Source organism: Mesorhizobium sp. B2-1-1 (genome assembly GCF_006442975.2).
Taxonomy (GTDB): Bacteria; Pseudomonadota; Alphaproteobacteria; order Rhizobiales; family Rhizobiaceae; genus Mesorhizobium.
The window spans coordinates 5,448,300-5,504,560 of record NZ_CP083954.1 but is presented as its reverse complement, the minus strand read 5'-3'; the positions used below and the strand labels follow the sequence as shown (position 1 = coordinate 5,504,560).

The following is a 56,261-nucleotide window of genomic DNA, read 5'->3' as shown; positions in this document are numbered from 1 at the left end:
GCGCTGGCGCGTTACCGGTTCGTCGGCAAGGGCTTGGTCGTCGCCATCATCCTGGGCACCATCACGCTTCCCTATGCGGTGGTGCTGATCCCGCAATTCATCATGGTGGCGCGCGATTTCAAGCTCGCCAATACCTGGGTGGCGTTGATCGTGCCGCCGCTGTTCAATTCGCTGGGCGTGCTGTTCATGCGCCAGAGCTTTTCCATGATGCCCGATGACCTGTTCGATGCCGCCCGCGTCGAAGGCGTGAAGGAGTGGCGCATCTTCGTCTTCATCGCGCTGCCGCTGGCGCGGCCGATGCTGGCCGCCCTTTGCATCATCCTGTTCCTGGCGTCCTGGAACAATTATCTCTGGCCGCTTTTGATCAACAGCCAGCCCGGCGCGATGACCGCACCGGTGGCGCTCGGCACGCTGATCGGCCTCACCAAAGTGTCGTGGGGCGGCATCATGGCGGGCGCGGTAATGCTGACGGTGCCGATGCTGATCGTGTTCGTGCTGCTGCAACGCCATTTCATTGCCGGCATCGCCGCCGGCGCGGTCAAGTAAGGGTAGGCATGGCAACCGTCACGCTCACGAATGTCGTCAAGCGCTTCGGCGTTTTCGAGGTCGTCCATGGCGCCAACATCGACATCAGGGATGGCGAGTTCGTCGTGTTCGTCGGCCCGTCTGGCTGCGGCAAGTCCACGCTGCTCAGGATGATCGCCGGACTGGAGGATATCAGCGATGGCGAGATCGCCATTGGCGGCAAGGTGGTGAACGACGTCGAGCCGGCCGACCGCGGCATCGCCATGGTCTTCCAGTCCTACGCGCTCTATCCGCATATGAGCGTCGAACAGAACCTTTCCTTCGGCCTGCGTATGACCGGCAATCCGAAGGCCGACACCGACCGCAGGGTGAAACGGGCGGCCGAGATCCTGCGCATCAGCGAATTGATGGAGCGCCGTCCGAAGAAACTCTCCGGCGGCCAGCGCCAGCGCGTTGCCATCGGCCGCGCCATCGTGCGCGAGCCGCAGGTGTTCCTGTTCGACGAGCCGCTGTCCAACCTCGACGCCGAACTGCGCGTCCAGATGCGGGTCGAGATCTCGCGCCTGCACAAGGAGCTCGGCACCACCATGGTCTATGTCACGCACGACCAGACCGAGGCGATGACGCTCGCCGACCGGATCGTCGTGCTGCGCGGCGGCCATGTCGAGCAGATCGGCCGCCCGCTCGATCTTTATGACAATCCCGACAATCAGTTCGTGGCCGGTTTCGTCGGCTCGCCGAAGATGAATTTCATCAAGGGCCGCGTCGTCGGCTGCGATGCGCGCGGCGTCGTGGTGGAACTCGCTGGCCAGGAGAAGACCCGCATCACGCAGCCGTTGAAGGGCGCCGCGTCCGCAATCGGCAGCAAGGTCATCGTTGGCGTGCGACCCGAACATTTTGGCAGCGCCGGAGAAGGCGACGCCGATCTTGCCGTCACCATCGATGTGGTCGAGCACCTGGGCGGTACGAGCTTTCTCTACGCCAGAACGGCCAATGGCGAGGACGTGGTGATCCAGCGCGACGCGGCCAAGGTCCCCGAGACATCAGAGATCATCGTATCCATCCGCAAATCCTACCTGTTCGACGAAAAAGGGCTGCGGCTGCGCTGATCGGCTGCCCTTTCCCATCCCGCAAGGAGAATGACAATGACTGCAACCACGCCCATCCGCTGGGGCATTCTCGGCCCGGGCAGCATCGCCAAGGCCTTCGCCGGCGGCGTCGCCGGCTCCCGCAACGGAAAGCTGGTCGCCATCGGTGCGCGCGATCCGGGCAAGCCGAGTTTGGCGCAGAGCTTTCCCGGCGCGCGCATTCTCGAGGGCTACGAAGCATTGCTCACTGACGCGGAAATCGACGCGATCTACATTTCGGTCCCGCACCCGGGCCACGCGCAATGGGCGATCCGGGCGGCGGACGCGGGAAAGCATGTGCTGTGCGAAAAGCCGCTGGCGCTGACCGCCTTCGAGGCCGACGCCATGATGCATGCGGCGCGCAAGGCCGGCACCTTTCTCGGCGAGGCCTTCATGTACCGGCTGCACCCGCAGACGCTGAAGCTGGTGGAACTGATCAAATCCAGCGTCATCGGCGAGATCAGGATGATCAAGTCGAGCTTCGGTTTTGCCATGCCTGATTTCATGCCGCAGCACCGGCTTTATGCCAACGACCTCGCCGGCGGTGGCATCCTGGACGTCGGCGGCTATCCCGTCTCGATGGCGCGGCTGATTGCCGGCGCCGCGGCCGGCAAGCCGTTCCTCGAGCCGGACAAGGTGACCGGCGTTGCCCATCTTGGCCAGTCCGGCGTCGACGAATGGGCCTCCGCGCTGCTGCATTTCCCGGGCGGCATCGTCGCCGAGGTCTCCTGCAGCATCTCCCTCAACCAGGACAATGTGCTCAGGATTTTCGGCACCAGGGGCCGCATCGAAGTGCCGGATTTCTGGTTCGCCGGCGGCGACCGCGATGTCGGCCTCGGCCGGATCGATGTGATCGGCGCGGACGGCGTGCGCGAAACCATCAGCGTGAACGAAAAGCGTCACGTCTATTCCTTCGAAGTCGACGCCGCCGGGGACGCCATCCTTGCCGGCCGGCAGGAGTTCGCCTGGCCGGGCATGGCCTGGGCCGACAGCCTCGGCACCTTGCGCGTGCTCGACAGATGGCGCGCGGCTGTGGGGTTGGAGTACGAGATCGAAAAGGCCTCGCGACGCACCAACACCATCGCCGACCGGCCCTTGCGATCCGGCGGCACGGCGATCGCCAAACGCGCCATTCCGGGCCTGTCGAAGCCGGCCTCGATCGTGGCGCTCGGTTTCGAGGATTTCCGCACTTTCTCCTCGGGTTCGATCCTGCTCGATGCCTTCTTCGAGGCTGGTGGCAATCTGTTCGACACCGGCTATGTCTATGGCGGCGGCTACACCGAGACGCTGCTTGGGCTATGGCTGAAGAACCGTGGCGTGCGCGAGCAATCGGTGGTCATCGCCAAGGGTGCGCATTCCCCGCTCTGCTATCCCGACGTGATCGGCAAGCAGCTCGACCAGTCGCTCGACCGCCTGCAGACCGACCATGTCGATATCTATTTCATGCATCGCGACAATCCGGACGTGCCCGTCGGAGAATTCGTCGATGCGATGGACCGCGAGATCAAGGCAGGCCGCATCCGTGGCCCGTTCGGCGGCTCGAACTGGACGATGCAGCGCATGGACGAGGCGATCGCCTATGCCGAGCGCACCGGCAAGCAAAAGCCCGGCGCGCTCTCCAACAACTTCTCGCTGGCCGAAATGCTGGAGCCGATCTGGGCCGGTTGCGTGACCTCCTCCACCGATGACTGGAAAGCCTGGCTGACCGCCCGGCAGATGCCGAATTTCGCCTGGTCGAGCCAAGGGCGCGGCTTCTTCACCGAACGCGCCGGGCGCGACCGGCGCGACAATGAAGAGCTGGTGCGGGTCTGGTACTCGGAGCGCAATTTCGGCCGCCGCGACCGGGCGATCGAACTTGCCGCGCGGCTGGGCAAGAGCCCGATCCATGTTGCGCTCGCCTATGTGCTCAACCAGCCTTTCCCATCGGTGCCGTTGATCGGCCCGCGCACGCTGGGCGAACTGGACGACAGCTTGCGCGCCCTCGACATCGCGCTTTCACCTGCCGATCTCCAATGGCTGGACGGCGGCAGCCGGCAAGCGGCGTAGTGCATGTCATGCAAGGCTGCGCTGGACGGCGACGGGGTCAGGTCTCGTCGTCGGACACCCTGATGTCGCGCCTGGCCGGAACCCTCATGCTGGCATACATGCCGGTGGTGCGGAACTGGCCCGGGCTAATGCCGTAACAGCGGCGGAAGACCTTCGAGAAATAGTTCGCGTCCTCGAAGCCGCACAGGATGGCGACTTCCTTCACGGGCAGGAAGTCAGCCTTGGTCAAAAGCTTGGCGGCGCGTTGCAGCCGCTGCTGCAGCACGAACTCCGCGGGCGGGATGCCTTCGCTCTCGGCGAAGCAGCGCGAGAAGTGCGCCCGGCTGAGGCCGCTGATCGCCACGAGGTCCGCTACCGGCAGCGGCCTGTCGAGATTGGCGTTGATGTGGTCGATGACCGGCTGCATGGCGCTCTGCTTCTCGGCAAAGGCATGTGAGCCGAAGACATCGTCGTAGAGCGCCATCGCCGCCTCATAGGCGATCGCCGAAGCCGCCCCCGGCGCAGCGGCCCCGTTGATGAGACGCAGGCTGCAATCGGCGAGGTGATCGATCGTCTCCGGCTGCAGCCGGAACACGGGACCCGAGACGTCGAGGATGGATTTGTGGATGCGCAGCGCCTCCTCGCCATTCATCGAGATCCAGAAATATTCCCAGCGCTCGTCCTTGGCCAGCCAGTAGCGGTGGTTGTGCGGCACCAGCACCAGCAGCGTGTCGTTCTGCTGCAGGCGATAGTCGCGGTTCTCATAGCGAAGCCGGCCGCTTCCGTTGATCGTGTGCTGGAGCACGGTGAATGGCGTCTGGCCGCGCTTGCGCCCGTCCCAATCATAGATTTCGCCTTCGCGCACTTCGTAGCCGGTGCTCGTCGGCATGGCATGCAGGCGCTGGCGACCGCGCGGCAGCGAGATCGTGCGCATCGACTGTCCGTTGGCGATCAGATCCCGCAGCACAAAATTACCCTTGAAAGCATAATCCTTCTCTGGCCGCGCTCGCGAATAAGCGCATAATCCATCCTCGAAGAACGTGAAGAACCCGCAGTCGAGGAGCGGGCGGGAGGAGAAAAGCCGGAATTCGGCTCGATTGGCACGCGCGCCTTGGCGTGTGGCCATATCCTCCCTTGCTGCTCCTTGCCTAGCATCCGATCGGATCGAGGTGAAGGTGATGAGTTTCAAAATCGCTATTATCGGCGCCGGCAGCGTCGGCTTCACCAAGAAACTGTTCACCGACATACTGTGCGTGCCGGAATTCAAGGGTATCGAATTCGCGCTGACCGATGTCAGCGAGCACAATCTCCAGATGATCAAGGCGATCCTCGACCGGATCGTCGAGGCCAACAAATTGCCGACCACGGTGACGGCGACGACGGACCGCCGCAAGGCGCTCGAGGGCGCACGTTATGTCATCAGCTGTGTGCGGGTCGGTGGCCTCGAAGCCTATGCCGACGATATCAGGATCCCCCTGAAATACGGCATCGACCAATGCGTCGGTGACACGATCTGCGCCGGCGGCATCCTCTATGGCCAGCGCAACATCCCGGTGATCCTCGATTTCTGCAAGGATATACGCGAGGTCGCCGAGACCGATGCGAAATTCCTCAACTATGCCAACCCGATGGCGATGAACACCTGGGCGGCGATCGAGTACGGCAAGGTCGACACGGTCGGGCTGTGCCACGGGGTCCAGCACGGCGCCGAGCAGATCGCCGAGGTACTGGGCGCGAAGTCACCTCGGGAGCTCGACTATGTCTGTTCCGGCATAAACCACCAGACCTGGTTCATCGAGTTGCGCCTGAACGGGCGCGAAATCGGCAAGGACGAGCTGGTCGCCGCCTTCGAGGCTCACCCGGTCTATTCCAGGCAGGAAAAGCTGCGCATAGACGTGTTGAAGCGCTTCGGCGTCTATTCGACCGAAAGCAACGGCCATTTGTCCGAGTATCTTCCCTGGTACCGCAAGCGCCCGGACGAGATCACCCGCTGGATCGACATGTCCGACTGGATCCATGGCGAGACGGGCGGCTATCTCCGTTATTCCACCGAGACCCGCAACTGGTTCGAGACGGAATATCCGCAATTCCTCGAAGCGGCGTCGAAGCCGATCGATCCGTCAAAACGCTCCAACGAGCATGCCAGCCACATCTTGGAGGCGCTGGAGACCAACCGCGTCTATCGCGGCCACTTCAACGTCAAGAATGACGGTGTCATCACCAATTTGCCGCAGGACGCCATCGTCGAATCGCCCGGCTTCGTCGACCGCTTCGGCATCAACATGGCGGCCGGCATCACCTTGCCGGAAGCATGTGCCGCGACCTGCATATCCTCGATCAATGTCCAGCGCATGTCGGTGCATGCCGCCATATCCGGCGACATCGACCTGCTCAAGCTTGCCGTGCTGCATGACCCGCTAGTTGGTGCGGTATCGACACCGGAGGAGGTCTGGCAGATGGTCGACGAAATGGTCGTCGCTGAAGCCGCCTGGCTGCCGCAATATGCGCACGCCGTTCCGGCGGCAAAAGAGAGGTTGTCGAAATCCAGGGTCAAGACCCGCGAATGGGCGGGCGCCGCTTGGCGCAGCGTCCGCTCGATCGAGGAGTTGCGCGCCGAAAAGGCCGCGCTGAAGCAGGCCGGCTGAAAACCCAGGTGGCGGCGACGGGCCTGCGGGAGACAGGTCCGCCGCGGTCGCCGTCCGGGCAGAAGACGAGCAGCAGCAAAACAAAACGTCCGAACACGAGGGAGGAGACAATGAGGAACCTACGCAGCATTGGCATGGTCGCGGGACTGGCGCTGGGCGTCTCCGTCCCGGCGCTCAACGCTTTCGCCTCCGAGCCGACGGTCCCGCCGGTACCGGCGGCGTTTCCGGCCGAAGGCAAGATCACTTATGTGCCGCGCGAGTCCATCCTGGAGTTCAAGGCGCTGCCCGACTATCACGAGCCGGACTGGGTGACCGAGAAATACGTCAAGGCCGGCAAGCTGCCGCCGGTGAAAGACAGGCTGCCGAAGGAGCCCTTGGTTTTCAAGACGGGCAACATGCCTGATGGCATCGGCGTCTACGGCGATACAATGCGCCATGTTATCGGCGGGCGGCCGGAAGGCTGGAACTACGGCGCCGGTCAGACGCAGGGATGGGGCGGCATCGATATCGGCCTGTCCGAATGCCTGACGCGCACCGCGCCGCTGTTCCAGGTCGAGGCCAAGGACACCGAACCGCTGCCCAACCTCGCCAAAAGCTGGGACTGGTCGGCGGATGGCCACAAGCTCACCATGCACCTCGTCGAGGGTGCCAAATGGTCCGACGGCGCGCCCTTCAACTCAGACGACGTCATGTTCTACTGGGACGACGAGGTCGTCGATCCCAATGTCTCGCCGCTCAATGGCGCCACCCAGGAAACGTTCGGCGTCGGCACCACGCTCAAGAAGGTCGACGACTACACCGTCGAGTGGACCTTCAAGGAAGCCTTCCCGAAACAGTATCTCTACGCGATGGCCTACGGCACTTTCTGTCCTGGCCCCGCGCACATATTGAAGCCGCAGCATCCGAAATATTCGAAGAACACCTACGACCAGTTCAAGAACGCCTTCCCGCCGGAATATATGAACATGCCGGTCATGGGCGCCTGGGTGCCGGTTGAATACCGGCCAGACGACATCATCGTCATGCGCCGCAATCCCTATTATTGGAAGGTCGATGAGAAGGGCAATCAGCTGCCCTACCTCAACGAATTACATTACAAGCTGTCCACCTGGGCCGACCGCGATGTCCAGGCGGTGGCCGGCTCGGGCGATTTCTCCAATCTGGAGCAGCCGGAGAACTTCGTCGCCTCGCTGAAGCGGGCCGCGGAGGCGAATGCGCCTGCACGCCTGGCGTTCGGTCCACGGCTGATCGGCTATAATCTGCGCCTCAATTTTTCCGCTAATGGCTGGGGCAACCCGGACGAGCGCGGTCAGGCGATTCGCGAGCTGAACCGCAATGAGGATTTCCGCAAGGCGGTTACCATGGCGCTCGACCGCAAGGCGCTGGGCAACTCCCTGGTCAAGGGGCCGTTCACCGCCATCTACCCCGGCGGCTTGTCCTCCGGCACCAGCTTCTATGACCGCAAGTCGACGGTCTACTATCCCTTCGACCTCGAGGGCGCCAAGGCCGAACTCGCCAAGGCCGGACTCAAGGATACCGATGGCGACGGTTTCGTGAACTTCCCGGCCGGCACGGCCGGCGGCAAGAATGTCGAGATCGTCATGCTGGTCAACAATGACTACGGCACCGACAAGAGCCTCGCCGAAGGCGTTGTCGCCCAGATGGAGAAGCTCGGGCTGCGGATCGTGCTCAACGGTCTCAACGGCACGCAGCGCGATGCCTCGCAATATTCCGGGCGCTTCGACTGGCTGATCCGGCGCAACGACCAGGAGTTGACCTCCGTCGTGCAGAACACCGTGCAGCTCGCTCCCGTCGGCCCCAAGACCAGCTGGGATCACCGCGCACCTGAAAGCGGCGAGGTCGACCTGATGCCTTTCGAGAAGGACCTCGTCGACATCGTCAACAAATTTGTCACGTCTGAGGACAATGACCAGCGCGCCGCCCTCATGAGAGACTTCCAGAAGATTTCGACGGAGCACGTCTACAATGTCGGCCTGACGGAATATCCCGGTGCGCTGATCGTCAATAAGCGCTTCTCCAACGTTCCAAAGGGCACGCCGATCTACATGTTCAACTGGGCAGAGGATTCGATCATTCGAGAACGGGTCTTCGTGGCGGCCGACAAGCAGGCGAAATACGAATTGTTCCCGGAAGAGCTGCCCGGCAAGCCTGGAGACAAGGGCCCGATGTAAGTTTACCTCCCCTGACTGAGACCTCCGGCCGCGCCGCTGGCGCGGCCGGACAAAGGCAACCTCCGAACGCACCAAAAGGACGCGATCGGCAAGACGAGGAAGCGGACCGTCCATGCTGCGATTTCTGTTCATGCGCATAGCGTCGGCAATCCCGGTCCTTGCCATACTGAGCCTCGTCACCTTCGCCATCATCCAGGCACCGCCCGGCGATTATGCCGACTACATCCGCTCGCAGCTGATCAACCAGGGCGGCGCCTCCTTCGCCGAAGCCGACGCGCAGGCCAACGCCTACCGGATCGAACATGGCCTCGATAAGCCGCTGCCCGTCCAGTATCTCAACTGGATCGGCGGCATCGTCACCCGCGGCGATTTCGGCTACAGCCTCTACTACAACAAGCCGGTGGCCGACGTTGTGGGCGAGCGCCTGCCGCGCACCCTCATCCTGGCGCTTGTGTGCCATCTGCTCGCCTCGGTGCTCGGCATCACCTTCGGCATATGGGCGGCGACCCGGCAATACACCTGGATCGACTCGACACTTTCGGCCATCTCCTTCCTCGGCATGACGGTGCCGCGCTTCCTGATGGCGCTGATCATCGTCTATCTCCTGGTCTTCCAGTTCAACGTCTCGGAGATAGGCAGCTTCTTCTCGCCGCAATATGGCGGCGCGCCATGGTCGTGGGCCAAGTTCCTCGATCTGGTCAAGCATGTCTGGCCGGTGGTTGCGATCGCCACCTTCGGCGGGCTCGCCTACAACATGCGCGTCATGCGCGGTAATCTGCTCGACACGCTGAACGCCCAATATGTCGAGACGGCCAAGGCCAAGGGGTTGACCGGCAGCGCCGTCGTCATGCGACACGCCGTGCCCAATGCGCTGCATCCGCTGGTCATGTATCAGGGCGTGGTGCTGCCTTACATGCTGACCGGCGAAATCGAGACGGCGATCATCTTCGCGCTGCCGACCGTCGGCCCGGCGATCGTCGGCTCGATGGCGGTCGGCGACGTCTATGTCACCGCCACTTTCATGATGGTGCTGTCGGCGACGCTGATCGTCGGCAACATCATCGCCGACATGTTGCTGGTCCTGCTCGATCCGCGCGTGCGCCAGTTCGGGGAGAGCTAGATGTTGGCCCGCGATACATCGCCACCGCCGCTGCCGGCCGAAGGACCCGTCGAGAGACCCGCGCGCGGCAACGAGAGCTACACCGCGCTCGTCTGGCGCCGGCTGAAGCGCTCCTGGACCGGCATGGCGGGGTTCTGGCTCGTCGTGCTGCTGATCCTCATGGCGGTATTCGCCGAGTTCCTGGCGCCGATGGACCCGAAGGTGACCGATGTCGCCTTCGCGCCGCCGCAACTGCCTGCTTTCCACGACAGGGACGGCGATTTCGTCGCCCGGCCCAGGGTCTATGCGCTGGCGGATTCGGCGGATCTCGATCCGGTCACCTTTCAGCCCATCGTCGGTCCCGACTATGATCATCCAAGATTGCTCGGCCTTTTCGTCGAGGGCGCGCCCTACAGGCTCTTCGGGCTCATTGCGGCGAACCGGCATTTCTTCGGTTCGATGGACGGCCAGCCGGTGCATTTCCTCGGCACCGACAAGTTCGGACGCGACGTGCTCTCGCGCGCCATCCATGGCTCGCGCGTCTCGCTGATGATCGCGCTGACGGTGGTCTTCATCATCACCGTCATCGGCACTACGGTCGGCATGGCTTCCGGCTATTTCGGCGGTCGGTTCGATGTCTGGATGCAGCGCTTCGTCGAACTCGTGCTGGCCTTCCCGCAGCTGCCGCTCTATCTGGCGCTGACGACGCTGATCCCGGTCACCGCGCCCACCAACGTCTTCCTCGCCTTCGTCATCATCGTCATGTCGGCGCTGGGCTGGGCGCAGATGTCGCGCGAGGTGCGCGGCAAGACGCTGGCGCTTGCGCGCATTGAATACGTACGCGCCGCCATGGCGGTGGGCGCCACCGACCGGCGCATCATCATGCAGCACATTTTCCCCAATGTGATGAGCCATGTGATCGTCGCGGTGACGTTGGCGATCCCGACCGTTGTGCTGCTCGAATCCTTCCTCGGTTTTCTCGGCTTTGCGGTGAAGCCGCCACTGATCTCCTGGGGGCTGATGCTGCAGGACACCGCGACCTACTCCGTCATAGGCACCTATCCGTGGATCCTGTCGCCGGTCGGCTTCGTGCTGGTCACCGTCTTTGCCTTCAACGCGCTGGGCGACGGCCTGCGCGACGCCGTCGATCCTTATTGAGGTGGCTGGGATGACGCTCGCGCTCGCCGAACCCTTCGCACCTTCCGTCCGGCACGACCATGACGGACGCCAGGGAGAACCCGTGATCGATGCCCGCAACATCGAGGTCGCCTTCAAGGTCGAGCACGGCACCGTCGAGGCGGTCAAGGACGTCTCGTTCCAGCTCTATCGCGGCGAGACGATCGCCATCGTCGGCGAATCCGGTTCCGGCAAATCGGTGACGGCGCGCACCGTCATGGGATTGCTGTCCCGGCGCGCCACCGTTTCACCGAGATCGACCGTCTGTTATGATGGGCAGAACATCCTGAAGTTCCCCGAAAGCGCCCGGCGCAAGCTGCGCGGCAACCGCATCTCGATGATCTTCCAGGAGCCGATGAGCTCGCTCAATCCGATCTATACGATCGGCAGCCAGATCGTCGAGGCGATCAGGGTTCATCGCAAGGTCGGCCGGCGGCAAGCCTGGGCACGGGCGCTCGAACTCCTGCAGCATGTCCAGATCCCGGATCCCGTCGCGCGGCTCAAGCAATATCCGCATCAGCTCTCGGGCGGCCAGCGCCAGCGCGTGATGATCGCCATGGCGCTGGCCAACGATCCCGACGTGCTGATCGCCGACGAACCGACGACGGCGCTCGACGTCACCGTCCAGGCACAGATCCTGAACCTGATCCGCAATCTGCAGAAAGAGCTGCGCATGGCGGTGATCCTGATCACCCATGACCTCACGGTCGTGCGCAAATTCTCCGACTACGTCTATGTCATGCAGCATGGCGAGATGCGGGAGCATAACGTCACCGAACGTCTGTTCTCCGATCCCCAGCATCCCTATACGCAACGACTGCTCGCCTCCGAACCGCGCGGGCGGCCACAACCGCTGCCGGAGGGCTCCGGCACCATCCTCGAAGCGAACGGGGTGCGCGTCTGCTTCATGCTGCGTCACGGCACCTTCCTCAAACCCGACTGGCGCGAGCTGGTCGCCGTCGACGATCTCGATCTCAAGCTTTGCCGCCACGAAACACTGGGACTGGTCGGCGAATCCGGCTCCGGCAAGACCACATTCGGCCAGTGCCTGCTCAGGTTGATCGATGCCAAGCGCGGCGAGATCCGTTTCGACGGCCAGCCGATCCATGGGCTGTCACGGGCCGAGATGCGGCCGCTGCGATCGCGCATGCAGGTCGTCTTCCAGGATCCGTTCTCCTCGCTCAACCCGCGCATGACGATCGGGCAGATCATCGAGGAAGGGCTGATCGTCAACGGCATCGGAGCGACGCGGCGCGAGCGGGTCGAGCGGGTGCGCGAGGCGCTGGTCAGCGCCGGCATGCCGGGCGACATCCTTTCGCGATTTCCGCACGAGTTCTCCGGCGGACAGCGGCAGCGCGTCGCCATCGCCCGAGCCATCGCGTTGGAACCGGAATTCATCCTGCTCGACGAGCCGACATCGGCGCTGGACCTCTCCGTCCAGGCGCAGATCATCGATCTCTTGCGCAGGCTGCAGGACGAGCGTGGCCTGAGTTATCTTTTCATCTCGCACGATCTCAAGGTGGTGCGCGCTCTGTGTCACCGCGTCATCGTCATGCAGCACGGCAAGATCGTCGAACAGGGACCTGTCGACGAGGTCCTCACCAATCCCAAGACCGCCTACACCGAACGGCTCGTCCGGGCCGCTTTCGACGTGGCCTGAACACATGCCGGAGGTTAGCGTGGCAAGACATCCCAGGATCACTTTCATCGGCGCCGGCTCGACCGTGTTCATGAAGAACATCGTCGGTGACGTGCTGCAGCGGCCGGCGCTTTCGGGCGCGACGATCGCGCTGATGGACATCGATCCGCAGCGGCTGGAAGAGAGTGCCGTCGTCGTCAACAAGCTGATCGCGACGCTCGGCGTGAAGGCGAAAGCGGAGACCTATTCCGACCAGCGCAAGGCGCTGGCCGGTGCCGATTTCGTCGTCGTCGCCTTCCAGATCGGCGGCTACGAGCCCTGCACCGTCACCGACTTTGAAGTGCCGAAGAAATATGGCCTGCGCCAGACCATCGCCGACACGCTCGGCGTCGGCGGCATCATGCGAGGCTTGAGGACCGTGCCGCATCTGTGGAAGATCTGCGAGGACATGCTCGCCGTCTGCCCCGATGCGATCATGCTGCAATACGTCAATCCGATGGCGATCAACACCTGGGCGATCTCGGAGAGATATCCAGAGATCAGGCAGGTCGGCCTCTGCCACTCGGTGCAGGGCACCGCGATGGAACTGGCGCACGATCTCGATCTTCCCTACGAGGACATCCGCTATCGCTCCGCCGGCATCAACCACATGGCCTTCTACCTGAAGTTCGAGCACCGCCAGGCCGACGGCTCCTACCGCGACCTCTACCCGGATCTCCTGCGCGCCTATCGCGATGGCCGCGCGCCCAAGCCCGGCTGGAATCCGCGCTGCCCCAACAAGGTGCGTTACGAGATGCTGACCCGGCTCGGTTATTTCGTCACCGAAAGCTCCGAACATTTCGCCGAATACACGCCCTATTTCATCAAGAGCGGCCGTCCCGACCTGATCGAGAAATACGGTATCCCGCTGGATGAATATCCCAAGCGCTGCATCGAGCAGATCGAGCGTTGGCAGGGACAGGCGGAAGCCTATCGTTCGGCCGAGCGCATCGAGGTCGAGCAGTCGAAGGAATATGCCTCCTCGATCATGAATTCGGTCTGGACCGGCGAGCCGTCGGTGATCTACGGCAATGTTCGCAACAATGGCTGCATCACCTCGCTGCCCCGCGAGTGCGCCGCCGAGGTGCCGTGCCTGGTCGACGCCTCCGGCATCCAGCCGACTTACATCGGCGACCTGCCGCCGCAATTGACGGCGCTGATCCGCACCAACATCAACGTGCAGGAACTGACGGTGCGGGCGCTGACGAGCGAGAACCGGGAACACGTCTACCATGCGGCGATGATGGATCCGCACACGGCAGCCGAGCTCGATCTCGACCAGATATGGTCACTGGTGGACGAGCTTCTTGCCGCCCACGGCGACTGGCTGCCGGCCTGGGCACGCGTGAGCCGCAAGACTGAAGCCGCCTGACCAAGCGTCGCTCTTAGCTTATTTCGGCTCGTCGGCGTCGGGTTCTTCCTCGTCGTCGCGGGCTTTGATGACATAGGCGCCCTTCAGCCAGCGGTTGAGGTCGATGTCCTTGCAGCGCTTGGAGCAGAACGGGTAGGTCTCGCGCGCCGAAGGCTTGCCGCATTCGGGGCAGGGGCGCCTTGGCCGCAGCGGCGTCACCTTGTCGTCCGCGCTCATGGCCGCGCCGAGGACCAGTTTTGATGGACCTTGAAGCCTTCGCCCGAAAGCAACGCTACGGTCTCGTAAAGCGGCAAGCCGACGACATTGGTGTAGGAGCCGACCAGCTTGACGACGAAAGCGCCCGCAAGCCCCTGCACGGCATAGCCGCCGGCCTTGCCGCGCCATTCTCCCGACGCGACATAGGCGTCGATCTCCTCGCGCGGCAGCCGCTTGAACCGCACGCGCGTCTCGACCAGCCGCTGGCGCAGTTTGCCGCCGGGCGTGATCAGGCAGATGCCGGAATAGACCCGGTGCGAACGCCCCGACAGCAATCCGAGGCAGTTGGCGGCATCGTCGAGCGTCTCGGCCTTGGGCAGGATGCGCCGCCCGACAGCGACCACCGTGTCGGCGGCCAGCACCAAGGCCGGCGCGTAGTCGGTTTCCGACTTCAGTGAGGCAAATGCCTTTTCGGCCTTTTCCTTCGACAGCCTTTTGGCCAGCGAGCGCGGATGCTCGGCACGCAGCGGCGTCTCGTCTATGTCGGCAGGCAATATGCGGTCCGGTTCGATGCCGGCCTGCTGCAGGAGTTCGATGCGGCGCGGCGAACCCGAGGCAAGCACCAGCTTCAGCAAAATGCTCATCGCGGACCAGTCGGCCTTGATCTTACTTGAAACGATAGGTGATGCGGCCCTTGGTCAGGTCGTAGGGCGTCATCTCGACCAGGACCTTGTCGCCGGTCAGCACGCGGATGCGGTTCTTGCGCATGCGGCCGGCCGTATGGGCTATGATTTCGTGTTCGTTTTCGAGTTTCACCCGGAACATGGCGTTGGGCAGCAGTTCCGTGACGACACCCGGAAACTCGAGGACTTCTTCCTTCGGCATTCGATACCTTTGCTTGGATGGTTTCCCGGCGTTTAGAGCATGATGCCGAAAAGTGTGAAGCGGTTTTCGGACGACATCATGCTCTACTTCTTTGATCTAGAGTCGGAAGCTGTCAGGTCGAAGAGACCCAACCGCATCCGACTCTAGCCGGAAATTCGGCGGAACCTATATGATAATCGTCGGCTTGTGAACACGCTTAATCCGTCGCGTTTTTTGCTTCCGGAAGCAAAAAACGTCGGCCTATGCGCAACTTCAGCCGTTCGCGCACATCGCGATAGGCCGCGATGATCTGCTCGCGCGTGCCGCTGGCGCCGGTAGGATCCGGCGTCGGCCAGTATTCGACCTCGACGGCGAGCGAGCGGGTGAGCTCCAGCGCGGCATGGTGCGCCTCCGGCGCGAGCGTGACGATGAGATCGAAATAGTCGTCTTCCAGCTCGTCCATCGTCCTTGGGTGGCGCTCGCCCAGCGACAGGCCTTCCTCGGCAAGCACGGCATCGACGAACGGGTCACGCTCGCCGCTGCGCACGCCCGCGGAGGCGACGAAGGTGCTGGCCGGCAGCATGCGCCGCGCCAACAGCTCGGCCATCGGCGAGCGCACGGCATTCATGCCGCACAGGAACAGGATCGAACGGGGCGGTGCGCCGGCGGTCAGGGGTTAACCCCGCCAATGGAGCACGCAGACCAGCGTGAACAGCCGGCGCGCCGTGTCGAAATCGATGTCGATCTTGCCGGCGAGCCGGTCCATCAACGTCTGCGAACCCTCATTGTGCAGGCCGCGGCGACCCATGTCGATCGCCTCGATATGGCTCGGCGTCGAGGAGCGAATGGCGTCGTAATAGCTTTCGCAGATCATGTAGTAGTCCTTGACGATGCGCCTGAGCGGCGTCAGCGACAGGATATGGGTCACCACGGCGGAACCGTCGTCGCGCGTCACGGCGAAAACCAGGCGGGACTCGGCCAGCGACAGCTTCAGCCGGTAGGGGCCGGCGCCGCTGTCATTGACCGGTTGAAAACTGTTCTCCTCGATCAGGTCGAAGATCGCCACCGCGCGTTCGTGCTCGACGTCGGGCGTCGAACGACCGATCGATTCATCGAGTTCGACATCGATCAGCCTCGCCCGGGTTTGATCGGAGCCCGACATGGCGCCTACATGTTCAGCCGGATAGCGACGGAGCGTCCATGCGCGTCGAGCCCTTCCGCCTTGGCCAGCGCGATCGCGGCGGGCGCCAGCGCGCGCAATTGCTCGGGCCCGAGCTTCAGGATCGAGGTGCGCTTGACGAAATCGAGTACCGAAAGGCCTGACGAGAAACGCGCCGAGCGCGCCGTCGGCAGCACGTGGTTGGAACCGCCGACATAGTCGCCGATGGCTTCCGGCGTATGGCGGCCGAGAAACACGGCACCGGCATTGTGCATCCGCGACAGGAAGCCCTCGGCATCGTCGATTGCCAGTTCGACATGCTCGGCCGCGATACGGTCGACCAGCGGCAGCGCTGCCTCGATTGCCGCAACCTCGATCACCGCGCCGAAATCGCGCCAACTCGCCGCCGCCGTCTCCGCCCGTGGCAGGTTTGGCAGCTGCCGTTCGACCGCCTCCTCCACCGCCTTGCCAAAGGCCGGATCGTCGGTGATCAGGATCGACTGCGCGGACGCGTCATGTTCGGCCTGGGCCAGGAGATCGGCGGCGATCCAGTCGGGATCATTGTCGCCGTCGGCCACGACGAGCACTTCCGAGGGGCCGGCGATCATGTCGATGCCGACGGTGCCGAACACCTGGCGCTTGGCCGCCGCGACATAGGCGTTGCCAGGGCCGACGATCTTGGCGACCGGCTTGATCGTCTCGGTGCCATAGGCCAGGGCAGCGATCGCCTGGGCGCCGCCGACGCGATAGATTTCCGGCACGCCGGCAAGGTCGGCCGCCACCAGCACAAGCGGATTGATGACGCCGCCGGGTGCCGGCACCACCATCACGATGCGCTCCACGCCGGCGACCTTGGCCGGTATGGCGTTCATCAGCACCGAACTGGGATAGCTCGCAGTACCGCCCGGCACGTAGAGCCCGACCGCCTCGACCGCGGTCCAGCGCCAGCCGAGCTCGACGCCCGCGGCATCGGTAAAGCGGTCGTCCTTCGGCCGCTGCCGCTCGTGGTAGGCGCGGATGCGGTCGCGCGCGAATTCGAGCGCCTCGATCGTCTGGTGGTCGCAAGCGGCATAGGCGCGGGCGATCTCGTCCTTCGACACGGCAATGCCGAGTTCCCTGAGGTCGGCCCGGTCGAAGCGTCTGGTAAAATCGACGAGGGCCGCGTCGCCGTCGGCGCGCACGCGCGCGATGATCTGGCGCACGGCCGCGTCGACATCGGCCGACACTTCCCTCTTGGTGGTGAGGAAAGCGGCGAAACGCTGTTCGAAATCGGCGTCGGACTGACGAAGCGTGATGGCCATCGCTCAGGTCCTGTGCACGGGGCGCGACGTGGCTTCCCACGCGCCGCCGACGTCGGCAAGGCGGGCCTCGATGCATTCGACATCGAGCATGATTGCGCCGCCTCCCGAAAAGATCAGCTCGACGATACCGGCCGGCTTGCTGATCTCGATGAAGCTGATCGCCAGCAGCGACAGCACTTCGGCCGGCTTGTCGCGGGCAATGCCGCTGGTCTTGGCGCCCAGAACCCGATCGAAATGCAGCACGGCCTGGCGCCGTTCGTTGTGCTGGCGAAAGAAGCCCGATTTGGCCTCCCAGACGAAACGGTTCATGGTCAGCACGAAACGCTTGGCCGCGGGAAGGTATTCAAGGTCCGAGACTTTCATCACGGCGTCCTGGACGTGGGCGGAGACGATGCTCAGGTCCTGGTCGTCGAGGGCGATAAGCTTGAGGCCGGTCATGCGGATTTCGCACCTGAAAATTGACTGTTCAGCCTTCTGTTAGAGCATGATCCCGAAAAGTGGAAACCGCTTTTCGGAAAAGATCATGCTCAAGCAGGAATCCGGAGATCGTTCCGGTCCGCGCAGCCGTGAGGCGGGCGGGGATTGGCCTAAGCCGAAATCCGTTCGATCACCGCGCCGCAATTGGACAGCTTTTCCTCCAGCCGCTCGAACCCGCGGTCGAGATGATAGACGCGGTTGACCGTGGTTTCGCCTTCGGCCGCCAGGCCCGCGATCACCAGCGAGACCGAAGCACGCAAGTCGGTCGCCATGACCGGCGCGCCCTTCAATTTCGGCACGCCGTCGACGATCGCCGTCTGGCCGGAAAGCGTGATGTGGGCGCCCAGACGCGCCAGTTCCTGCACATGCATGAAGCGGTTTTCGAAGATCGTCTCGGTGATGCGCGACTTGCCCTTGGCCATGGTCATCAGCCCCATGAACTGCGCCTGCAGATCGGTGGGGAAGGCCGGGAAGGGCGCCGTCGTCACGTCGACCGGTGAAATGCCGGCGCCGTTGCGCTTGACGCGGATGCCGGAATTGGTCGGCGTGATCTCGGCGCCCGTCTGCGAGATCACGTCCAGCGCGGTCTGCAGCAAATCGGGACGCGCGCCTTCGAGCACGACGTCGCCGCCGGTCATGGCGACGGCCATGGCATAGGTGCCGGTCTCGATGCGGTCCGGGATGACGCGCACGCGCGCGCCCGACAGCGCCTCGACGCCGTCGATGGTGATGGTTGGCGTGCCGGCGCCGGAAATCCTGGCGCCCATGGCATTGAGGCATTCGGCGAGGTTGACGATCTCGGGCTCGCAGGCGGCGTTTTCAAGCACCGTCTCGCCCTTGGCGAGCGACGCCGCCATCATCAGCACATGGGTGGCGCCGACCGACACTTTCGGAAAGACATAACGGTTGCCGACGAGGCGGCCATTCCTGGTCTTGGCGATGACATAGCCGGTGTCGACGTCGATGTCGGCGCCCAGCGCCTGCAGGCCTTCCAGGAACAGGTCGACCGGCCGCGTGCCGATGGCGCAACCGCCCGGCAGCGACACCTTGGCCTCGCCCATGCGGGCCAGCAGCGGGCCGATGACCCAGAACGAAGCGCGCATCTTCGACACCAACTCGTAAGGGGCCGTCGTGTCGACGATGTTGCGGGCGGAGAAGTTGATGGTGCGCGAATAGCCTTCATTCTGCTTTTCGCGGCGTCCGTTGACCGAATAATCGACGCCGTGATTGCCCAGGATGCGGATCAGCTGCTCGACATCGGCCAGATGCGGCACGTTTTCGAGCGTCAGCGTGTCGTCTGTCAGAAGCGACGCGATCATCAGCGGCAGGGCGGCGTTTTTCGCGCCCGAGATCGGAATGCTTCCGGCGAGCTTGTTGCCGCCGACAATTCTGATGCGATCCATGAAGACTATCCCCTCGGCCCTGAAAGCCGGTTTCAATCGTTTGATTATCGGCCCGTCTAGACCATCGGCCAAGCTGGTTCAAGAAATAGGATTTCCTGGCACCCGACCCAAGAGTGGCGGATTTGAGTTAATCTTTTTGTATTTCCTTCGCCGCGCCGACCCCGTCCGGCCGCTTGTCGGCCTCGCCGGCGCGCCGCGAGCGCGACTGTGCCTTGCGTTTCAGCAGATTCGCGCGCAGCTGCTCGGCGAGCCGGTCCTTGCGGCCGGTGCCGCCCTTTTTCGGTGGAATTGTCTTGTCGTTCATCGTCCCGTCCTAGCCGGCGGCCGGCCAGGCCGCTATTTCAGGCATAACCAACATTGTGGCGCGGCCATGTCATCAAAACGTATCCGGCAAAGGCTTTCACAGATGCTTTGCACTTGGCCTTGCGCTTGCCGGTTCGATATGGCAGAAGCCCCGCCATCAGCGGCTGCGGTAGCTCAGTGGTAGAGCACTCCCTTGGTAAGGGAGAGGTCGAGAGTTCAATCCTCTCTCGCAGCACCAGACTGCCCGACATTTTCAGCGCCATCCGTCCCATTCTTAAGCCCTTGCGGCACGAACGGGCAAAAAAAGGCGCATCCGGCACCTGAATCCGAGATTTCGCGCAAGGTTGGTTCTCGTCGCGCTTTCATGGCGGGAGCAAATCGGCCTGCTTGCTTTCCTCCGCGACGAGCGCCTGCCCATAGGGGGCGACCGCTTGACGCCCTTCCGCTACCCACCCGCCCGATCGGACGGTTGAAAACATCGGCATTGGCGACCCGGGCGAGTCCGCTCCGGTCAGTGCCTTGAAGCATGACCTGGCGGCCGTCGTCCCGATCAGAGTCGCAGGGCGAAGCGCCGTCCGCGCAGACGGCGCTGGTTGCGGCTTCATCGGGATGCAAATGCCGATATCGGCATTTGCGCTGGCCGCCCGATCATGATCCAAGTCGGCGATTCCGAGGGCTTTCCCGCTGGAGCGCAGCATGACCTTGATCACACGCCGTCGACTTCTGAAATCGGCAGCGTTTGCCGGTGCGGGCGGGCTCGCCGCGATGGGGAGGCTTGGCGGCTGGGCCGCCGCCGGCCCCGAGCCGGTGGTGCTGCAGACGGCCAAAATCCAGGCCAGGCTGATGGAGATCGGCCCGACCCGGGAAGTGCTGACCTATGGCAGCGCCGGAATGCCGCCGGTGCTGAGGATGAAAAAGGGCGAGCCCTTCGCCGCCCGGCTCGTCAACGCCATCGACGACCCGACGACGATCCATTGGCACGGCGTTCGGGTCCCCAACAAGATGGACGGCGTTCCGTTCCTGGTCCAGCCCTACGTCTATACCGGCGATCATTTCGACTATGCCTTCACGCCGCCCGATGCCGGCACCTTCTGGTACCACCCGCATTGCAACACGCTGGAGCAGATGGGGCACGGCCTGACCGGCGTCATCGTGGTCGAAAATCCCGGTGATCCGAAATTCGATGCCGAAATCGTCCTCAATCTGCGCGACTGGCGTCTCGGCGACGATGGCCAGTTCATCGACCAGTTCCGGCCGCGCGATGCCGCGAGAACCGGCACCTATGGCACGGTGCGCACGGCCAATTGGCTCGACCAGCCGCACTATGACGCGCCGGCCGGCGGGCTGGTGCGGCTGCGCGTCGCCATCACCGACGTGACGCGCATCCATGCCTTTCGCGTCGACGGCGCGGAGGCGACGGTGATCGCGCAGGATGGCAATCCGGTGCCGCAGCGTTTTTCGCCCGATGCCTTGCTGCTTGGCCCGGGACAGCGCATGGAACTCGCCATCCGCATGCCGGACGCGGAGGGCGCGGTCGTGAGCCTGCGGGACGTCAGGGGCACCAAACCCAAGGTGCTGGCGACCTTGCGTGCGGTCGGCCAGTCGCTGAAGCGCGACATTCGTGATGTCGCGCCGCTGGAGGCCAATCCGGTGGCGGAGGTCGATCTCTCCGCTGCCCAGCATATTTCGCTGGCGCTCAGCGCCACGGCCGAGAACATTCCGAGCGACGGCATATGCGGTTCGCTCGGCTACAGTTTCTGGGCCATCAACAAGGTGCCGTGGCCGGGTGACACGCCGGATCCGACCGCGCCGCTGGCCGAATTGAAGCTTGGCAGGAGCTATGTCATCGACATGGAGAACCTGACGCCGCAATCGCATCCGATGCATTTGCACGGCATGAGCTTCAAAGTGCTGTCATCCTCGACTCGGCCCGTGCAGCCGCTGATTTCAGACACCTATCTCATCCAGCCCAACGAGAAGGTGAGCCTCGGCTTCGTCGCCGACAACCCCGGCGACTGGCTGCTGCACTGCCACATCATCGAGCATCAGAAATCGGGCATGACGAGCTACGTCAGGGTGACCTGAAACCGAGCGCGTGCCGCGGCCTACTTGCGCAGTTGCGCCTCGATCTCGTCGAGCACCTTGTCTTTGCCGATGCCGGTGAGGAAGGCGAGGCCCTTGATGACCGGCTTGGTCACCGAAGCCGAGATCGGCGTCGTGGCGACGATGAAGTCGACGCTGTCGGCCAGCCCCGGCACTTCGGTCGCCTTGGCCTGCTGGGCGTTGAAGGTCAGGCCGCGTTGCTTCATCGCCTCGGTGACGGCGACGTTGACCGCGGTCGAGGTGGCTATGCCCGTGCCGCAGGCAAAGAGAATTGTTTTCTGTCTGGACATCTCTTTCTTCTCCTTGTTCAGCCGAGCACGGCCCGAACGTCGTCTAGCGTCGTGGCCGACCTCAGGCCGTCCAATGCATCTGGATTCTGGATGGTGGCCATGACGGCCTGCAGCGCTTCAATCTGCTTGTCCTTGTCATTGATGGCAAGCAGGAAGACGAAGCCGACCGGCAGCTTCTCGTCAGGGTCTTCCATGTTGGCGAAGACGACGGGGTGCTTCAATGTGCCCAAAGCGATCCCGGGCTTCAGGACATGTTCGGGATCGGTGTGCGGCACCGCGACATTGTCGGGGCGCTCCAGCGGCAGTCCTGTCGGGATGGTCAACTCGCGACGCACGACCGCGTCGGCATAGGAGTTCTTGACATAGCCGAGCGTCTCGAGCCGGCCGGCCAGGATGCGGATGATCTGCTCATTGGTCGAGGCATCGGATCCGAGCACGATCGCTTCGGGGTCCAGAAGCTGCATGAGTCCGTCAGACATGTTTTTGCTCCGTCGATAAAATCGTGCGCCCGGGGAGGGCGCACGATCATTTCAAACGTCAGGCGTGATGAGGCTCAGGCCGTGCCTTCGGCCGGCTCGTCCTCGGCGCCCGCTGCCCGTTCCCAGCCGAGCGTGTTGCGGCGATAGAGGACGAACAGTGCCGCGATGACCACGGCGATCACGACGATGCCGGTAAGGCCAAGTCCCTGGATCGCCTCGATGATCACATAGGGCACCCACAGGAAGCCGTCGACGACGGAGGTGATCTGCAGCGCGTCTGCCGGCAGCTTGAAGCCCGAGGCGACGGCAGCACTTGTGAACAGCGGCGCCAGCGCGTTGGCGACGTAGAAGCCGATCGCCAGCGTCACCGTGCCGATCACCACCATGCGGAACACATTGCCTTTGACCAATGGCGCGGTCATGGCGACGATGAAGGGAATGACCGCCAAGTCGGCGAACAGGATGACGCGGTTGCCCGGCAGGATCACCGACAGGATGATCGCGATCGGCACCAGGATCAGCGATGACGAGATCGCGGCGGGATGACCGATCAGGATCGCCGAATCGAGGCCGACGAGAAGCTCGCGGTCGCCCGTGCGCTTGCGCACGAATTCCTGCGCCGCGTCGGAAACCGGGATCAGCCCTTCCATCAGGATCTTCACCATGCGCGGCAGGAGCAGCATGACGGCTGCCAGGGTCATGCCGGTGCCCAGCACCTTGGCGAACACCGTGCCGAGGTCACCCGCATTGTAGAAAGCGATGGCGCCAAGCACGAGACCGATGATCAAGCCGAGCACGACAGGTTCGCCGAACACGCCGAACCGGCGCTCGATGGTCTCGGTGTTGATGTTGATGCGGTTGATGCCGGGAATGCGGTCCATGATCCAGTTCAGGATGATGGCGATCGGCAGGATCTGCGCGGAAGCCAGGTGCGGCACCGAAATGCCGGGCACGCCGTAGAACTGCTGCACTGCGCGCGCCGACCAGTCGGCGAACAGCAGCGACAGTGCCGCGACCAATGCCGCGATGGCGATGCCGTAGGCCAGATTGTCGGTCGCCGCCACGACCAGCGAGCCGACAAAGGCGAAGTGCCAGAAGTTCCAGACGTCGACATTGAGCGTGCGCGTCATGCGCGTCAGCAACAGCACGATGTTGACCAGGATGCCGACGGGGATGACCCACAGGCCGACCGACGAGCCGAAGGCGATGGCGGCCGCCGACGGCCAGCCGACATCGATGATGTCGCGATGAATGCCGGTGTTGGTGACGATGGCCTTGGCGACGTCGCCGATCGACGTGAACATCAGGCCAAGCACGAGGTTGATGCCGATGAAGGCGACGCCGATGGTGACAGCGGCGCGAAAAGCCTTGCTGACCTTTGCGCCCAGAACGACGGCTATGATGAAAATGACGATCGGCAGCAGCACTGTTGCGCCGAGCGTGTCGATGGCCCCTTTGAGGCCCGCAAGAATAGTGTCCATTTGTCCTCCCCTGGAGCACCGAGCCCTACCCCCGGGTTCGAAATGATGCTCCGTTGACCTCCAACGCCTTTGCCGCCAACCTCGGCGCAAAGGCACTCCCCGTTCTGCCCGCGAGGCGGAATGCGTCCCGCTCGGTGATGCGGGATGAACATTTGCCTTCGCTGGCGAACGAATGTTTTATTGAGGCAGTTCAAGGCAATGTCAATTGGCAAGTCTTTGAACCCAAGGCATCCGGGCTGACGGAGAGCCTTCGCCTGTGCGCTCTTGACGGAGCATTGAACGGAAAAACCCGCCTGTGCGGCGGGCCCTTGGCGCAACTCAGCACCATAGGCAAATATGTAGCATAGTTGCCCTCACCCGGTCAAGAAAAAATTCCTATCATGAGAAGCCGCCGGCACAGCGGACTGGCAGTCGTCAGGTCTTTGTCGCCGAGTTCGGAGCCCCGCTTCGGTCCAGTCGGGACTGGGCCGAGCGCCTCTATACCGCGCGATTTCATGGGAAATTGACTGTCGAGGCCAGTTTCGTTGGCAAGGAGGAGCTATTCCCTGCTAATCCGACGCGAACCAGGAAGCTGTGGACATCCCCGCATGACCAATGTCGCCTTGACCGGGCTCGCCCGCGATCTCGCCAGCCGTGCCGCCGAGGGCCGCCCGGTACGCATCGGCGTCATCGGTTCGGGCGAAATGGGCACCGATCTGGTCACGCAAGGCATGCTGATGCCCGGCATTTCGGTCTGCGCGGTCTCGACAAGACGTCCGCACACGGCACGCGAAGCGATCCGCATCGCCTATGGTGACGAAGCGATGGCCGTCGAAGCCGATACCACTTCGAAAGTCACCGCGGCGATCGAGTCGGGAAAGATCGCCATCACCTCCAACGAGATGCTGGTCACCAATCCGCTGATCGACGTCGTCATCGACGCCACCGGCAAGCCCGGCGTCGCCGCCGACTTCGACCTGATGGCGATGCAGCATGGCAAGCATCTGGTGATGATGAATGTCGAGGCCGACGTCACTATCGGCTGCTATCTCAAGCAGCAGGCAGATCGCCTCGGCGTCGTCTATTCGGTCGGCGCCGGAGACGAGCCCTCGAGCTGCATGGAGCTGATCGAGTTCGCCTCCGCACTGGGCCTGACCATCGTCTCGGCCGGCAAGGGCAAGAACAACCCGCTTAACCACGATGCCGTGCCCGACGACTATCGCGAGGAAGCGATCCGCCGCAACATGAACCCGCGCATGCTGGTCGAGTTCGTCGACGGTTCGAAAACCATGGTCGAGATGTGCGCCATCGCCAACGCCACCGGGCTGGTGCCCGATGTGCCCGGCATGCACGGCCCGAAGGCCGACCGCGACGACCTCGTCAAGGTGCTCATTCCGCGCGAGCATGGCGGGCTGCTCACGAAAAAGGGCGTTGTCGACTACACGGTCGGCAAGGGTGTCGCACCCGGTGTCTTCGTCATCGTCGAGGCGACCCACCCGCGCATCGTCGAGCGCATGGACGACCTGCATATCGGCCACGGTCCCTATTACAGCCTGTTCCGGCCCTACCATTTGACCTCGCTGGAAGTCCCGCTGACGGCAGCCCGCATCGTGCTCTTCGGCAAGCCCGACATGGTGCCGCTGCCAAGGCCGGTCGCCGAGGTATGCGCCGTCGCCAAGCGGGATCTGCTCGCCGGCGAAACCTTCGATGCGATCGGCGAGACCTGCTATCGCTCCTGGACGATGACCGTCGAAGACGCTCGCGCCCGGCGTGCCGTGCCGGTCGGCCTGCTCGAGGGCGGCAAGGTGCTGAAACCGGTGAGGAAAGGCGAGCTGTTGACGGCCGACAACGCCGCACCCGACCGGGCGACGAGACTGTTCGCTCTGCGCCGGCTGCAGGATGAGATGCTGTACGGAAAATAAGCCCGTTGTGGCGCTGTCATGACAGATGCACTATATTGTAATGGCAGATGACGCTGAGGATCGACCAATGAACCTCCAGATCAGGGACCCGCGTGCACGTGAGCTGGCACAGCGGCTCGCCGCCAAACGCAAGATTTCGATGACCGAGGCGGTGATCGAAGCTCTTGAGTCCGAACTGAAACGGGAAAGTGGACGCGCTCCGTTGGCGCAGCGGCTGGCTACCATCGCTGATGAACTCAAAGCCAGAGCTGGTCATGGCGGCCGGCCCGTAGACAAGGATGAGATCGATGAGATGTGGGGCCACTCTTGATGTTTGTCGACACCTCGGTGGTCGTCGCAATTCTTTCGGGAGAGGGAGATGCTGGCGAGTGGAGCAACCGCATCGCGGTAGCACCTCGCAAAATTACTTCCGCGTTGGTGGTGCTCGAAGCGGCTATGCGGCTTTCAACTATGCTGGCCGTTGAGCCGCTTGTCGCTGAAGTGGCGATAGAGGCTTTTCTGCGCGAGTCCGAAATCGAAATCGTTCCGATCGACGCCGGCGACGCCAAGCTCGCGGTCCAAGCTTTTTCAGACTATGGAAAAGGACGCGGGCATCCCGCCCAACTCAACCTGGCCGATTGCCTGTCCTATGCATGCGCAAAGAGTCGTGGCTCTGCTCTGCTCTACAAAGGCAACGACTTCTCGCATACCGATCTGGCCTAGGGAGTCTGCTCTATTTCCCCAGTTCGATCGACCGCAGCCGCGCCGCTTCCACCGCTTGCGTGAGGAGATTGGTCAACCGGTCCTCGCCCATCAGCACACCAAGCGCCGCCGCCGTCGTGCCGTTCGGGCTGGTCACCTGCTGGCGCAGCAGGCCCGGCTCCTCGCCGCTTTCGGCGGCGAGGGAGGCGGCACCATAGACGGTCTGCATGGCGAGCAGCCTGGCGGTCGCCGCCGGCAGGCCCGCCTTCTCGGCGGCGACGGTCAGCGCTTCGATGAAATGGAAGATATAGGCCGGCCCCGATCCCGACACGGCGGTCACCGCATCCATCAGTCCCTCCTCGTCGATGGTGGCCACTTCGCCGCTGGCCGACAAGAGGTCGGCGACGAAACGCTTGGTGTCGTCGGAAACCAGCGGATTGGAAAACACCACCATCATGCCCTTGCCAATGGAAGCAGGCGTGTTGGGCATGCAGCGCACAACAGGCGCGCGGTCGCCCAGGATTTCCTCGAAGGTGGCGACCGGCGTGCCCGCGGCAATGCTGACGAAGGTGGTGCGCCCTTCGCCGAAACGTTTGTAAGCGGCGGTGACGTCGCGGATCACCTGGGGCTTCACGGCGATGACGATGAGATCAGGCACGGCACCGGCCGGGATATCGGTGGCGTCGGCAGCCGTTCCGCATCCCAGTGCGGCCGCGCGCTGGCGCAGGTCGGCATTGGGCTCGACCACGAAAACGGACGACGGTGCAAGCTTGCCGGATTTCAGCCAGCCCGAGAGCATGGCGTAACCCATATTGCCGCAGCCGGCGAGAACAAGCCTGATCGTCATCGAAAGCCCTCCGAGGAAAGGCTTCACATAAACGCTCGCGGATCAACGGGGAAGCCCTGTCAGGTGGAGTGGCCCAATCTCGCGCCACGACCGCCGTTGCGCAGCGCGACCGGGCGCAGCGAAACCTGTCTGAGCCCAAGCACACCGAGCACGAAGAACAGCCACACCGGATCGCCGCGATGGAAGAAGAAGCTTTCGAGGAAGGCGTTGAGCGCGGCGAACAGCACAACCATCATGAAGAAGTCGCCGAGATAGATGTTTTCCTTGCGCAAGGGAATGCGCATGTAGTCGCGCAAAGGGGCGATCAGGAAAGTGTAGACCGCCACGCAAAGGGCCGGAATGCCCATCAGGACCGCGATGTCGAGATAACCGTCATGGCCGTGCACGATGGTCCTGATATCCCACGGTCGGTCGAAGGGCTGATCCTGGTTGAGCAGCAGCGGCGTTCCCCAGAAACTCTCATAGCCGTAGCCGGTCCACGGTTTCTTCGCCAGCATCTCGCCGGCGAACTCCCAGAGCGTGGTGCGCCCGGTATAGGTCAGGCCGGGGAAATAGATCGCCGCCAGCTGTTTCACCGGCGGCAGGAAAACGATGCCCAGCGTGCCGACCGCGGTAGCGATGATCGCCAGCGCGAACAGGATCGGCGTGCCGAGCCGCATGCCCATGAGGCTCGGAAACATGACGATCAGGATCGAGAACGGCACCAGGCCGGCCGTGGTCTTGGATCCGGTGTGCAGCATGAACACCATCGCCGCGACGAAAATTCCGGCGCCCCAGAACCGCTGCCCGCGCCGGAAGAGATAGAGGCCGGCGAAACTGAAGCAGGCCATGACCGGACCGGCGATGTTCTTGTGGGTGAACACGCCGCGCCACAGGCCGGCATGTTCCGGTTCTTGCGAATCGGCCGTGTGCATTGCCTCGTGCGGAAAGGCGATGAGGCCGAGGTAGGAAAGGCCCATGACCGCCACCGCGGTGAAGATGATGACCTTCGAGAAGGAGTCCGCATCGCGCGGCAGCACAAGGATCGTCGCCATGGTCAGGATGCCGATCATGGTGAAGGAGGCGGCGCGCATCGCCGAGGGCGGGTCTGTCGCCAGCACCACCGACAGGAAGAAGAAGCCCAGCATCAGCATCCAGGAAGGGCTGAGCAGCGAGCGCACGATGCGCGGGTCGGCGAAAGCCATCAGCGAAAAGACGGAAACGGCGCCGAGCGAGCCGAAGCCGAGCTGGTTGACGATGTCGCCGCCTTCGCCGGTGAGTTCCGCGCCCGCGGGCTGGAACGGGCGGAAGGACACCAGGATGACGGTGAACAGCAGCGCCGCGATCGCGGTTGCCACGCCGTCGCGCGTGAACGCGGCGCCGAGCGGCGCGCGCTCAGTTCTTTTCAGGCTGGCGGTATTGCTCATTGGCATATCCGAATTCGGCCAGCACGCGGCCCAGCGCCACATGGACAGGGTAGATTGCGGCCGCGGGCGATCCTGTCCGTGCCAGCCTGGCGGCGCCGCGAAATGGCGAGGCGGCAAGCAGGGCCAGGCTCTTCAGCAACACCTTGACGCCGGCCAGCGGGGTGCCGGCGCGTTTCTTCTTTTCGACCAGCGTCGAGATCACGCCGTTGCGCAGGCTGCGGGCGCGGATCCAGTCGGCCTCGACCCGACGGGCCGGGACTGTCTCGGTCACCCTGGCCTCGGCGCACCAGCCAAGCACAAAGCCGCGCTGCGCCGCCCGGCTCAGGAAGTCGGAATCGCCGCCGCCCATGAAATTGAATCTCAGGTCGAGGAACGGCGGCCCCATGGCGGTAAGCACGTTGCGCCCGACCAGGAGATTGCCGGACGAATAGAGCGCCGGCACGAGGCCCGTCTTGCGGTAGGGCGGCGCGAAAACCGGATGCTCGGCCCAGCGCGCATGGGCGGGATCGGCAAAGTCGGGCACTTGCGGGCCGCCGACAATATCGGCGCCAAGGCTTTCGGCCGCCGCGCACATCCGTTCCAGCCAGTGCGGATCGGCTATCTCGTCATCGTCGATGACCAGCAGGTGCCTGAAATTCGGAAAGTGCAGGATCGCCGCCTGCCAGCCGGCATTGTAGGCGCTGCAATTGCCGCGCTGATGCGCGATGATCACCATGCCCGGTATGTCGCCGCGCTCGAACAGCGGCAGCGACGCCTGGGCGCCGGCACGCGCCTCGGCCTCGTTCTCCATGACGATGATGGCAAAGGGCCTGCCGGTCAGCTGCGCGCGCAGCGACGCCAGCGTTTGCAGGACCTGGTCCGGCCGCTTGAAGGTCGGCAAGGTGACGACGGCTTCGACGGCCTGCGTGTCAAGCCGGGGGGATCGTCCCGCGATCGATACCGAACCGTCCGATGGCAAAGGGATCATCCGTGTCACCGCATGGTGGGTCGAGTTCTGTTAGCACCATGACGATAACGTTTCGTTAATCACCTTTCACGGAGTGGCTCTTCAAGCCGAGGTTTTGGGTCGTCGATGCGCGCGCGTTTAATCAAGGGTTCACCGCGCTTTGCTACCGGCTGCACCACAGGATAGGTGAGATGCATCTGCTGTTCGCCACATCGATCGTGCCCGATGGCGCTCTCGCATCGGGCTACGAGATCGCCAATGCTGCAATCATCGCTGCCTTGCGGCGCGCCGGCGCGCGCGTCACCGTCATCGGCTTCATCTGGCCGGGGAAAGCCGCCGCCGATCCTGAAAGCACCATCGTGCTGGGTGCCGTGGACGTGCGCACCGAAAATGCTTCAGCGCTGCAAAAGCTTGCCTGGGTCGGCAAGGCGATGCTTTCGGGCCTCACCTTCGCGTCGGCCAAGTTGCGTGCGGTCTCCGATGCCGAAGTCCTCGCCGCCATCGAGCGCGCCGGCCCCTTCGACGGCTATGTGCTTAATTCCGTGCAGTTCGCCGGCGCCTTCGAAAAGCTCTTCGACGAGCGGCCTTCGATCTTCGTCGCCCACAATGTCGAGCATCTTTCGGCGCGGGAAAATGCCGCTGCCGCCCCGGGCATCTTCCAGCGCCTGTTGTTCCGCCGCGAGGCAAGGCTGCTCGAGAGCGTGGAAGAGCGTCTGTGCCGCCGCGCGCGTTTCGTCTTCACGCTGGCCGAGGAAGACCGTTCGGCACTTGGCGTGGCCTCCGACGACCGCTCGGCGGTGCTGCCGCTGGTGACGGGCGCCACGCCACCGCCGCACAACGGCCGGCGCAAGATTGAGTGCGACGCCGCGCTGATCGGCACCTGGACTTGGCAGCCGAACCGCATCGGGCTCGGCTGGTTCCTGGACAAGGTGGTACCGCATCTGCGCCCGGACTTCCGCATCAGGATCGCCGGCAGCATGCCGTCTGACATCGCCTCGACGCATCCCGGCGTCGCTTTCGTCGGACGCGTGCCGGACGCCCAGGCTTTCATACGCGGCGGCGCCGTCATCCCGCTCATCAGCACCGCCGGCAGCGGCGTGCAGCTGAAGACGATCGAAACGTTCGAGCTAGGCCTGCCCGCCGTCGCCACCAGCCACGCGCTGCGCGGCATTGACCATCGCCCGGTCAATTGCGCGGTCACCGACGATCCGGTCGCCTTTGCCAAGGCGCTGGAGACCGCGGCGGCCGACATAAGCGACGTTGACGGCAGCGTGTTCCACCGCCGGCAGCTCAAGGCGCTCGACGCCGCCATCCGGCTTGGCCTGGAGAAGCTCGGTCCGGTCATGCAGGAGGCGTTTGCATGAACATGCACGCCGCCCGCGCCGCATTCGGGCCCGACACATTGAAGACGATCTTCGGCATCTCCGTGCTCGCCATTCGCTGGGACGACGCGATCGCCCTGCTGACGCGGCTGATCGCGGAACGACGCTTCACCAAGGTCAGCTTCCTCAACGCCCATAACGCCAATCTCGCCTACACCGATCCGGTGTTCGCCCAGGCGCTCGACGATTTTCTCATCCTGCCGGACGGCATCGGCGTCGATCTCGCAGCGCAGCTTCTCTATGGCGCGCCGTTTCCGGACAATCTCAACGGCACCGACTTCGTACCGGCCTTTCTGCGGTCGGTGACCCGGCCGCTGACCGTGGGGCTGCTCGGCGCGACGCGCGTCAATGCCGAGGCCGCGTCGAAGAAGCTCGCGGCGATTGCCGTCCAGCACAGATTCGTGGTCATCCATGACGGCTACTTCTCCGCTGCGCAGGAGCCGGAAATCATCGAACGCATCGCGGCGCTGCGGCCTGATATGCTGCTGGTCGCCATGGGCGTGCCGCGCCAGGAATTGTGGATCGAACGGCACATCGACGAGCGCCACTGCACCCTGCCGGTCGCGGTCGGCGCGCTGCTGGATTTTCTCAGCGGCGCCGTGCCGCGCGCGCCCTTGTGGATACGGCGCCTCAGGCTGGAGTGGCTGTTTCGGCTGGCGGTCGAGCCGGGACGGCTCTGGCGCCGCTATGTGGTCGGCAACCCCTTGTTCCTGTGGCGGGTCCTCAAACAGAAATTGTTCCGGCCCCAAGCCGGAGACGTCCGTTGAACGAGAGGTTCGTTCCGGGCGCGATCGCCGAACCCGGACTGCTTCGGGCAACGCCGACGGCAGCCATGGTGACGGCAAGCTATGCGCCGGATTTCGAGCGTTGCCGCCTGCTCTGCGAAACCCTCGACCGCCACGTCACGGGCGTCGCGCATCATTACATTCTGGTCGAAGCCCGGGACGTTAAATTGTTTCGCCGGTTGGAGAGCGCCAACCGATCCGTCGTCGACGAACGTGAGTTGCTGCCGCGCTGGCTGCATGTCTTCGACGATCCGCTTAGCCTGTTCCGGCGGCGCGTCTGGCTCAGCCTGAAGACGCAGCCGCTGCGCGGCTGGCACGTGCAGCAACTGCGCCGCATTGCAGTTGCGGCGCACGCATGCCAGGACGTCCTGGTCTTCTGCGATTCCGACGTCGCCTTCCTGAAGCCCTTCGATTGCGGCGCGTTCTGGCGCGACGGCAAGGCGCGGCTGTTCCGCCGTGACGGCGTGCTTGCGCAGGACGGTCATGACGAGCATCGCACATGGTCGCGCAATGCCGGCTCCGCGCTCGGCATCGATCCGTCGAGGAATTCGGTTCACGATTACATTTCGACGCTGATCGCCTGGCGCCGCGACACCGTGCTGGCCATGTGCAGTCGGATCGAGGAGGTGCATGGCCGAAACTGGGTCGAGGTCGTCGGCTCGGCGCGCAAATTCTCCGAATGCATGATCTATGGCCGCTATGTCGACGATCTGCTGGACGGCGCCGGTCACTTCCATGGCTCGGAAGAATTCTGCCGCGTCCACTGGACCGGTGAGGCGCTGTCGGATGATGAATTCCGTCGCTTCGTTGCCGCCATGGCGCCCGAACAGGTGGCGATCGGCATGCAGTCCTTCATCGGCACCGATACCGGCCGCATCCGCCGGCTGATCGGGCTCGACCGATCCTGATCCTGAAAAGCGAACCGGTTCTCGGAAAGACTGCCCGGATGAAGGATCAGATCGCCTTCGCCGGCTTGCGTAGCGCCGAATAGGTCAGCAGCATCGACGCGAGATAGAGCAGCAGGAAGACGACGTTGAGCGACAGCACCAGGTTCGATGTGTCGGCAATGGTTACCAGCACATAGGTCAGCAGCAGCGCCTTGAGAGCGGCGAGCAGGCCGAGATTGATCGCCCGCACCAGCGTCTGGCCGCGCGCGAACAGAAGCTCCGCCTGGTATTCGACCAGATTGCGCAGTCCCGGAACGCCGATCGCAAGCGCCACAAGGGGAGCGGCCTCCGAGACGTTCTTGCCGAGCGCCCCGGGGAAGAAATGCAGCACCACGGCAAGCACCAGCAGCGCCAGCGTCGAGACCGCGAACACGCCGCCTTCGATGCCGCTCTTGACCGCCAGCCGTGACAAGAGCTCCGGGGCACGCATCATGCGCTGCACCAGCATCATGGAGAAGGTGCGGATCGGGATCGCCGTCAGGTCGACCAGCCGCATGATGATGGCATAGATGCCGGCCAGGTGCGGCCCGCCGATCGCCAGCACCAGAAGCTTGTCGAACTCCATCTGCAGGTAGAACAACACCTCGGCGCCGGCGACGTAGATCGAATCGGCGAGCCGCCTGAGATAGAGCTCGCCGCGCAGCCGCAGCCGCTGGCGCGGATAGAAGAGGCCGAACGCGACCAGCAGCGAGGCCGCGTTCGCGCCGATATAGAACCAGGACCACACCCAGACGCTGTGTTGCGCCCAGAACATGAACAGCACCGCGCCGGCCGCCCGCAACGCCGTCGCCAGGATCGCCAGCACGGCGGCACGGCCGAATTTGCCGAGACCGTTGTTGACGATCAGCGCCACCTCCACCGGCCGCCACAGAAGCGCCTCGGCAAAGACGATTGCCGCGAACACCGGCAGCGGCACGGTGCTGGCAAAGAAGATCAGGTAGACGATGTAGGAGGCCGCAGCGAGCAGCGGCAACGAGACGATGCCCAGCAGCAGGAAGCCTGCGGTGAAGGTGCCAATCAGGTTGGGGCGGATGGTGGCGGTGCGGTAGAGTGCCGAGATGAAGCCGAAGGCCAGAAGCCGCGACAGCATCACTCCGGCGGCCGAGGCGGTGGCGAACATGCCGAACTCGGCGATGGAAAGCGTATTGGCCAAGGCGATGAAGTAGGCGAGTGAAAACACCAGCCGCCCGCCGGCGCCGCTGATCGCTGAAAAATAGTCGCGAACCATCCCCCGTCTTTCGGCCACGAAGGTGCCGATCCGGGCGAGGGGCCGCCTCTGCGGTATGTCGCTGGCCTCAGTCATAGGTCAGGGAAAGGCATAGGCGGCAAAGTTTAACGTGCCCTTCTGAAATCTTCCTGCATCTGCTGAAATTCCAAGCAGCCGGCATCAAGCAATGCTTTCGGCCGCCTAAAATTAACCTTTTGTTTTCTATGCTTGTTTAGCGTGGCTTAACAAATGGCCGACTGCCGCTGTCTGGCGGCTGAAAGTAAGCTCCGCGACAATGGGCGACAGGGAAAATCGTGAGGACTGGAGGCGCGAGCGATCCTTGCTGGCGCTTGGCCAAGCCGTGCGCGGTGAGGACGAGGCATCGCTGGTCTCGCTAGGGGATCGGGCAAATCCGTCATGGCGCGAGGATGCCGCCACACGTCATCGCCTGGCGCGTTCGCAGCGCGAGGCGAAGATGAATCCGGCGCCTTCCGCATCCACCGCAACGCAACGCTTGCAGCCGGGCGGCGAGCCGGCTCCGGCGTCCGCCGGCATTTCGCGTTCGCACGATGGGGCCGGTATCGGCGGTTCGGACTCGGCGATGCCGTATGAAGAGACGGTTCCTGAGATCGCCTCGAGCGTTGATTCCCCGCGCAGCACATCCGAACCGCTGAGCGCGAGCGAAGCGGGAACATCTCCTGGCGAGGATGCCGACAGCCAGCAATGGAAGCCCCTGATCGATCCGATGCAGGTGGTTCGCGGCGTCGCCAGGTCCAAAGCGCTGATCATCACCACGACGGTACTGGGCGCGGCGCTCGGCGTTGCGATTGCCCTGTCGACGCCGAAGAAATACGAGTCCACCACCGAACTGATCGTCGACCCGCGCGACCTGAAGCTTACGGATCGCGATCTCACCCAGGCGGTGGTCATGCCCGACGCGGCGCTCGTCAACGTCGAGAACCAGATCAAGTTGCTGACCTCCGGCACCGTGTTGAACAAGGTTGTCCAGGAGCTCGACCTGGTCGACGACCCCGAGTTCAACGGCCAAGGCAATGGCGGCCTGGGCGTCATGTCGCTGATCCGCTCGATCCTGTTGCGCCAGGACGGACCGGGCGGTGTCGACCAATCCCGCCGCCTTTCCCTTGCCATCGTCAACCTGGCCGAGAGCGTTTCGGTCGAGCGCGGCGGCAAGACCTCCGTGATCACCATCGGCGTCACCACGCAGGACGCCCAGAAATCGGCGCTCATCGCGGAAACGATGACGAAGGTTTTCCTGCAGACTTCGGGTGAAATCCAGTCCGACACTGCCGGCCGGGCCAACAACGAACTGACGGCGAAACTCGACGAGATGCGCAAGGGCGTCGAAGCCGCCGAGCGCAAGGTCGAGGATTTCAGGGCCACCCATGATCTTGTCGACGCGCAGGGCCATCTGATCAGCGACGACCAGATGCTCAAGCTCAACGAGCAGCTTTCCGTCGCCCGCGCCCGCACGCTGGAGCTGAACGCCCGCGCGGCCTCGGCACGTCAGGTCAACGTGAATTCGGTGCTCAGCGGCACCTTGCCTGAAGAGATCAACTCCAACTCCATGAGCGATCTGCGCTCGCAATACGCAACGCTCAAACAGGAGGCTGATCGGGCAGCGGTCCGGCTCGGACCGCGCCATCCCGAGCGCCAGGCGCTCGAGGCCCAGCTCACCGGCGCGCGCGAACGCATCGTCGCCGAACTCAGCCGCATCGCGTCGTCGCTGCAGGTTGACCTGAAACGCTCGGTCCAGCTCGAACAGGACCTTGCTTCCCGCCTGGCGCAGATGAAGGTGCGCAGCGGCGACGTCAACAGCGACCTTGTCTCGATGCGCGAACTGGAACGCGAGGCCTCGGCCAAGCGCTCGGTCTATGAGCAATATCTTCTGCGCGCCAAGGAGACCGGCGAGCAGAAGAATATCAACACCGCCAATATGAGCGTCATCTCGCCCGCCTCCATTCCGCTGGAGCCGAACGGGCCGTCGCGCGCCGTGGTGGCGCTTGCCGGCCTGCTGCTGGGCTTTGCCTCCGGCGTCGGTCTCGGCGCCATGCGCGGCGCCTATGAAAGCCTGCGTGAGACCGCCGGGTCACGATCCCGCCGTGACCGCAAGATAGAGGAGCGCCGGGCGCCGCTCGATGACCAGGCATTCCGGGCGCCGCCTCCGCCGGCGCCGCCGATACCGCAAGCATCGCCGCCGCAATCACCGCCGCCGCCACCAGCATCAGTGCCGCCGCTTGCCGCGCAGCCCGGAGCCGCTGCCACCGAGGGTCCAAGCCGGATCGGCTTGCTGATGTCGAGGCTGCGCAAAGCCGTGTCCCGCAAGCCCGGCACCGAGGCGCAGGACTATGCGTTTCCCGGTGCATCTGCATCGGCCGCTGTCGCCGAAGAGGGCCGGCCGGCGAGCACTCCGGCATTTCCCGACTATCCGGCTCCGGATTCCGCCTTTGGACATCGCCCGCCAGCTCCAGACTATCCGCGGCCATCTTTTCAGCCAGACGCGGACGCCGGCTATACGCGGCCCATGGGACCGCCATTGCGGTCGCCCCTGGTGCCGCAGCAGGCGATGTATCCGGCCTCGTCCCATCCCTATGCGCAGCCCTTGGTCTATCCGCACATGCAGCCTTGGCAGACGCGGTCGGCGGCAGGCCATCCCCAGGCCGCGGCGCCCTATGGCGCGCCCATGCCCTACCCGGCCGCACCCGCTCCGGCTCAGCCGTCGGCCTATCCCGCCGCGCCGCTGGAGCAGCCCGCCGCCGCCGAGAAGGGCGCCGAGCAGGCGTCGATCGAGGAAATTCGCGCCAGCCTGCGCGAATTTCGCGAGGCTGTTCGCGAGCTTACCGAGAGCCGCGCCGGCCGCCGCTATTTCTGAGCCACAAGATAGTCTCCTGTGTCGAACAAAAGCGGGCCGGTTTCGCGTAAACGGCATCGGACGGCGCTTTGACGGGATTGCGTGTTCGAATTTTCGTCAAAATGCCGCGCGGTGTCTTGCCGGAGACGCAGCCCGGCTGGCCGGGTCATGCAGGCTTCGGCACACGATTGAGAAAAGGATCCAAAACGCCGCATTTTCAGACGCGGCCGGTTTGGCGGAACGTATCGAGGGGTGATTCATATGGCCGAAGTGATTGACGGCAAAAGCGTTGCCGAAGACGTGGTGCGGACGGTGAAGACCTTGACCGCGGAGCTTGTCGCCAAGGGCAAGATCCAGCCCGGCCTCGCCGTGGTTATCGTCGGCGAGGATCCGGCGAGCCAGGTCTACGTCGCCTCCAAATCCCGCACCGCCAAGGAATGCGGCTTTCATTCGGTCCAGCACACGCTGCCGGCGGACACCTCCCAGGAGGCGCTGCTCAAGATCATCGCCGACCTCAACGCCGATCCCGCCATCAACGGCATCCTGGTGCAGCTTCCGCTTCCCGCCCACATCGACGCCGGCAAGGTCATCCAGGCGATCGCGCCGCAGAAGGATGTCGACGGCTTCCATTTCATCAATGTCGGCAAGCTCGGCACCGGCGAACTCGACACCGCTTTCGTTCCCTGCACGCCCGCCGGCTCGATGCTCCTGATCGAGCGCGTGCGCGGCAAGGATCTGTCGGGCCTCAATGCCGTCGTCGTCGGCCGTTCCAACATCGTCGGCAAGCCGATGGCCAATCTCCTGCTCGCCGCCAATTGCACCGTCACCATCGCGCACAGCCGCACGAAGGATCTGCCGGGGCTGGCCCGCACCGCCGACATTCTCGTCGCCGCCGTTGGCCGGCCGGAGATGATCAGGGGCGATTGGGTGAAGCCCGGCGCAACCGTCATCGACGTCGGCATCAATCGCATCCCGGCCCCGGAGAAGGGGGAGGGCAAATCCCGCCTCGTCGGCGACGTCGCCTATGCCGAAGCGGCGAAGGCCGCCGGCGCCATCACGCCCGTGCCCGGCGGCGTCGGGCCGATGACCATTGCCATGCTGATGGCCAATACGTTAGCCTCCGCCTACCTTGCGGCCGGGTTGAAACGGCCCTCCTTCTGACCACCAGAAAGCAGCAGCTTTGCCGAACCCAACTATTCCCTTGGAACGGCCGGTCATGAATGATCCCGTTCAAGGCGGCCGGCAATTCGCATTCCTGCTGGTCGACAAGTTCTCCATGTTCTCGCTGGCCGCCGCGATCGACACGTTCCGTTCGGCGAACCGGCTGCTCGGCCGCGATTTCTACGGCTGGACGACGGTATCGGCCGATGGCGATCCGGTGATGGCGTCCAACGGCTTGCCGCTCAAGATCGACTATGCGGTTGCCGACCTTCCGCCGGTCGACATCCTCTTCGTCTCGGTCGGGCTGACCACGGAGTTTCCCGGCAAGAGCAAGGTTCTGGCGGCGCTGCGCAGCTGGGGCCGGCGCGGCAATGCGCTCGGCGCGCTGTCGGTCGGATCCTATTTGCTGGCCGAGGCCGGCCAGCTCGACGGCTATCGCTGCACCATCCATTGGGAGAACCGCGCCGGCTTCGTCGAGCGCTTTCCCGACATCAACTGCACTGGCAACGTCTTCGAGATCGACCGCAAGCGCTACACCTGCGCCGGCGGCACCACCTCGATCGACCTGATGCTGGAGATCGTGCGCGGCGACTTCGGCTCGAACCTCGCCAATGGCGTCGCCAACCAGTTCCAGCACGAGCGCATCCGCTCGGCCGGCGACCGCCAGCGCGTCGGGCCGGAGCGCGATCTCACCGGCAAGTCGGAGAAGCTCAGGCGCATCGTCGAGCTGATGGCCGACCATCTCGACGAGCCGCTCTCGGCGGTGCAGCTCGCCAAATCGGCCGGCCTTTCGGTGCGTCAGGTGGAGCGTTTGTTCCTGCGCCACCTCAACGTCACGCCCGGCCGCTACTACATGCGGCTGCGGTTGGAGCGGGCGCGCGAATTGTTGCGCCAGACCAACATGCCGATCCTCGATGTGGCGATCGCCACCGGCTTCACCTCGCATTCCTATTTTGCCCAGAGCTACCGGCTGCAGTTTGGCCGCCCGCCTTCCGAAGAGCGCCGCACCACCTACTAAGCCGCGGACAAGCCGCGTCCGGGCTTGTGTCCCAGGGTGGGCTCAAATAGCTTCAGCCGGCGGACGGGGCGGCTACTCAGGAGATTTTGATGGCGGGACTTGCACGGAGCGTCGCTGCGGCGTTTCTCCTTTTGTCGATGACGACATTCGGCTTTGCCGCGAACAAGCTCATCATCATCCTCGACGCTTCAGGGTCGATGTGGGCGCAGATCGACGGCAGGCCCAAGCTGGAAATCGCCCGTGAGTCGCTGAGAAGCGTGCTGCAATCGGTTCCCGCCGACGATGAACTCGGTTTCATGGCCTATGGCCATCGCAAGAAAGGCAGTTGCGAGGATATCCAGCTGATCGTACCGCCGCAGGCCGGCTCGGCGAGCGCGATTTCGGCCGCGGCCGACAGCATGAAATTCCTCGGCAAGACGCCGCTGACATCAGCCGTCAAGCAGGCGGCCGAAGCGCTGAAATACACCGAGGACAAGGCGACCGTCATTCTCATCACCGACGGGCTCGAGACCTGTGGCGGCGATCCTTGCGCGCTTGGCAAGGAACTCGAATCGTCCGGCGTCGATTTCACAGCCGACGTTGTCGGCTTTGGCCTTACGGCCGACGAAGGCAAGCAGATCGCTTGCCTCGCCGACAACACCGGCGGCAAGTACATCCAGGCGTCCGACGAGAAGGCGCTGCGGCAAGCTTTGGTCGAAACCGTCGCCGCACCGGCGCCGTCACCGCCCCCCGCGCCGGCGCCGGCAACCGAACCGGCGCCAGCGCCAGCGCCTGCGCCGGAGCCTGCAAGGCCTGCTTTCAATTTCCAGCCGACCGTGGTGATGGCCGAAGGCGGCGAGCCGATCACCGACGGCAATGCCTGGGAGATTTACAAAGCCAACCCCGACGGCTCGCGCGGCGAGTCCGTCACCACCGAATATGGCAGCTATAGCGGCAAACTCGATCCCGGCGACTATATCGTCGTCGCGCGCGACGACGAAGCCAAGGTCGAGCAGAAGGTCAAGATCGAGGCCGGCCAGGTCCAAAAACCGCTCTTTATCCTGAACGCCGGCACATTGATCATTCACCCGCATGCCAGCCAGGGTGCCGAGATCAGCAGCGAAGCCCGCGTCGATTTCGCCTATCCCGGTGGCAGCACCACCCATTACGGCGACACCCAGGCCATCGTGCCGGCGGGCGAACAGAAGGTGACGGTGCAGATCGGTGCCGGCACGGTGACGGAAACAATCCAGCTCGCCGCCGGGCAGACCGTAGAAAAGGACGTCGTGGTCGGCGTCGGCCAGGCCATGCTCAATGCCTACTATACGTCTGGCGGCGAGAAGGCCGACAATTCGGCCATCGGCTTTGAGATCGTCAAGGCGAAGAAGAAGATCGACGGCAGCCGCGACAGCGTCGAGCACTCCTATGGGGCCGACAGCAAGTTCTGGCTGCCGCCCGACGACTATGTGGCGGTGACAACGCTCGATCTCGCCGTCGTCGAGCAGCCTTTCAGCATCAAGCCCGGCGACAGCCAGGACGTGAAGGTCGTGCTCGATGCGGGCGTGCTCGCAATATCGGCGCCCGGCGCTTATTCGATTGAGGTGTTTTCGTCGAAAAAGGACATCGATGGCAAGCGCAAATCGCTCGGCTTCAACTACGGCGACAACTGGCAGCAGACGATCCCCGCCGGCGATTATGTCGTCGTCCGGCATATGTCGGATGAGGGTCATGACAAGGAGATGCCGGTGACAGTCAAGGCTGGCGAACGGGCCGAGATCACGGTTCAGTAGGGTTTGGTTGTCAGCAACAGAAGGGGCGGCCCACGAGCCGGCCTACCAGGCCGGTCTCGATTGGCGAACCGTCAAGTCAATCAACGACACCTACGACATTCCGGCCGTGCTGAAAGCTCGACCATGGACGAGATGCGATGAATGTGCTGCCCGAAATCGCCGGCGCTTTAGCCGGCCGAGCGAAGGTTTACCCAGCGGCTCCAGTTACCATACCGAGCGGTTTAAGCGCCTTTCCTCTGTGGGTTTGTCGCGCTCCTAAAACCCTCGACATTTCACGAGTGAAAAGGGATTTGCGATCTATACGGAAATCCCGTATGATTGTAGCCCATGACGCAGGACAGGTTCGACTCTGCCAAGGATGCGGCGAACCGCGAAAAGCACAAGTTACCGCTAGCCTTTGGCGATCGGCTTTTGAGGACGACAACCATCTGATTATCCCCTCCATCCGAGAGATCGACGGCGAGGAACGGTTCAAGGTGGTCGGCATCGTCGGGGAGAAGCTGTTCACCGGGGTCTTCGTCTGGCGGGGTGAACAGCCCCGCTTCATCTCAGTGAGAAGGAGCAACAAGGGTGAAGAACGAGCATATCTCGCTACCTGCTGACCTGGCTGACGCCGAAGACTTCGACGTGACGGCCGAGGCGATGGACCGGGGCCAGCGCGCCCGCCTGATCCGCAAGACGAGGACCGGGCTTGGCCTGTCGCAGTCCGAGTTCGCCAGCCGCTTCCGGGTTCCGGTCGGCACGCTACGCGATTGGGAGCAGGCGCGGGCAACCGCGCCGGATTTCGCTATCGCCTATGTGCGCGTGATCGGTCAGCATCCGGACATGGTGGCGAAGGTCGTCGCATAGCTGGCGTTGCCGAGGAGCTTCGGCTTGCATGTCGTAGGTTTCGGCAGCTTCGCGAATTTGCCCATATGGCGAGCTGGCAAAAAATCGCGATTTTGTGGTGATTCGGAGGAATCATGAACAGCGAGCGTACGCCGCCAGCGGAGAGCAGTTGCATTCCAGAAGCACAGTGGGACGAGTTATCTACGGAAAGCCTTGCGCTTTGCCCTTTCGGCCACGTCCGATTGTCAGAAATCCTAATCTTCGCAACAAAATAACCGACTTTGACGACGATCCCTGCGACAAGCAAGTAATCCACATTTCAGCTACGGCGGCCAGGAGCCGTCCCTTTTCATTGCAGTGCGAATTCCGCTGCGTCGGTTCCAAACGCGCTGGCCCCATGGTCGGCTCGACCCACCAGCTGACGGAACCCGGCGAAGAGCTCACGGCCGAAGCCGAACTCATTGCCGATGAGATCGGCTTCCGCCGTCCGACGCAGCGCGAATTCCGCTGCCGGTACCAGCACTTCAAGCGTGCCGGCATCCGCATCCAGCCGGATGATGTCGCCGTCGTGGATCCTGGCGATCGGGCCGTCCTCGACCGCTTCCGGCGTGACATGGATCGCCGCCGGCACCTTGCCGGAGGCGCCGGACATGCGCCCGTCCGTGACCAGTGCGACGCGCTGGCCGCGATCCTGCAGGATGCCGAGCACGGTGGTCAGCTTGTGCAGTTCCGGCATGCCGTTGGCCTTCGGCCCCTGGAAGCGGATGACGGCGATGAAGTCGCCGGTGAGCGTGCCGGCCTTGAAGGCTTCGTTCAGCCCTTGCTGGCTGTCGAACACTTTGGCCGGCGCTTCGATGAGGCGCCGTTCCGGCTTCACCGCGGACGTCTTGATGACGGCATGGCCGAGATTGCCGGCCAGCACTTTGAGGCCGCCCGTCGGCTGAAAGGCTTTCTTGAACGGCGCCAGGACCTTCGCGTCGCCACTCGCGCGCGGGGCGGCTTCGCGCACGACGCTGCCGTCGGCACCGAGCTTTGCCTCGACTGCGTAGGGCCGCAGGCCTTCGCCCCATACCGTCTGCACATCTTCATGCAGCACGCCTTCGTCGAGCAGCTCGCGAATGAGGAAGCCGAGCCCGCCGGCGGCATGGAAATGGTTCACATCCGCAAGCCCGTTGGGATAGACGCGCGCCAGGAGCGGCACCGCTTCCGAGAGGTCGGAAATATCCTGCCAGGTCAGCGCGATCCCAGCGGCTGCGGCCATGGCGATCAGATGAATGGTATGGTTGGTCGAGCCGCCGGTCGCGTGCAGGCCAACCACGCCGTTGACGATGGAACGCTCGTCGATCATCCGCCCGACCGGCGTATAGGCGTTGCCAAGCGCGGTGATCGCCAGCGCCCGCTTGGTCGCCTCGCGGGTCAAGGCGTCTCGCAGCGGCGTGCCCGGATTGACGAAGGAAGCGCCTGGCGTGTGCAGGCCCATGATCTCCATCAACATCTGGTTGGAGTTGGCCGTGCCATAGAAGGTGCATGTCCCCGGTCCATGGTAGGATTTGGACTCGGCCTCCAGCAGTTCGGCGCGGCCTGCCTTGCCCTCGGCATAGAGCTGGCGAACCCTGGCCTTTTCATCGTTGGGCAGGCCTGTCGTCATCGGCCCGGCCGGAATGAACACCGCCGGCAGATGGCCGAAGGTCAGTGCCGCGATCACCAGCCCGGGCACGATCTTGTCGCAGACGCCCAGATAAACGGCGGCGTCGAACATATTGTGCGACAGGCCGATCGCGGCCGCCATGGCGATGACATCGCGCGAGAACAGCGAAAGCTCCATGCCCGGCTGCCCCTGGGTGACACCGTCGCACATCGCCGGCACGCCGCCGGCAACCTGGGCGATGCCGCCGGCCTCCCGCGCCGCTTCCTTGATCAGCGCCGGGAATGTCTCGAAGGGCTGATGCGCCGACAGCATGTCGTTGTAGGAGGTGATGATACCGAGGTTCGGCACCTTGTCGGCACCCAGCGCCACTTTCTCCGAGGGGCTGCACACGGCAAAGCCATGGGCAAGATTGCCGCAGGACAGCACCGCCCGGTTGGCGGTCTGGTTCGATGCGCTGGCGATGCGGCCGAGATAGCGCTCGCGGCCCGGCTTGGAGCGTTGGCGGATGCGCTCCGTGATGGCTTCGATATCGCGTCTTGCGGTCATGGCGTTCGGTCCTTTCAAGAGAGGTCCCGGAAGCGTCCTCCCGTCGTTGCCGGGACCTAGTAAGTCTAGAATCAGGGTGCCCAGAAAACCTCTACGGGCCAGGGCGATGCGTCGAGCACGGCGCGAATAGGCTTTCGAGGCCCGGCACCGGTCGCGCCGTCGAAGGCGGTGCGTTTGTCCTCGCCCTCTATGTGCAGCGCCAGGAGGCCGGCATCGATGATGCGCGCCAGCGACAGGGTCAGCCGCGGCTCGCCGGCGCTTGCCGCATGAACCGGCAGCACGATCCTGTCCGAGGACGGGTCGAGCAATTTCGCCAGATCGTCCGCGTCGGGAAAGAATGAGGCGGTATGGCCGTCAGGTCCCATGCCGAGCACGGCGACGTCGAGCGGCCAGGGCAGGGACTGGAGCGCCGCATTGTCCGATCTCGCGGCATCCTCGATGCTGACGGCTTCGTGATAGAGCGGCACGAACCGTGCCGCCGCAGCCGCGTTCTGCAACAGATTGGCGGCCACCAGTCCGGCATTGGAACGCGGCGAGGAGGCCGGCACGAAGCGCTCGTCGATCAGCGTCACCGTTACCTTGTCCCAGGTGATCGGCATTCCCGACAGGGCAGCAAAGAACTTTGCCGGCGTCGTGCCGCCGGAAACGGCCAGTAACGCCGTGCCGCGCGCCGCGATTGCCTTTGCCAGGCGATCGGCGACGCGCTCGGCCAGCGCCGCCGCCAATTCCGCGCGGTCGGAAAAGCCATTCCAGTTGTAGCTGGCGCTGTTCAATTGCTCTCGTGCCATGTCCGCCCGTCACGTTCGATCAGCGCTATCGAGGCCGAAGGTCCCCAGGTGCCCGCCGTATAGCCCTGTGCCTCCTGCCTGGCGCTTTCCCAGGCGTTCTGGATCGGGTCGATCCACCTCCACGCGGCCTCGACCTCGTCGCGGCGCATGAACAGCGTCTGGTTGCCGCGCACGACATCCATGATCAGCCGTTCATAAGCGTCGGGCGCGCGGCCGTCGAAGGACTGCGCGAAGCTCATGTCGAGCGAAATCTGCCGCAGCCGCATGCCGCCCGGACCCGGGTCCTTGATCATGATGAATTGTTTGACGCCTTCGTCGGGCTGCAGCCGGATGACCAGCTGGTTGGCGAAGATCGGCCCGGCGCTGTCGCCGCCGAAGATCGAATGCGGGATCGGCTTGAACTCGATGACGATCTCCGAGACCCGGGTTGCCAGCCGCTTGCCGGTCCTGAGGTAGAACGGAACGCCTGCCCAGCGCCAGTTGCCGATCTCGGCCTTGATCGCGACGAAGGTTTCGGTGTTGCTGTCCTTGCCGAGCTCCTCGACATAGCCTTTCACCGGCCCGCCTGCGGAAGCGCCGGCGCGGTATTGTCCACGCACCGTGTGCTTCGGCGCCTCGTTGCCGTTGATGCGCTTGAGCGCGCGCAGCACCTTCAGCTTCTCGTCACGCACGGCGTCGGCGTCCATCGACGATGGCGCTTCCATGGCCACCAGGCAGAGCAGTTGCAGCATATGGTTCTGCACCATGTCGCGCAGCGCGCCGGCCTTGTCGTAATAGGTGACACGGTCTTCCAGGCCGACCGTCTCGGCGACGGTGATCTGCACGTGGTCGATATGGGCGGAATTCCACAGCGGCTCGTAGAGCGCATTGGCAAAACGCAGCGCCATCAGGTTCTGCACCGTTTCCTTGCCGAGATAATGGTCGATGCGGAAGATCTGGCTTTCGTGGAAATCGTCGCCGACCAGATCGTTGAGCGTTTGCGCCGAAGCGAGGTCGCGGCCGATCGGTTTCTCCAGCACGATGCGCGAATTCGGCGTGATCAGATCGTGTTCTTTCAGCTTGTGCGAGATGTCGCCGAACAGCGCCGGCGCCACCGCCAGATAGAAGGCGCGGATGCAGTCGCTGTCGCCGATCGCCTTCTTTAGCCTGTCGAACCCCGCGCCGCTCGTGGCATCGGCCGGGACATAGGAAAGCCGCGCCAGGAAGGTTTTGAGCTCCTTGGGATCGATATCGGCCGCCTTGACGTGGTCGGAAATAGCCTGCTTGGCGAAAGCCCGAAATTCGTCATCACTCATCTTCGAACGCGACGTGCCGATGATGCGGGTTGGCTCGGAAAATTGATGGTCGCGCTGGCGATAGTAGAGCGACGGCAGAAGTTTGCGTTCCGACAGGTCGCCGGTGCCACCGAAAATGATGAAGTCGAAAGGGTCGACGGGGATGATCTGGCTGGTCATGGTCTATCCGCTTTGACGCCGGTCGCGAGTACGCGGCTGATATATTCTAATCGATTTAAATTTTCCAGTGCCACGGTGTCACATCGACGACCGATCGCTACATATTTGCGTCGGTCCAGATGTGCGCTTGACACTGGCACCAAGCGAAGGCTTGTCGGCAAACGACAACTCCGCCAAGCCTTCGCAGTTGCAGCATAGGACGTGAATGTGACGAAAGCTAAGGGAGAATCAGCGCTTTGCCTGTCGTGGCACAGGCCATGACGCCGGCAGCCCGCGGTAAAAGCCACGCGATGAACCCAGGGAGCGGAAAAACATGCGTCTGAAGGACAAGGTCGCCATCGTCACCGGGGCCGCTTCGGGTTTCGGCGAGGGCATTGCCCGTCGCTTCGCCGAGGAGGGCGCCAGGATCGTCGTGGCCGACCTCAATGCCAAGGGCGCCGAACGCGTAGCCGGCGAGATCGGCGAGGCGGCGATCTGGACCCAGACCGACGTTTCGCAGCGCTCCGAATTCGACGAGATGGTCCATGCCGCCAAAAGCGCCTTCGGACGTATCGACATCATGGTCAACAATGCCGGGTTCACCCATCGCAATGGCGACATGCTCGAAGTCGACGAGGCGACGTTCGACCTGATCACATCGGTCAACATGAAGGCCATCTATCATGCTGCCCTTGCCGTCGTGCCGATCATGGAGCGGCAAGGCGGGGGCGTCATCCTGACCACGGCCTCCACCGCTGGCCTGCGCCCTCGGCCCGGCCTCACCTGGTACAACGCCTCCAAGGGCTGGGCGATCACCGCCACCAAGTCGATGGCGGTGGAACTCGCGCCGAAGAACATCCGCGTCAACTGCCTGTGTCCGGTGGCCGGCGAAACCGGCATGCTGGAAAAATTCATGGGCGCCGATACACCTGAAATCCGCGAGAAATTCCGCGCCTCGATCCCCCTCGGTCGGCTTTCGACCCCGCTCGACATCGCCAATGCGGCACTGTGGCTGGCATCCGACGAGGCCGTCTTCATTACTGGCGTTGCGCTGGAGGTCGACGGCGGGCGCTGCATCTGACGCACACCGTCATCGCTGCGCCAAAGATCGGCTCGGCCGTGCCTGCCTTGATCGTGGCGCTGGTGCGTCAGGCGCCGGTCTTGATGTAGGTTTTGTAGACCCAGCCTGTCTTGCCGTTGTAGACGATCTGGCACCAACGCTTGCAGCTCATCACTTGCACCGAGGTCTTGGCGGGCACCGTGACGATGGCGGCCGCATTCTTCTTCGGGCCGCTACGCATAGTCACGGCCCTGAGGATGCGCCCGGTGCCAGCCGCGGCCGCTTTGCGCGGTTCGGCCTTGCTGTCGTCATCCTGCGCGGCAGATTGCTGCGACGCTACTTGTGGTTGCGCGGCCGGAATGGCGGCGGTCTGCGCGCCATCGGGACTGCTGCCCGCCGCCGGGGCCGGTGCCGCGACCTTGGCGAGCTCGGTGGCGGCGTCGGTGTCGGCAGCGGGTTGCGCGAATGCCGCCGCCGCCGGCTTGTCAGGCCTCTGCCCGGCCTTGCTCGCCGACTGGCCGGAAGCAGCCGGTGCGGTCTTCGATTGGGAGGCGGTCCAGCGCGGGTCGTTCGCCGCGAGCGCCGGAATGGCGGCTTCCGAGACAGCCACGGTCGGCGAGACCTGGTCGGACTTTCGCGCCGCTTGCGGCACCGCCGCCGCGGCCGCCGTGATCCCCGCTGGCGCGATCTTCGTCGTCTTCACCGGAACGGCCGGAATGGCTTGCCCTGGATTGGCAACCGCTTGCCGCTCGTTCGCCGGCAACGCCAGCCACAGTGCCACCGCGGCCACGCCGAGCAGCGCGGCCGTGCCGACCGCGGCAATCACCAGATGCGAGTTCGAACGGACTTCCTGCCAGAATGACGGGCGCATGTCGTAGCCGAACTGCATGGCAAAGCGCCGACGTTCCGGAGCACCGAAACTGAAGGGCTCTCTCACTCTTGCCACCTCCATAAGGGGCCGATGTTCTTCGATCAAACACCGCAATGCGTGCGTCGGTCGCACCGGTCCCAAATCAAACAGCGGGCGGGCCCGCAGAAAATCCCCGTCTATATTCGCCTAGAGATTGCACTTTTTGCCCGCGATTGTGGCATCAGTGCGCCATTGCTGAAGATTCTGCAACGCTTGGATGTCGCGGCCCCCATGATATTACTCAACAATTGTTAAATCCTGTCGCGCAACGCGAACCAGTTGAGCGCCAGGAAAAGCAGCGGCGCGCGCAAGCGCCGGCCACCGGGGAACGGCGGAATCTTCAAATCCTCGATCAGCTTTAGCCGGTCGCGGTTGCCGGCTACCGTTTCGGCATAGAGCTTGCCGAAGAAGTTCGACAGCATGACGCCGTGGCCGGAATAGCCGCCGGCCGAGATCACATTCGGCATCACTTCTCGCACGAACGGCTTTCTCGGCACCGTGATGCCGACATAGCCGCCCCAGCCATGCGTGATTTCGACGTCCCTCAGTGCGGGATAGAGTTCCGCGATCTGGCGGCGGATATGGATATGGATGTCCTTGGGGTCGTTGACGCCGTAGACCTCGCGTCCGCCGAACAGCAGCCGGCCATCCCTCGACTTGCGGAAGTAGCGCACGACGAAGCGGGAATCATCGACGGCCTCGCCGCCCGGCAGCACGTTCGAATCCGCTCCAAGCGGCACGGTCGCGCCGATGAACGAGCCGATCGGCATGATGTGCGCGGCACTCACCGGTTCGAGCGTGCCGCCATGGGCATTGACCGCGATCAGGCATTTCTGCGCTGTGATCGTCCCCCTGGCTGTCGAAACCTTCACCGTGCCGCCGCTCGAAACAATGCCGGTCGACGGCGTCGCTTCGAACAATCGTGCGCCGGCCTGTGCCGCCGCCCGCGCCGTGCCGATCACCAGTTTCATCGGATGGATATGGCCGGTGCCGGTGTCGCGCGTCCCGCCGAAATAGGCTGTCGAGCCCAGCCGCTGCGCAGTTTCCGTCGCGTCCATGAACGAAATGTGCGGATAGGAGAAGCGGCTGGCCATGATCTCGGCATGCGCCTTGTAGTCGTCGACATAGCGCGGCTTGTGCGCAACCGAGAGCTGGCCCGGCATGTAGTCGATATCGATCTGGTTGGCGGCGGCGAATTCGAGCAGATGCGCCTTCGCCTCCTCGGCGAGGTCGAACAGTGCCTTGGCGCGGGAAAACCCGTACTCGGCCTCCAATTCCTCGGCCCAGGCGCGCTGCCCGGTGCCGAGCTGGCCGCCATTGCGCCCGGAAGCGCCGTCTCCGAAGCGATACGCCTCGATCAAAACCACATTGGTGCCCGCCTTGGCCAGATGCACCGCCGCCGACAAGCCGGTGAAACCGCCCCCAACGATAACGACGTCGCAGCTCCGGTCACCGTCCAGCGCCGGATACTCGGGTCGCGGGCCGGCCGTGTCCTCGTACCAGGAACGGCCGGGGGAGATCGGGGATTGGTAGGGCATGATGCTCACGGAGTAGGGGAGTAGGGGAGTAGGGGAGTAGGGGAGTAGGGGAGTAGGGGAGTAGGGGAGTAGGGGAGTAGGGGAGTAGGGGAGTAGGGGAGTAGGGGAGTAGGGGAGTAGGGGAGTAGGGTAGGCTATTCCGGGGACAATTTGCGGATCAAAAGCCGCAAGAGCTTCCCCACACTTTCGGTGCTGGCCAACAACGACGCTGTCGCCGCCTGCGAGGCGATGCCAGTCCGCTCAGCGATCAGAAGTTGAGTTTCCAGCTCCTTCAATGATCCCTGGGCGATGCGAAGAAACTGTTGGTAGGATCCTCGAATTTCTCTACCATACCCCTCAGCTATATTTGCCGGCACCGAGCTTGCGGAACGGCGGACTTGGCTGGTCAATCCATAAAGTTCCTCCTTGGGCCATGATTTTGTGGAGCTGTAAACTGCCACAGCAAGATCCATTGCCTGCTGCCAAACAAGCAAGTCCTTGTAAGAGCCTGTCTTTTCGGCCATTCATCCCTACTCCCCTACTCCCCTACTCCCCTACTCCCCTACTCCCCTACTCCCCTACTCCCCTACACATTGAGCAACAAATACTCCCTCTCCCAAGGACTGATCACTTCCATGAACGTCTCGAATTCCGCCCGCTTGATCGCCGCATAGGTCGCGGCGAAGGACTTGCCCAAAAGCGCGCAGAGTTCCTCGTCGCCCTCGAACAGGTCGACGGCTTCGAGCAGGCTGCGCGGCAGGTCGATCTCGTCGGCATTGGCGGTGGTCAGCACCGGAGGTTCGGCCTTGATCTTGTTGGTGATGCCGATCAGCCCGCAGGCGAGCGAAGCGGCCATTGCCAGATAGGGATTGGCGTCGGAGGAGGGGATGCGGTTTTCGACGCGGCGCGCCGCCGGATCCGAGCGCGGCACGCGGAATGCCGTTGTGCGATTATCGTAGCCCCATTTGTTGTTGACCGGAGCCGAGGCGGACTGCGTCAGCCGGCGGTAGGAATTGACGTAGGGCGCAAACATGACCAGCGCGTTCGGCACATGCTTCTGCATGCCCCCGATGAAATGGAAGAAGTCCTCGGTTTCCGAGCCGTCCTCGGCCGAGAAGATGTTCTTGCCCGTCTTCTTGTCGATGATCGACTGATGGATGTGCATGGCGGAGCCCGGCTGACCCTGGATCGGCTTGGCCATGAAGGTGGCGTAGATTTCGTGTTTCAGCGCCGCCTCGCGAATAGTGCGCTTGAACATGAACACCTGGTCGGCGAGTTCGACGGGATCGCCGTGGCGCAAATTGATCTCGAGCTGGCCGGCGCCCTCTTCATGGATGAGCGTGTCGATCTCCAGGCCCTGGCTTTCGGAAAAATGATAGATGTCGTCGATCAGCTCGTCGAACTCGTTGACGCCGGCGATCGAATAACCGGCGCCGCCGCCGATCGCCCGCCCCGAACGGCCGACGGGCGGCGTCAGCGGGTAATCCGGATCCGGGTTTTTGCGCACCAGATAGAATTCGATCTCGGGCGCCACCACCGGTTTCAGCCCGCGCCTGTCATAGGCGGCCAGAACACGCTTCAACACGTTGCGCGGCGTGAATTCCACCGAACGGCCGTCCTGGTGGACGAGGTCGCAGATGACGGCCGCCGTCGGGTCTTCCTCCCAAGGCACCACCGTCAGCGTCGACAGGTCCGGCATGAGCTTGAGGTCGCCGTCGTCCTCCGGATAATGGAAGCCGTTGCCGTCTTCGGGATAGCCGCCTGAGATGGTGGTCATGAATACGGCTGAAGGCAGCGCCAGCGAGGTGTTGGAGGTGAATTTCTTTGACGGCATCATCTTGCCGCGGGCAACGCCGGCCTGGTCAGGTGTAATGCATTCGATGTCTTCGATGCCGCGCCATTCCAGCCATTCGCTGACTTCCTTCCAGTTCTTCACACCACGCAGGTTTTTCACGAAGGCAGGCGTGCGGGCGCGCCCTCCGCGGCTCGACGGACGGACTTCCTTTTTTGCAGGCGGCATCATTCACCAGATTGGGTTGCGGATTTAGGAGTATAGCTGTGCCCGGCGACCGAAGGGAAGGGGAGCAGCCGGCATTGGCCGTTGCGGTTGAAAATCGCGGCTGCGAGATTAGGTTCAGCCTCGTTCACATACGAGAAGGCGTCGATGCAGAAGACCGGCGAACTGACCACCATAGGCTTCGATGCCGACGATACGCTGTGGCAGAACGAACAGTTCTTCCGCATGACCGAGAAGCGCTTTGCCGCCATGCTTGCCGATCACGGCGAAGAGGAACATATCTCGGCACGGCTGCTGGAGGCGGAGAGACGCAATCTTGCCGTCTACGGTTTCGGCATCAAGGGGTTCACGCTGTCGATGATCGAGACGGCGATCGAGGTCACGCAAGCCCGCGTGCCGGCTTCGGTCATATCGGAGATCCTCGGCGCCGGCCGCGAGATGCTGAGCCACCCGATCGAGGTCTTGCCGCATGCGCGCGAGACCGTGGAACGGCTCGCCGGCGCCTATCGCCTCGTGCTGATCACCAAGGGTGATCTGTTCGACCAAGAACGCAAGCTGGCCGGGTCCGGCCTTGGCGATCTGTTCGACGCTATCGAGATCGTCAGCGACAAGAACGCGGCTACCTATGCGCGCGTTTTCAGTCGCCATGGCGACGGCCCGGCCAGGAGCATGATGGTCGGCAATTCGCTGAAGTCCGATGTGGTGCCGGCCATCGAAGCCGGCGGCTGGGGCGTTCATGTGCCGCACGAATTGACCTGGGTGCTTGAACATGTCGAAGCGCCGATTGCCGAACCGCGCTTCCGGCAGATCTCCGATCTCGGACAACTACCCGAACTGATCGAAAGCCTCGCCGGATAGGGCTTGCTTGCCGCTCTCAGCGGTTGACCAGCCGATCAATCACCGGCTGCAATCGCTCGGGCGTAATCGGTTTGGCCACCACCGCGTCGACGACGTTTGAAAGGCCAAGGCTCTCCGGCGTGCCGTTCTTGGTTGAAAGCAGTACCACCGGAGGGAGCGATTTACCCGAAGCCCGCCGCAACATCTCGATGCCGGGCATCAGAGTGTCGCAGTCCCTGTTATCGGCGCCGCCGTCCAGGACAATCACGGCCAGGGCCAGCAAGCGCAAGGTCTTCGCCGCCATGTCGGGTGATTCCGAGATCGGCTTGAGCCCGGACCGCTCGACGATCTTGGAAATCACCACCCGATTGATCGGCGACTTGCCGACAACGAGCACCTGCGAGGTCTGACGGATCGTCTCCGTGGCTGAATCCCGGCTCACCAGATTCGGATGTCTCGCGCTTTCGTCGTCACGCTTCACTGGGCACCCAAGTCAGCCAAGAAACTCGTCCCATTTCAATGCAGAGTTGAAATCAGGCGACAATTGGCGTGAGATCGCGGTCCCTGTCAAGCCGAAATAAAAAGCTGGGGGAAAGCATTCCCGCAGCAGTCAATTCAAGCAACAGTACTGTACTGCTCTGTCCATTCCTGGGTTGCATGAAAATAAAATTCACCTGCGCATACACGGCGCAGGTGAGAGGCGGGCCTGCGCGATCTTCGATCAGCCATGGCTTTGCTGCGTGACGATGACCGGGATCAACAGGTCCCCCCAATTGCCGTCGCCGCCATGGTGTCGTGCCGAGCGCACCAGCTCGACCGAGACGCCGGCTTCCACCGCCTTCATCACCGACTGGTTGAGCCGGTGCAGATCGTTGGCCAGCATGCGGATCGTCGCTTGCTGGTCGATGCTCATCGTGGTCGACTGCTCTTCGGCCCGTTCCTTGACGCGGCTTATCGATGCCATTGGTCTTCTCCTTGCTGTATGCCCTTGGGCGTTTGCCGAGATCCCTGGTTTGCTATTCCGCAGCCGGTTTGAACTGGGCGTGCTCGGTCGATTCATGCATGGCCGTGGTCGATGACCGTCCGCCGGTGATCGCCATCGACACGGCATCGAAATAGCCGGTGCCGACCTCGCGTTGGTGCTTGGTCGCGGTGTAGCCGTTGGCCTCCGCCGCGAACTCGGCTTCCTGCAACTCCGAATAGGCTGCCATCTGCCGCTCCTTGTAGCCGCGGGCGAGTTCGAACATGCCGTAATTGAGCTGGTGGAAACCGGCCAGCGTGATGAACTGGAACTTGTAGCCCATGGCGCCGAGCTCTTTCTGGAACCTGGCGATCGTGGCGTCGTCGAGGTTCTTCTTCCAGTTGAACGAAGGCGAGCAATTATAGGCCAGCAGCTTGCCGGGGTGATGCCTGTGCACGCCCTCGGCAAATCTCCTCGCCTGCGCCAGGTCGGGCTTCGAGGTTTCGCACCAGATAAGGTCGGCGTGGGGAGCGTAGGCGACGGCGCGCGCGATGCAGGGCTCGATACCGTTCCTCACCTGGTAGAAGCCTTCCACCGTGCGGCCGGCGTCGTAGTCGACGAAGGGCTGGTCGCGCTCGTCGATGTCGGAGGTGAGCAGCTTCGCCGCTTCCGCGTCCGTGCGCGCCACGACCAGGGTGGGCGTGCCCATCACGTCGGCTGCCAGGCGTGCGGCATTGAGGTTGCGGATGTGGGCCGCGGTAGGGATCAGCACCTTGCCGCCGAGATGGCCGCACTTCTTTTCCGACGCCAATTGATCCTCGTAATGGACGCCGGCGGCACCTGCCTCGATGAACGCCTTCATGATCTCGAAAGCGTTGAGCGGCCCACCGAAGCCGGCTTCGGCATCGGCGACAACAGGTGCGAACCAGGTATCGACCGAAAGCCCCTTGCCTTCGGAGGTCTCGATCTGGTCGGCGCGCTGCAAGGTGCGGTTGATGCGCTTGACGAGTTCGGGGGCAGCGTTGGCCGGGTAGAGCGACTGGTCCGGATACATGGCCGAGGCGGTGTTGGCGTCGGCGGCGACCTGCCAGCCAGACAGGTAGATCGCCTTCAGCCCGGCGCGCACCTGCTGCATGGCCTGGTTGCCGGACATGGCGCCGAGCGCGTTGACGAAGTCCTCCTCGTGGATGAGCTTCCACAGCCGGTTGGCGCCCATTTCCGCCAGGCTCTGGCGGATCTGCACCGAGCCGCGCAGTCGCGTCACATCCTCCGGCGAATAGGGGCGTTCGATGCCATCGAAGCGGCCCTCGGGGGCCGAGGGGACGAGGTTGTAAAAATCAGTCATGCTCTACTCCGGAGGATTGTTTCTTTGCGGCTCGGCGGCATTCCTCGCCGCGTTCGAATGTGACCGAATTTACAGTGCGAGGCGAAAAGAACCATGGAAATCGAAGAATCAGGCCATCAATAAGGGAAAATCTGTATTGTGTTTGACAGATGGGTGAGGTAAATTTGTAATTATTGTAAAAATCGCATGGAAGCGTAGCAGCGACGGCAATGTAAATTCCTGTCAAGGAGCCCTATGGCCGACCAGAAGATATTTGCCGGGCCGCGTATCCGCCGCATCCGCAACGCCAAGGGCCTGACCCAGACGGCAATGGCCGAAGGCCTCGGCATCTCGCCATCCTATCTCAACCTGATCGAGCGCAACCAGCGGCCGCTGACGGTGCAGTTGATCCTGAAGCTGGCGTCCGTCTACAAGGTCGATCCGCATGAGCTGCAGGGCGAAGCGGGCGGCTCTGTCGCGGCCTTGAGGGAAGTGTTTGCCGATCCGCTGCTGGCTGGCGAATTGCCGGGAGACCAGGAACTGATCGAGCTTGCCGAAGCCGCGCCCAATGCCTCCGCGGCCGTGATAAAACTGTTCCGTGCCTATCGCGAACAGGCCGAGCGCCTGTCCGATCTCAACGAGCTTCTTGCGCGCGAGGGGCGGGTGACGGCGCTTTCCAGCGCCCGCCTGCCGATCGACGAGGTGCATGAGATTTTCGAGCGTCAGCCGAACCATTTTGCGCATATCGAGGAAGAGGCGGAAGCATTCACTTCGGTGCTCGATCCCGGCGATGATTTGTCTGCTGCGCTGAAGGGCTGGCTGAAGCGCGAATACGGCATCGTCGTCAAGGTGCTGCCGGTCGCCACCATGCCGAACTGGCGCCGCCGCTACGATCGCCATTCGCAGCGCCTGTTCCTGTCCGAGCGCCTGTCGCCGTTCGACCAGTTACGCGAAATGGCGATGGAGGCATGCCTGATCCGCATGACCGTCGCGATAGCCGGCGAGATCCAGGCGTTGAAACTGTCCACAGATGAGGCCCGCCGCCTCGCGCGGTTCGAACTCGGGCGCTACGCGGCGCATGCGCTGATGATGCCTTACCAGGCTTTCCACGCGGCGGCCGTTCGTGCCCGCTACGATATCGACGTGCTGCGCTCGCGCTTCGGCGTTTCCTTCGAGCAGGCGGCCAACCGGCTGACCACGCTGCAGCGGCAAGGCGCCTCGGCCGTGCCGTTCTTCATGCTGGAGATCGACAATGCCGGCAATCGCTTCCGCAAAGCCGGCAGCCTGGGCTTTCCGCAAAGCCGCTTCGGTGGCGCTTGTCCCAAGCTTCCCGTGCACGTCGCCTTCAGCCAGCCCGGCCAGATTTTCGTGGAAGCGGTGGAAATGCCCGACGGCGCCGAGTTCCTCTGCATCGCCCGCACGCTGGAGGGGCCGCAAGGCGCGTTCTCCGAGCGGCCGCGCCGTACTGCGCTGCTGCTGGGGTGCGACATCGGCTTTCGCGACGACATTGTCTACGGTGCGGCACTTCCCGGCCCGACGGCCGGAAAAGGCGGAGCTGGCGCGGTAGCGGCGACGCCGG

53 protein-coding genes and 1 tRNA gene (2 of these 54 cut by a window edge) are annotated in these 56,261 nt (G+C 63.6%); 27 read left to right on the top strand and 27 right to left on the bottom strand.

What is annotated here, in order from left to right; translation table 11 throughout:
• The 3 genes in view from FJ972_RS26780 to FJ972_RS26770 are tightly spaced (at most 36 nt apart) and all read left to right on the top strand, a layout consistent with a single transcriptional unit that may run on beyond the window.
• Window positions 1-546 carry the 3' portion of a carbohydrate ABC transporter permease gene (locus FJ972_RS26780; RefSeq protein ID WP_140513329.1) on the top strand. 291 nt of this gene lie to the left of the window's left edge, so 546 of the gene's 837 nt are visible here — the last part of the coding sequence; its start codon lies off the left edge, out of view; its stop codon occupies window positions 544-546.
• 8 nt (window positions 547-554) lie between these two features.
• Entirely contained in the window at window positions 555-1,634 is a 1,080-nt protein-coding gene (locus FJ972_RS26775; RefSeq protein ID WP_140525553.1) for an ABC transporter ATP-binding protein, read from the top strand.
• 36 nt (window positions 1,635-1,670) lie between these two features.
• Window positions 1,671-3,698 carry an aldo/keto reductase gene (locus tag FJ972_RS26770; protein ID WP_140525554.1) on the top strand — a complete coding sequence of 676 codons (2,028 nt, stop codon included), beginning with the start codon at window positions 1,671-1,673 and terminating at the stop codon, window positions 3,696-3,698.
• Between the two features lie 37 nt (window positions 3,699-3,735).
• Here the strand turns inward: FJ972_RS26770 and FJ972_RS26765 are convergent, their stop codons facing one another.
• Window positions 3,736-4,644, bottom strand: a complete 909-nt coding sequence (locus FJ972_RS26765; RefSeq protein WP_181165447.1) for an AraC family transcriptional regulator — start codon at window positions 4,642-4,644, stop codon at window positions 3,736-3,738.
• Window positions 4,645-4,855: 211 nt separating this feature from the next.
• On the opposite strand from FJ972_RS26765, the gene FJ972_RS26760 reads away from it, so the two are divergent.
• The 6 genes from FJ972_RS26760 to FJ972_RS26735 all read left to right on the top strand — a co-directional run bounded on the left by FJ972_RS26760 (window position 4,856) and on the right by FJ972_RS26735 (window position 13,839).
• The gene (locus tag FJ972_RS26760; RefSeq protein ID WP_140525555.1) at window positions 4,856-6,322 is read left to right on the top strand and encodes an alpha-glucosidase/alpha-galactosidase; all 1,467 of its coding nucleotides are present in this window, start codon (window positions 4,856-4,858) and stop codon (window positions 6,320-6,322) included.
• A gap of 110 nt (window positions 6,323-6,432) precedes the next feature.
• A complete protein-coding gene (locus FJ972_RS26755; protein WP_140525556.1) occupies window positions 6,433-8,514 on the top strand; it encodes an ABC transporter substrate-binding protein in 2,082 nt (693 codons plus the stop codon).
• Between the two features lie 112 nt (window positions 8,515-8,626).
• Window positions 8,627-9,634, top strand: coding sequence for an ABC transporter permease (locus tag FJ972_RS26750; protein WP_140525557.1), 1,008 nt, complete (start codon window positions 8,627-8,629; stop codon window positions 9,632-9,634).
• Window positions 9,635-10,771: an ABC transporter permease gene (locus FJ972_RS26745; protein WP_140525558.1), complete on the top strand. Its 1,137-nt coding sequence runs from the start codon at window positions 9,635-9,637 to the stop codon at window positions 10,769-10,771.
• Between the two features lie 10 nt (window positions 10,772-10,781).
• Window positions 10,782-12,449, top strand: coding sequence for an ABC transporter ATP-binding protein (locus tag FJ972_RS26740; protein ID WP_140501033.1), 1,668 nt, complete (start codon window positions 10,782-10,784; stop codon window positions 12,447-12,449).
• Between the two features lie 19 nt (window positions 12,450-12,468).
• The gene (locus tag FJ972_RS26735) at window positions 12,469-13,839 is read left to right on the top strand and encodes an alpha-glucosidase/alpha-galactosidase (RefSeq protein ID WP_140525559.1); all 1,371 of its coding nucleotides are present in this window, start codon (window positions 12,469-12,471) and stop codon (window positions 13,837-13,839) included.
• Between the two features lie 18 nt (window positions 13,840-13,857).
• Here FJ972_RS26735 and yacG read toward each other — a convergent pair whose 3' ends face one another.
• The 9 genes from yacG to FJ972_RS26690 form a co-directional block, all read right to left on the bottom strand.
• Entirely contained in the window at window positions 13,858-14,055 is a 198-nt protein-coding gene (gene yacG, locus FJ972_RS26730; protein WP_140501037.1) for a DNA gyrase inhibitor YacG, read from the bottom strand.
• The gene (locus FJ972_RS26725; protein WP_140501039.1) at window positions 14,052-14,678 is read right to left on the bottom strand and encodes a Maf-like protein; all 627 of its coding nucleotides are present in this window, start codon (window positions 14,676-14,678) and stop codon (window positions 14,052-14,054) included. Before FJ972_RS26725 ends, yacG begins: the two co-directional genes overlap by 4 nt.
• Window positions 14,679-14,700: 22 nt before the next feature.
• Window positions 14,701-14,919 carry a translation initiation factor IF-1 gene (gene infA / locus FJ972_RS26720; RefSeq protein ID WP_006200926.1) on the bottom strand — a complete coding sequence of 73 codons (219 nt, stop codon included), beginning with the start codon at window positions 14,917-14,919 and terminating at the stop codon, window positions 14,701-14,703.
• Between the two features lie 196 nt (window positions 14,920-15,115).
• Complete coding sequence (locus FJ972_RS26715) at window positions 15,116-15,526, bottom strand: low molecular weight phosphatase family protein (protein WP_140501041.1); 411 nt, start codon at window positions 15,524-15,526, stop codon at window positions 15,116-15,118.
• Window positions 15,527-15,574: 48 nt separating this feature from the next.
• Window positions 15,575-16,060, bottom strand: a complete 486-nt coding sequence (locus tag FJ972_RS26710; RefSeq protein ID WP_140501043.1) for a UPF0262 family protein — start codon at window positions 16,058-16,060, stop codon at window positions 15,575-15,577.
• 5 nt (window positions 16,061-16,065) lie between these two features.
• Complete coding sequence (gene hisD, locus FJ972_RS26705; protein ID WP_140525560.1) at window positions 16,066-17,358, bottom strand: histidinol dehydrogenase; 1,293 nt, start codon at window positions 17,356-17,358, stop codon at window positions 16,066-16,068.
• A 3-nt stretch (window positions 17,359-17,361) separates the two neighbouring features.
• A complete protein-coding gene (locus tag FJ972_RS26700; protein ID WP_140525561.1) occupies window positions 17,362-17,796 on the bottom strand; it encodes a DUF2948 family protein in 435 nt (144 codons plus the stop codon).
• A 149-nt stretch (window positions 17,797-17,945) separates the two neighbouring features.
• Window positions 17,946-19,238 carry a UDP-N-acetylglucosamine 1-carboxyvinyltransferase gene (gene murA, locus FJ972_RS26695; RefSeq protein WP_140525562.1) on the bottom strand — a complete coding sequence of 431 codons (1,293 nt, stop codon included), beginning with the start codon at window positions 19,236-19,238 and terminating at the stop codon, window positions 17,946-17,948.
• A 127-nt stretch (window positions 19,239-19,365) separates the two neighbouring features.
• Complete coding sequence (locus FJ972_RS26690) at window positions 19,366-19,542, bottom strand: hypothetical protein (protein WP_140525563.1); 177 nt, start codon at window positions 19,540-19,542, stop codon at window positions 19,366-19,368.
• Window positions 19,543-19,704: 162 nt separating this feature from the next.
• Between FJ972_RS26690 and FJ972_RS26685 the strand changes: the two genes are divergently transcribed.
• Together FJ972_RS26685 and FJ972_RS26680 are read left to right on the top strand one after the other, a co-directional pair.
• Window positions 19,705-19,779, top strand: a tRNA-Thr gene (locus FJ972_RS26685).
• A 458-nt stretch (window positions 19,780-20,237) separates the two neighbouring features.
• A complete protein-coding gene (locus FJ972_RS26680) occupies window positions 20,238-21,626 on the top strand; it encodes a multicopper oxidase family protein (RefSeq protein ID WP_140525564.1) in 1,389 nt (462 codons plus the stop codon).
• Window positions 21,627-21,646: 20 nt separating this feature from the next.
• On the opposite strand, the gene FJ972_RS26675 is transcribed toward FJ972_RS26680, so the two are convergent.
• The 3 genes from FJ972_RS26675 to FJ972_RS26665 form a co-directional block, all read right to left on the bottom strand.
• A complete protein-coding gene (locus FJ972_RS26675) occupies window positions 21,647-21,934 on the bottom strand; it encodes a PTS sugar transporter subunit IIB (RefSeq protein WP_140513359.1) in 288 nt (95 codons plus the stop codon).
• Between the two features lie 17 nt (window positions 21,935-21,951).
• Complete coding sequence (locus tag FJ972_RS26670; RefSeq protein WP_140525565.1) at window positions 21,952-22,413, bottom strand: PTS sugar transporter subunit IIA; 462 nt, start codon at window positions 22,411-22,413, stop codon at window positions 21,952-21,954.
• A gap of 74 nt (window positions 22,414-22,487) precedes the next feature.
• Window positions 22,488-23,894 (bottom strand): PTS galactitol transporter subunit IIC, encoded by a 1,407-nt coding sequence (locus tag FJ972_RS26665; protein WP_140525566.1) that lies wholly within the window; start codon window positions 23,892-23,894, stop codon window positions 22,488-22,490.
• Between the two features lie 53 nt (window positions 23,895-23,947).
• Here FJ972_RS26665 and FJ972_RS26660 point away from each other — a divergent pair, with 53 nt between their 5' ends.
• The 4 genes from FJ972_RS26660 to FJ972_RS26645 all read left to right on the top strand — a co-directional run bounded on the left by FJ972_RS26660 (window position 23,948) and on the right by FJ972_RS26645 (window position 26,497).
• Window positions 23,948-24,241: a hypothetical protein gene (locus tag FJ972_RS26660; protein ID WP_140525567.1), complete on the top strand. Its 294-nt coding sequence runs from the start codon at window positions 23,948-23,950 to the stop codon at window positions 24,239-24,241.
• Window positions 24,242-24,481: 240 nt separating this feature from the next.
• Complete coding sequence (locus FJ972_RS26655) at window positions 24,482-25,795, top strand: NAD(P)H-dependent oxidoreductase (RefSeq protein ID WP_140525568.1); 1,314 nt, start codon at window positions 24,482-24,484, stop codon at window positions 25,793-25,795.
• 67 nt (window positions 25,796-25,862) lie between these two features.
• Window positions 25,863-26,105, top strand: a complete 243-nt coding sequence (locus tag FJ972_RS26650) for a type II toxin-antitoxin system VapB family antitoxin (RefSeq protein ID WP_140525569.1) — start codon at window positions 25,863-25,865, stop codon at window positions 26,103-26,105.
• Complete coding sequence (locus FJ972_RS26645) at window positions 26,105-26,497, top strand: type II toxin-antitoxin system VapC family toxin (RefSeq protein ID WP_140501065.1); 393 nt, start codon at window positions 26,105-26,107, stop codon at window positions 26,495-26,497. Before FJ972_RS26650 ends, FJ972_RS26645 begins: the two co-directional genes overlap by 1 nt.
• 10 nt (window positions 26,498-26,507) lie before the next feature.
• Here the strand turns inward: FJ972_RS26645 and proC are convergent, their stop codons facing one another.
• Genes proC through FJ972_RS26630 form a run of 3 tightly spaced genes read right to left on the bottom strand, consistent with a single transcriptional unit; the run spans window position 26,508 to window position 29,696 of the window.
• Window positions 26,508-27,323, bottom strand: coding sequence for a pyrroline-5-carboxylate reductase (proC, locus tag FJ972_RS26640; RefSeq protein ID WP_140501067.1), 816 nt, complete (start codon window positions 27,321-27,323; stop codon window positions 26,508-26,510).
• 59 nt (window positions 27,324-27,382) lie between these two features.
• Window positions 27,383-28,729 (bottom strand): O-antigen ligase family protein, encoded by a 1,347-nt coding sequence (locus tag FJ972_RS26635; RefSeq protein ID WP_140525570.1) that lies wholly within the window; start codon window positions 28,727-28,729, stop codon window positions 27,383-27,385.
• Window positions 28,698-29,696, bottom strand: coding sequence for a glycosyltransferase family 2 protein (locus tag FJ972_RS26630; protein ID WP_140525571.1), 999 nt, complete (start codon window positions 29,694-29,696; stop codon window positions 28,698-28,700). Before FJ972_RS26630 ends, FJ972_RS26635 begins: the two co-directional genes overlap by 32 nt.
• Window positions 29,697-29,866: 170 nt before the next feature.
• Here FJ972_RS26630 and FJ972_RS26625 point away from each other — a divergent pair, with 170 nt between their 5' ends.
• Genes FJ972_RS26625 through FJ972_RS26615 form a run of 3 tightly spaced genes read left to right on the top strand, consistent with a single transcriptional unit; the run spans window position 29,867 to window position 32,750 of the window.
• Window positions 29,867-31,039, top strand: coding sequence for a glycosyltransferase family 4 protein (locus tag FJ972_RS26625; RefSeq protein ID WP_140525572.1), 1,173 nt, complete (start codon window positions 29,867-29,869; stop codon window positions 31,037-31,039).
• The gene (locus FJ972_RS26620; protein ID WP_140525573.1) at window positions 31,036-31,824 is read left to right on the top strand and encodes a WecB/TagA/CpsF family glycosyltransferase; all 789 of its coding nucleotides are present in this window, start codon (window positions 31,036-31,038) and stop codon (window positions 31,822-31,824) included. The genes FJ972_RS26625 and FJ972_RS26620 overlap by 4 nt, the downstream gene beginning before the upstream one ends.
• Complete coding sequence (locus FJ972_RS26615; RefSeq protein WP_140525574.1) at window positions 31,821-32,750, top strand: DUF6492 family protein; 930 nt, start codon at window positions 31,821-31,823, stop codon at window positions 32,748-32,750. Before FJ972_RS26620 ends, FJ972_RS26615 begins: the two co-directional genes overlap by 4 nt.
• A gap of 46 nt (window positions 32,751-32,796) precedes the next feature.
• On the opposite strand, the gene FJ972_RS26610 is transcribed toward FJ972_RS26615, so the two are convergent.
• The gene (locus FJ972_RS26610) at window positions 32,797-34,092 is read right to left on the bottom strand and encodes a lipopolysaccharide biosynthesis protein (protein ID WP_140525575.1); all 1,296 of its coding nucleotides are present in this window, start codon (window positions 34,090-34,092) and stop codon (window positions 32,797-32,799) included.
• 199 nt (window positions 34,093-34,291) lie between these two features.
• On the opposite strand from FJ972_RS26610, the gene FJ972_RS26605 reads away from it, so the two are divergent.
• The 6 genes from FJ972_RS26605 to FJ972_RS26580 all read left to right on the top strand — a co-directional run bounded on the left by FJ972_RS26605 (window position 34,292) and on the right by FJ972_RS26580 (window position 41,662).
• The gene (locus tag FJ972_RS26605; RefSeq protein ID WP_140525576.1) at window positions 34,292-36,886 is read left to right on the top strand and encodes a GumC family protein; all 2,595 of its coding nucleotides are present in this window, start codon (window positions 34,292-34,294) and stop codon (window positions 36,884-36,886) included.
• 240 nt (window positions 36,887-37,126) lie between these two features.
• A complete protein-coding gene (gene folD, locus FJ972_RS26600) occupies window positions 37,127-38,026 on the top strand; it encodes a bifunctional methylenetetrahydrofolate dehydrogenase/methenyltetrahydrofolate cyclohydrolase FolD (protein ID WP_140501082.1) in 900 nt (299 codons plus the stop codon).
• 55 nt (window positions 38,027-38,081) lie between these two features.
• The gene (locus FJ972_RS26595) at window positions 38,082-39,044 is read left to right on the top strand and encodes a GlxA family transcriptional regulator (RefSeq protein WP_140501084.1); all 963 of its coding nucleotides are present in this window, start codon (window positions 38,082-38,084) and stop codon (window positions 39,042-39,044) included.
• Between the two features lie 89 nt (window positions 39,045-39,133).
• Window positions 39,134-40,813 (top strand): vWA domain-containing protein, encoded by a 1,680-nt coding sequence (locus FJ972_RS26590; protein WP_140513380.1) that lies wholly within the window; start codon window positions 39,134-39,136, stop codon window positions 40,811-40,813.
• A gap of 137 nt (window positions 40,814-40,950) precedes the next feature.
• Complete coding sequence (locus tag FJ972_RS30380) at window positions 40,951-41,415, top strand: BrnT family toxin (RefSeq protein ID WP_413466308.1); 465 nt, start codon at window positions 40,951-40,953, stop codon at window positions 41,413-41,415.
• A complete protein-coding gene (locus FJ972_RS26580) occupies window positions 41,384-41,662 on the top strand; it encodes a helix-turn-helix domain-containing protein (protein WP_140513384.1) in 279 nt (92 codons plus the stop codon). Before FJ972_RS30380 ends, FJ972_RS26580 begins: the two co-directional genes overlap by 32 nt.
• A 328-nt stretch (window positions 41,663-41,990) precedes the next feature.
• Here FJ972_RS26580 and edd read toward each other — a convergent pair whose 3' ends face one another.
• From edd to zwf, 3 genes are all read right to left on the bottom strand, one after another.
• Window positions 41,991-43,835, bottom strand: a complete 1,845-nt coding sequence (edd, locus tag FJ972_RS26575; protein ID WP_140525577.1) for a phosphogluconate dehydratase — start codon at window positions 43,833-43,835, stop codon at window positions 41,991-41,993.
• 71 nt (window positions 43,836-43,906) lie between these two features.
• The gene (gene pgl, locus FJ972_RS26570) at window positions 43,907-44,623 is read right to left on the bottom strand and encodes a 6-phosphogluconolactonase (RefSeq protein WP_140525578.1); all 717 of its coding nucleotides are present in this window, start codon (window positions 44,621-44,623) and stop codon (window positions 43,907-43,909) included.
• Window positions 44,605-46,077, bottom strand: coding sequence for a glucose-6-phosphate dehydrogenase (gene zwf / locus FJ972_RS26565; protein ID WP_140501096.1), 1,473 nt, complete (start codon window positions 46,075-46,077; stop codon window positions 44,605-44,607). Before zwf ends, pgl begins: the two co-directional genes overlap by 19 nt.
• A 313-nt stretch (window positions 46,078-46,390) precedes the next feature.
• Here zwf and FJ972_RS26560 point away from each other — a divergent pair, with 313 nt between their 5' ends.
• Window positions 46,391-47,137, top strand: a complete 747-nt coding sequence (locus FJ972_RS26560; protein WP_140513390.1) for an SDR family oxidoreductase — start codon at window positions 46,391-46,393, stop codon at window positions 47,135-47,137.
• A 67-nt stretch (window positions 47,138-47,204) separates the two neighbouring features.
• Here FJ972_RS26560 and FJ972_RS26555 read toward each other — a convergent pair whose 3' ends face one another.
• From FJ972_RS26555 to FJ972_RS26540, 4 genes are all read right to left on the bottom strand, one after another.
• Window positions 47,205-48,053: an SH3 domain-containing protein gene (locus tag FJ972_RS26555; protein ID WP_224656002.1), complete on the bottom strand. Its 849-nt coding sequence runs from the start codon at window positions 48,051-48,053 to the stop codon at window positions 47,205-47,207.
• 224 nt (window positions 48,054-48,277) lie between these two features.
• Entirely contained in the window at window positions 48,278-49,564 is a 1,287-nt protein-coding gene (locus FJ972_RS26550) for an NAD(P)/FAD-dependent oxidoreductase (RefSeq protein WP_140525579.1), read from the bottom strand.
• A 134-nt stretch (window positions 49,565-49,698) separates the two neighbouring features.
• The gene (locus FJ972_RS26545; protein ID WP_140561378.1) at window positions 49,699-50,067 is read right to left on the bottom strand and encodes a four helix bundle protein; all 369 of its coding nucleotides are present in this window, start codon (window positions 50,065-50,067) and stop codon (window positions 49,699-49,701) included.
• Between the two features lie 62 nt (window positions 50,068-50,129).
• Entirely contained in the window at window positions 50,130-51,566 is a 1,437-nt protein-coding gene (locus FJ972_RS26540; protein ID WP_181168425.1) for a glutamine synthetase family protein, read from the bottom strand.
• Between the two features lie 141 nt (window positions 51,567-51,707).
• Here FJ972_RS26540 and FJ972_RS26535 point away from each other — a divergent pair, with 141 nt between their 5' ends.
• Window positions 51,708-52,418, top strand: coding sequence for an HAD family hydrolase (locus FJ972_RS26535; RefSeq protein WP_140498531.1), 711 nt, complete (start codon window positions 51,708-51,710; stop codon window positions 52,416-52,418).
• A 16-nt stretch (window positions 52,419-52,434) separates the two neighbouring features.
• On the opposite strand, the gene FJ972_RS26530 is transcribed toward FJ972_RS26535, so the two are convergent.
• The 3 genes from FJ972_RS26530 to aceA all read right to left on the bottom strand — a co-directional run bounded on the left by FJ972_RS26530 (window position 52,435) and on the right by aceA (window position 54,703).
• Window positions 52,435-52,878 (bottom strand): response regulator, encoded by a 444-nt coding sequence (locus tag FJ972_RS26530; protein WP_140525262.1) that lies wholly within the window; start codon window positions 52,876-52,878, stop codon window positions 52,435-52,437.
• Window positions 52,879-53,118: 240 nt separating this feature from the next.
• The gene (locus FJ972_RS26525; protein WP_140498529.1) at window positions 53,119-53,361 is read right to left on the bottom strand and encodes a hypothetical protein; all 243 of its coding nucleotides are present in this window, start codon (window positions 53,359-53,361) and stop codon (window positions 53,119-53,121) included.
• A gap of 52 nt (window positions 53,362-53,413) precedes the next feature.
• Entirely contained in the window at window positions 53,414-54,703 is a 1,290-nt protein-coding gene (aceA, locus tag FJ972_RS26520) for an isocitrate lyase (RefSeq protein ID WP_140498528.1), read from the bottom strand.
• Window positions 54,704-54,937: 234 nt separating this feature from the next.
• Between aceA and FJ972_RS26515 the strand changes: the two genes are divergently transcribed.
• Window positions 54,938-56,261, top strand: partial view of a helix-turn-helix domain-containing protein gene (locus tag FJ972_RS26515; protein WP_140525263.1) — the 5' portion only. It continues 122 nt past the right edge of the window; only the first 1,324 of its 1,446 coding nucleotides appear in the window; it begins with the start codon at window positions 54,938-54,940; its stop codon lies beyond the right edge, outside the window.

What these genes read in the sequence shown, in the direction of transcription:
- FJ972_RS26775 (WP_140525553.1), top strand. Translation starts at nt 555, where the DNA reads ATGGCAACCGTCACGCTCACGAATGTCGTCAAGCGCTTCGGCGTTTTC.
- FJ972_RS26770 (WP_140525554.1), top strand. Translation starts at nt 1,671, where the DNA reads ATGACTGCAACCACGCCCATCCGCTGGGGCATTCTCGGCCCGGGCAGC.
- FJ972_RS26760 (WP_140525555.1), top strand. Translation starts at nt 4,856, where the DNA reads ATGAGTTTCAAAATCGCTATTATCGGCGCCGGCAGCGTCGGCTTCACC.
- FJ972_RS26755 (WP_140525556.1), top strand. Translation starts at nt 6,433, where the DNA reads ATGAGGAACCTACGCAGCATTGGCATGGTCGCGGGACTGGCGCTGGGC.
- FJ972_RS26750 (WP_140525557.1), top strand. Translation starts at nt 8,627, where the DNA reads ATGCTGCGATTTCTGTTCATGCGCATAGCGTCGGCAATCCCGGTCCTT.
- FJ972_RS26745 (WP_140525558.1), top strand. Translation starts at nt 9,635, where the DNA reads ATGTTGGCCCGCGATACATCGCCACCGCCGCTGCCGGCCGAAGGACCC.
- FJ972_RS26740 (WP_140501033.1), top strand. Translation starts at nt 10,782, where the DNA reads ATGACGCTCGCGCTCGCCGAACCCTTCGCACCTTCCGTCCGGCACGAC.
- yacG (WP_140501037.1), bottom strand. Translation starts at nt 14,055, where the DNA reads ATGAGCGCGGACGACAAGGTGACGCCGCTGCGGCCAAGGCGCCCCTGC.
- FJ972_RS26725 (WP_140501039.1), bottom strand. Translation starts at nt 14,678, where the DNA reads ATGAGCATTTTGCTGAAGCTGGTGCTTGCCTCGGGTTCGCCGCGCCGC.
- infA (WP_006200926.1), bottom strand. Translation starts at nt 14,919, where the DNA reads ATGCCGAAGGAAGAAGTCCTCGAGTTTCCGGGTGTCGTCACGGAACTG.
- FJ972_RS26715 (WP_140501041.1), bottom strand. Translation starts at nt 15,526, where the DNA reads ATGAATGCCGTGCGCTCGCCGATGGCCGAGCTGTTGGCGCGGCGCATG.
- FJ972_RS26710 (WP_140501043.1), bottom strand. Translation starts at nt 16,060, where the DNA reads ATGTCGGGCTCCGATCAAACCCGGGCGAGGCTGATCGATGTCGAACTC.
- hisD (WP_140525560.1), bottom strand. Translation starts at nt 17,358, where the DNA reads ATGGCCATCACGCTTCGTCAGTCCGACGCCGATTTCGAACAGCGTTTC.
- FJ972_RS26700 (WP_140525561.1), bottom strand. Translation starts at nt 17,796, where the DNA reads ATGACCGGCCTCAAGCTTATCGCCCTCGACGACCAGGACCTGAGCATC.
- murA (WP_140525562.1), bottom strand. Translation starts at nt 19,238, where the DNA reads ATGGATCGCATCAGAATTGTCGGCGGCAACAAGCTCGCCGGAAGCATT.
- FJ972_RS26690 (WP_140525563.1), bottom strand. Translation starts at nt 19,542, where the DNA reads ATGAACGACAAGACAATTCCACCGAAAAAGGGCGGCACCGGCCGCAAG.
- FJ972_RS26680 (WP_140525564.1), top strand. Translation starts at nt 20,238, where the DNA reads ATGACCTTGATCACACGCCGTCGACTTCTGAAATCGGCAGCGTTTGCC.
- FJ972_RS26675 (WP_140513359.1), bottom strand. Translation starts at nt 21,934, where the DNA reads ATGTCCAGACAGAAAACAATTCTCTTTGCCTGCGGCACGGGCATAGCC.
- FJ972_RS26670 (WP_140525565.1), bottom strand. Translation starts at nt 22,413, where the DNA reads ATGTCTGACGGACTCATGCAGCTTCTGGACCCCGAAGCGATCGTGCTC.
- FJ972_RS26665 (WP_140525566.1), bottom strand. Translation starts at nt 23,894, where the DNA reads ATGGACACTATTCTTGCGGGCCTCAAAGGGGCCATCGACACGCTCGGC.
- FJ972_RS26655 (WP_140525568.1), top strand. Translation starts at nt 24,482, where the DNA reads ATGACCAATGTCGCCTTGACCGGGCTCGCCCGCGATCTCGCCAGCCGT.
- FJ972_RS26650 (WP_140525569.1), top strand. Translation starts at nt 25,863, where the DNA reads ATGAACCTCCAGATCAGGGACCCGCGTGCACGTGAGCTGGCACAGCGG.
- FJ972_RS26645 (WP_140501065.1), top strand. Translation starts at nt 26,105, where the DNA reads ATGTTTGTCGACACCTCGGTGGTCGTCGCAATTCTTTCGGGAGAGGGA.
- proC (WP_140501067.1), bottom strand. Translation starts at nt 27,323, where the DNA reads ATGACGATCAGGCTTGTTCTCGCCGGCTGCGGCAATATGGGTTACGCC.
- FJ972_RS26635 (WP_140525570.1), bottom strand. Translation starts at nt 28,729, where the DNA reads ATGAGCAATACCGCCAGCCTGAAAAGAACTGAGCGCGCGCCGCTCGGC.
- FJ972_RS26630 (WP_140525571.1), bottom strand. Translation starts at nt 29,696, where the DNA reads ATGATCCCTTTGCCATCGGACGGTTCGGTATCGATCGCGGGACGATCC.
- FJ972_RS26625 (WP_140525572.1), top strand. Translation starts at nt 29,867, where the DNA reads ATGCATCTGCTGTTCGCCACATCGATCGTGCCCGATGGCGCTCTCGCA.
- FJ972_RS26620 (WP_140525573.1), top strand. Translation starts at nt 31,036, where the DNA reads ATGAACATGCACGCCGCCCGCGCCGCATTCGGGCCCGACACATTGAAG.
- FJ972_RS26610 (WP_140525575.1), bottom strand. Translation starts at nt 34,092, where the DNA reads ATGACTGAGGCCAGCGACATACCGCAGAGGCGGCCCCTCGCCCGGATC.
- FJ972_RS26605 (WP_140525576.1), top strand. Translation starts at nt 34,292, where the DNA reads ATGGGCGACAGGGAAAATCGTGAGGACTGGAGGCGCGAGCGATCCTTG.
- folD (WP_140501082.1), top strand. Translation starts at nt 37,127, where the DNA reads ATGGCCGAAGTGATTGACGGCAAAAGCGTTGCCGAAGACGTGGTGCGG.
- FJ972_RS26595 (WP_140501084.1), top strand. Translation starts at nt 38,082, where the DNA reads ATGAATGATCCCGTTCAAGGCGGCCGGCAATTCGCATTCCTGCTGGTC.
- FJ972_RS26590 (WP_140513380.1), top strand. Translation starts at nt 39,134, where the DNA reads ATGGCGGGACTTGCACGGAGCGTCGCTGCGGCGTTTCTCCTTTTGTCG.
- FJ972_RS30380 (WP_413466308.1), top strand. Translation starts at nt 40,951, where the DNA reads ATGAATGTGCTGCCCGAAATCGCCGGCGCTTTAGCCGGCCGAGCGAAG.
- edd (WP_140525577.1), bottom strand. Translation starts at nt 43,835, where the DNA reads ATGACCGCAAGACGCGATATCGAAGCCATCACGGAGCGCATCCGCCAA.
- pgl (WP_140525578.1), bottom strand. Translation starts at nt 44,623, where the DNA reads ATGGCACGAGAGCAATTGAACAGCGCCAGCTACAACTGGAATGGCTTT.
- zwf (WP_140501096.1), bottom strand. Translation starts at nt 46,077, where the DNA reads ATGACCAGCCAGATCATCCCCGTCGACCCTTTCGACTTCATCATTTTC.
- FJ972_RS26560 (WP_140513390.1), top strand. Translation starts at nt 46,391, where the DNA reads ATGCGTCTGAAGGACAAGGTCGCCATCGTCACCGGGGCCGCTTCGGGT.
- FJ972_RS26550 (WP_140525579.1), bottom strand. Translation starts at nt 49,564, where the DNA reads ATGCCCTACCAATCCCCGATCTCCCCCGGCCGTTCCTGGTACGAGGAC.
- FJ972_RS26545 (WP_140561378.1), bottom strand. Translation starts at nt 50,067, where the DNA reads ATGGCCGAAAAGACAGGCTCTTACAAGGACTTGCTTGTTTGGCAGCAG.
- FJ972_RS26540 (WP_181168425.1), bottom strand. Translation starts at nt 51,566, where the DNA reads ATGATGCCGCCTGCAAAAAAGGAAGTCCGTCCGTCGAGCCGCGGAGGG.
- FJ972_RS26535 (WP_140498531.1), top strand. Translation starts at nt 51,708, where the DNA reads ATGCAGAAGACCGGCGAACTGACCACCATAGGCTTCGATGCCGACGAT.
- FJ972_RS26525 (WP_140498529.1), bottom strand. Translation starts at nt 53,361, where the DNA reads ATGGCATCGATAAGCCGCGTCAAGGAACGGGCCGAAGAGCAGTCGACC.
- aceA (WP_140498528.1), bottom strand. Translation starts at nt 54,703, where the DNA reads ATGACTGATTTTTACAACCTCGTCCCCTCGGCCCCCGAGGGCCGCTTC.